This window comes from Marinobacterium sp. xm-m-312, assembly GCF_013283295.1.
GTDB lineage: Bacteria > Pseudomonadota > Gammaproteobacteria > Pseudomonadales > Balneatricaceae > Marinobacterium_E.
This window is the reverse complement of the sequence record NZ_WBYS01000006.1, coordinates 172,139-229,809: the sequence shown is the minus strand read 5'-3', so window position 1 is coordinate 229,809 and position 57,671 is coordinate 172,139. Positions and strand designations below refer to the sequence as shown.

General features: G+C 48.5%; 55 protein-coding genes (2 of these 55 running past the window's edge). 16 read left to right on the top strand and 39 right to left on the bottom strand.

Annotated features, from left to right (window positions below):
• The 9 genes from XMM312_RS09450 to grxB form a co-directional block, all read right to left on the bottom strand.
• A protein-coding gene (locus XMM312_RS09450) for a DUF599 domain-containing protein (protein WP_173481502.1) crosses the window boundary here: on the bottom strand, positions 1 to 243 show its beginning. 483 nt of this gene lie to the left of the window's left edge; only the first 243 of its 726 coding nucleotides appear in the window; the start codon lies at positions 241 to 243; the stop codon falls past the left edge of the window.
• On the bottom strand, positions 240 to 719 hold the full coding sequence (locus XMM312_RS09445; protein WP_217363657.1) for a YaiI/YqxD family protein: 480 nt from the start codon (positions 717 to 719) through the stop codon (positions 240 to 242). The genes XMM312_RS09450 and XMM312_RS09445 overlap by 4 nt, the downstream gene beginning before the upstream one ends.
• A gap of 10 nt (positions 720 to 729) precedes the next feature.
• Entirely contained in the window at positions 730 to 1,818 is a 1,089-nt protein-coding gene (locus XMM312_RS09440) for a DUF2235 domain-containing protein (RefSeq protein ID WP_173483133.1), read from the bottom strand.
• Positions 1,819 to 1,862: 44 nt separating this feature from the next.
• A complete protein-coding gene (locus XMM312_RS09435; RefSeq protein ID WP_173489129.1) occupies positions 1,863 to 3,305 on the bottom strand; it encodes a YdiU family protein in 1,443 nt (480 codons plus the stop codon).
• A 2-nt stretch (positions 3,306 to 3,307) separates the two neighbouring features.
• Complete coding sequence (locus tag XMM312_RS09430; RefSeq protein ID WP_173484251.1) at positions 3,308 to 3,631, bottom strand: DUF3301 domain-containing protein; 324 nt, start codon at positions 3,629 to 3,631, stop codon at positions 3,308 to 3,310.
• Positions 3,632 to 3,680: 49 nt separating this feature from the next.
• Entirely contained in the window at positions 3,681 to 4,016 is a 336-nt protein-coding gene (locus XMM312_RS09425) for a thiol-disulfide oxidoreductase DCC family protein (RefSeq protein WP_173484252.1), read from the bottom strand.
• 61 nt (positions 4,017 to 4,077) lie between these two features.
• Positions 4,078 to 5,412, bottom strand: coding sequence for a DEAD/DEAH box helicase (locus tag XMM312_RS09420; protein WP_173481507.1), 1,335 nt, complete (start codon positions 5,410 to 5,412; stop codon positions 4,078 to 4,080).
• A gap of 379 nt (positions 5,413 to 5,791) precedes the next feature.
• On the bottom strand, positions 5,792 to 7,177 hold the full coding sequence (locus XMM312_RS09415; RefSeq protein WP_173481508.1) for an MFS transporter: 1,386 nt from the start codon (positions 7,175 to 7,177) through the stop codon (positions 5,792 to 5,794).
• A 127-nt stretch (positions 7,178 to 7,304) separates the two neighbouring features.
• Positions 7,305 to 7,955 (bottom strand): glutaredoxin 2, encoded by a 651-nt coding sequence (gene grxB / locus XMM312_RS09410; RefSeq protein WP_173481509.1) that lies wholly within the window; start codon positions 7,953 to 7,955, stop codon positions 7,305 to 7,307.
• A gap of 114 nt (positions 7,956 to 8,069) precedes the next feature.
• On the opposite strand from grxB, the gene XMM312_RS09405 reads away from it, so the two are divergent.
• Positions 8,070 to 8,525 carry a PaaI family thioesterase gene (locus XMM312_RS09405; RefSeq protein WP_173481510.1) on the top strand — a complete coding sequence of 152 codons (456 nt, stop codon included), beginning with the start codon at positions 8,070 to 8,072 and terminating at the stop codon, positions 8,523 to 8,525.
• Positions 8,526 to 8,803: 278 nt separating this feature from the next.
• On the opposite strand, the gene fba is transcribed toward XMM312_RS09405, so the two are convergent.
• The 11 genes from fba to XMM312_RS09350 all read right to left on the bottom strand — a co-directional run bounded on the left by fba (position 8,804) and on the right by XMM312_RS09350 (position 20,905).
• Positions 8,804 to 9,838, bottom strand: coding sequence for a class II fructose-bisphosphate aldolase (gene fba, locus XMM312_RS09400; RefSeq protein WP_173489128.1), 1,035 nt, complete (start codon positions 9,836 to 9,838; stop codon positions 8,804 to 8,806).
• Positions 9,839 to 9,880: 42 nt separating this feature from the next.
• Positions 9,881 to 10,543 (bottom strand): HAD family hydrolase, encoded by a 663-nt coding sequence (locus tag XMM312_RS09395; RefSeq protein ID WP_173489127.1) that lies wholly within the window; start codon positions 10,541 to 10,543, stop codon positions 9,881 to 9,883.
• Between the two features lie 11 nt (positions 10,544 to 10,554).
• Complete coding sequence (gene tkt, locus XMM312_RS09390; RefSeq protein WP_173489126.1) at positions 10,555 to 12,573, bottom strand: transketolase; 2,019 nt, start codon at positions 12,571 to 12,573, stop codon at positions 10,555 to 10,557.
• Positions 12,574 to 12,598: 25 nt separating this feature from the next.
• Positions 12,599 to 13,483: a phosphoribulokinase gene (locus tag XMM312_RS09385; protein ID WP_173481514.1), complete on the bottom strand. Its 885-nt coding sequence runs from the start codon at positions 13,481 to 13,483 to the stop codon at positions 12,599 to 12,601.
• 23 nt (positions 13,484 to 13,506) lie between these two features.
• Entirely contained in the window at positions 13,507 to 14,598 is a 1,092-nt protein-coding gene (locus XMM312_RS09380; RefSeq protein ID WP_173489125.1) for a class 1 fructose-bisphosphatase, read from the bottom strand.
• A 37-nt stretch (positions 14,599 to 14,635) separates the two neighbouring features.
• Positions 14,636 to 15,343, bottom strand: a complete 708-nt coding sequence (locus XMM312_RS09375; RefSeq protein WP_173489124.1) for an HAD-IA family hydrolase — start codon at positions 15,341 to 15,343, stop codon at positions 14,636 to 14,638.
• A gap of 169 nt (positions 15,344 to 15,512) precedes the next feature.
• Positions 15,513 to 15,821, bottom strand: a complete 309-nt coding sequence (locus XMM312_RS09370) for a hypothetical protein (protein WP_173481517.1) — start codon at positions 15,819 to 15,821, stop codon at positions 15,513 to 15,515.
• A gap of 8 nt (positions 15,822 to 15,829) precedes the next feature.
• Positions 15,830 to 18,172: a nitric oxide reductase activation protein NorD gene (locus XMM312_RS09365; RefSeq protein WP_173484260.1), complete on the bottom strand. Its 2,343-nt coding sequence runs from the start codon at positions 18,170 to 18,172 to the stop codon at positions 15,830 to 15,832.
• Between the two features lie 14 nt (positions 18,173 to 18,186).
• Positions 18,187 to 19,020 (bottom strand): CbbQ/NirQ/NorQ/GpvN family protein, encoded by an 834-nt coding sequence (locus XMM312_RS09360; protein ID WP_254442905.1) that lies wholly within the window; start codon positions 19,018 to 19,020, stop codon positions 18,187 to 18,189.
• A gap of 40 nt (positions 19,021 to 19,060) precedes the next feature.
• Positions 19,061 to 19,417: a ribulose bisphosphate carboxylase small subunit gene (locus XMM312_RS09355; protein ID WP_173481520.1), complete on the bottom strand. Its 357-nt coding sequence runs from the start codon at positions 19,415 to 19,417 to the stop codon at positions 19,061 to 19,063.
• A gap of 69 nt (positions 19,418 to 19,486) precedes the next feature.
• Positions 19,487 to 20,905, bottom strand: coding sequence for a form I ribulose bisphosphate carboxylase large subunit (locus XMM312_RS09350; RefSeq protein ID WP_173481521.1), 1,419 nt, complete (start codon positions 20,903 to 20,905; stop codon positions 19,487 to 19,489).
• 264 nt (positions 20,906 to 21,169) lie between these two features.
• Here XMM312_RS09350 and XMM312_RS09345 point away from each other — a divergent pair, with 264 nt between their 5' ends.
• Positions 21,170 to 22,102, top strand: a complete 933-nt coding sequence (locus tag XMM312_RS09345; RefSeq protein ID WP_173481522.1) for a LysR family transcriptional regulator — start codon at positions 21,170 to 21,172, stop codon at positions 22,100 to 22,102.
• 550 nt (positions 22,103 to 22,652) lie between these two features.
• Here XMM312_RS09345 and XMM312_RS09340 read toward each other — a convergent pair.
• From XMM312_RS09340 to XMM312_RS09330, 3 genes are all read right to left on the bottom strand, one after another.
• A complete protein-coding gene (locus tag XMM312_RS09340) occupies positions 22,653 to 24,005 on the bottom strand; it encodes a class II 3-deoxy-7-phosphoheptulonate synthase (protein ID WP_371743485.1) in 1,353 nt (450 codons plus the stop codon).
• A gap of 31 nt (positions 24,006 to 24,036) precedes the next feature.
• Positions 24,037 to 24,984: an AEC family transporter gene (locus XMM312_RS09335; RefSeq protein ID WP_173489122.1), complete on the bottom strand. Its 948-nt coding sequence runs from the start codon at positions 24,982 to 24,984 to the stop codon at positions 24,037 to 24,039.
• Positions 24,985 to 25,047: 63 nt separating this feature from the next.
• Positions 25,048 to 28,377 carry a hybrid sensor histidine kinase/response regulator gene (locus tag XMM312_RS09330; protein ID WP_173489121.1) on the bottom strand — a complete coding sequence of 1,110 codons (3,330 nt, stop codon included), beginning with the start codon at positions 28,375 to 28,377 and terminating at the stop codon, positions 25,048 to 25,050.
• 306 nt (positions 28,378 to 28,683) lie between these two features.
• Here XMM312_RS09330 and mfd point away from each other — a divergent pair, with 306 nt between their 5' ends.
• The gene (gene mfd, locus XMM312_RS09325; RefSeq protein WP_173489120.1) at positions 28,684 to 32,133 is read left to right on the top strand and encodes a transcription-repair coupling factor; all 3,450 of its coding nucleotides are present in this window, start codon (positions 28,684 to 28,686) and stop codon (positions 32,131 to 32,133) included.
• 25 nt (positions 32,134 to 32,158) lie between these two features.
• Positions 32,159 to 32,824 carry a CsiV family protein gene (locus tag XMM312_RS09320; protein WP_173484264.1) on the top strand — a complete coding sequence of 222 codons (666 nt, stop codon included), beginning with the start codon at positions 32,159 to 32,161 and terminating at the stop codon, positions 32,822 to 32,824.
• Here the strand turns inward: XMM312_RS09320 and XMM312_RS09315 are convergent.
• From XMM312_RS09315 to sohB, 4 genes are read right to left on the bottom strand one after another with little or no spacing between them, the layout of a single operon-like run.
• On the bottom strand, positions 32,821 to 33,927 hold the full coding sequence (locus XMM312_RS09315; protein ID WP_371731441.1) for a mechanosensitive ion channel family protein: 1,107 nt from the start codon (positions 33,925 to 33,927) through the stop codon (positions 32,821 to 32,823). The genes XMM312_RS09320 and XMM312_RS09315 overlap by 4 nt on opposite strands.
• Positions 33,928 to 33,951: 24 nt before the next feature.
• Positions 33,952 to 34,953, bottom strand: a complete 1,002-nt coding sequence (gene nagZ / locus XMM312_RS09310; protein ID WP_173484265.1) for a beta-N-acetylhexosaminidase — start codon at positions 34,951 to 34,953, stop codon at positions 33,952 to 33,954.
• 12 nt (positions 34,954 to 34,965) lie between these two features.
• Entirely contained in the window at positions 34,966 to 35,442 is a 477-nt protein-coding gene (locus XMM312_RS09305) for a L,D-transpeptidase (RefSeq protein WP_173484266.1), read from the bottom strand.
• Entirely contained in the window at positions 35,442 to 36,506 is a 1,065-nt protein-coding gene (gene sohB, locus XMM312_RS09300; protein ID WP_173481529.1) for a protease SohB, read from the bottom strand. The genes XMM312_RS09305 and sohB overlap by 1 nt, the downstream gene beginning before the upstream one ends.
• Before the next feature lie 76 nt (positions 36,507 to 36,582).
• On the opposite strand from sohB, the gene XMM312_RS09295 reads away from it, so the two are divergent.
• A complete protein-coding gene (locus tag XMM312_RS09295) occupies positions 36,583 to 36,906 on the top strand; it encodes an SCP2 sterol-binding domain-containing protein (RefSeq protein ID WP_173483150.1) in 324 nt (107 codons plus the stop codon).
• 20 nt (positions 36,907 to 36,926) lie between these two features.
• Here XMM312_RS09295 and nudC read toward each other — a convergent pair whose 3' ends face one another.
• Positions 36,927 to 37,682 carry an NAD(+) diphosphatase gene (gene nudC, locus XMM312_RS09290; RefSeq protein WP_173484267.1) on the bottom strand — a complete coding sequence of 252 codons (756 nt, stop codon included), beginning with the start codon at positions 37,680 to 37,682 and terminating at the stop codon, positions 36,927 to 36,929.
• Positions 37,683 to 37,830: 148 nt separating this feature from the next.
• On the opposite strand from nudC, the gene nhaB reads away from it, so the two are divergent.
• Complete coding sequence (gene nhaB / locus XMM312_RS09285; RefSeq protein WP_173484268.1) at positions 37,831 to 39,333, top strand: sodium/proton antiporter NhaB; 1,503 nt, start codon at positions 37,831 to 37,833, stop codon at positions 39,331 to 39,333.
• Between the two features lie 144 nt (positions 39,334 to 39,477).
• Positions 39,478 to 40,344: a prephenate dehydratase gene (locus tag XMM312_RS09280; protein WP_173484269.1), complete on the top strand. Its 867-nt coding sequence runs from the start codon at positions 39,478 to 39,480 to the stop codon at positions 40,342 to 40,344.
• Between the two features lie 696 nt (positions 40,345 to 41,040).
• On the opposite strand, the gene XMM312_RS09275 is transcribed toward XMM312_RS09280, so the two are convergent.
• Both XMM312_RS09275 and gcvA read right to left on the bottom strand, forming a co-directional pair.
• Complete coding sequence (locus XMM312_RS09275; RefSeq protein ID WP_173489119.1) at positions 41,041 to 41,508, bottom strand: hypothetical protein; 468 nt, start codon at positions 41,506 to 41,508, stop codon at positions 41,041 to 41,043.
• A 5-nt stretch (positions 41,509 to 41,513) separates the two neighbouring features.
• On the bottom strand, positions 41,514 to 42,425 hold the full coding sequence (gene gcvA, locus XMM312_RS09270) for a transcriptional regulator GcvA (protein WP_173481535.1): 912 nt from the start codon (positions 42,423 to 42,425) through the stop codon (positions 41,514 to 41,516).
• Between the two features lie 122 nt (positions 42,426 to 42,547).
• Here gcvA and XMM312_RS09265 point away from each other — a divergent pair, with 122 nt between their 5' ends.
• Positions 42,548 to 42,727, top strand: a complete 180-nt coding sequence (locus XMM312_RS09265; RefSeq protein WP_173481536.1) for an RSP_7527 family protein — start codon at positions 42,548 to 42,550, stop codon at positions 42,725 to 42,727.
• A gap of 35 nt (positions 42,728 to 42,762) precedes the next feature.
• Here XMM312_RS09265 and tcdA read toward each other — a convergent pair whose 3' ends face one another.
• The 6 genes from tcdA to XMM312_RS09235 are packed head-to-tail and all read right to left on the bottom strand — an operon-like array spanning position 42,763 to position 47,285.
• Positions 42,763 to 43,572, bottom strand: coding sequence for a tRNA cyclic N6-threonylcarbamoyladenosine(37) synthase TcdA (gene tcdA / locus XMM312_RS09260; RefSeq protein WP_173489118.1), 810 nt, complete (start codon positions 43,570 to 43,572; stop codon positions 42,763 to 42,765).
• A complete protein-coding gene (locus tag XMM312_RS09255) occupies positions 43,562 to 43,777 on the bottom strand; it encodes a hypothetical protein (protein ID WP_173489117.1) in 216 nt (71 codons plus the stop codon). The genes tcdA and XMM312_RS09255 overlap by 11 nt, the downstream gene beginning before the upstream one ends.
• Before the next feature lie 13 nt (positions 43,778 to 43,790).
• Positions 43,791 to 44,474: a TIGR01621 family pseudouridine synthase gene (locus tag XMM312_RS09250; protein WP_173489116.1), complete on the bottom strand. Its 684-nt coding sequence runs from the start codon at positions 44,472 to 44,474 to the stop codon at positions 43,791 to 43,793.
• Positions 44,471 to 45,199, bottom strand: a complete 729-nt coding sequence (gene hda, locus XMM312_RS09245; RefSeq protein WP_173489115.1) for a DnaA regulatory inactivator Hda — start codon at positions 45,197 to 45,199, stop codon at positions 44,471 to 44,473. Before hda ends, XMM312_RS09250 begins: the two co-directional genes overlap by 4 nt.
• On the bottom strand, positions 45,199 to 46,272 hold the full coding sequence (locus tag XMM312_RS09240) for an AI-2E family transporter (RefSeq protein WP_173489114.1): 1,074 nt from the start codon (positions 46,270 to 46,272) through the stop codon (positions 45,199 to 45,201). Before XMM312_RS09240 ends, hda begins: the two co-directional genes overlap by 1 nt.
• Positions 46,272 to 47,285: a hypothetical protein gene (locus tag XMM312_RS09235; RefSeq protein ID WP_173483158.1), complete on the bottom strand. Its 1,014-nt coding sequence runs from the start codon at positions 47,283 to 47,285 to the stop codon at positions 46,272 to 46,274. Before XMM312_RS09235 ends, XMM312_RS09240 begins: the two co-directional genes overlap by 1 nt.
• 127 nt (positions 47,286 to 47,412) lie before the next feature.
• On the opposite strand from XMM312_RS09235, the gene purM reads away from it, so the two are divergent.
• From purM to XMM312_RS09195, 8 genes are all read left to right on the top strand, one after another.
• A complete protein-coding gene (gene purM / locus XMM312_RS09230) occupies positions 47,413 to 48,471 on the top strand; it encodes a phosphoribosylformylglycinamidine cyclo-ligase (RefSeq protein ID WP_173489113.1) in 1,059 nt (352 codons plus the stop codon).
• 2 nt (positions 48,472 to 48,473) lie between these two features.
• Positions 48,474 to 49,112: a phosphoribosylglycinamide formyltransferase gene (gene purN / locus XMM312_RS09225; protein WP_173484276.1), complete on the top strand. Its 639-nt coding sequence runs from the start codon at positions 48,474 to 48,476 to the stop codon at positions 49,110 to 49,112.
• A gap of 18 nt (positions 49,113 to 49,130) precedes the next feature.
• Positions 49,131 to 49,817, top strand: coding sequence for a DUF3108 domain-containing protein (locus XMM312_RS09220; protein ID WP_173481545.1), 687 nt, complete (start codon positions 49,131 to 49,133; stop codon positions 49,815 to 49,817).
• Positions 49,810 to 50,046, top strand: coding sequence for a YfcL family protein (locus XMM312_RS09215; RefSeq protein ID WP_173481546.1), 237 nt, complete (start codon positions 49,810 to 49,812; stop codon positions 50,044 to 50,046). Before XMM312_RS09220 ends, XMM312_RS09215 begins: the two co-directional genes overlap by 8 nt.
• Before the next feature lie 158 nt (positions 50,047 to 50,204).
• A complete protein-coding gene (locus XMM312_RS09210) occupies positions 50,205 to 51,068 on the top strand; it encodes an MBL fold metallo-hydrolase (protein WP_173483162.1) in 864 nt (287 codons plus the stop codon).
• Between the two features lie 15 nt (positions 51,069 to 51,083).
• Entirely contained in the window at positions 51,084 to 51,503 is a 420-nt protein-coding gene (locus XMM312_RS09205; protein WP_173483163.1) for a TIGR01244 family sulfur transferase, read from the top strand.
• A gap of 26 nt (positions 51,504 to 51,529) precedes the next feature.
• Positions 51,530 to 53,287, top strand: coding sequence for a sulfate permease (locus XMM312_RS09200; RefSeq protein WP_173489135.1), 1,758 nt, complete (start codon positions 51,530 to 51,532; stop codon positions 53,285 to 53,287).
• Between the two features lie 96 nt (positions 53,288 to 53,383).
• A complete protein-coding gene (locus tag XMM312_RS09195) occupies positions 53,384 to 54,841 on the top strand; it encodes a deoxyribodipyrimidine photo-lyase (protein WP_173489112.1) in 1,458 nt (485 codons plus the stop codon).
• Positions 54,842 to 54,982: 141 nt separating this feature from the next.
• On the opposite strand, the gene XMM312_RS09190 is transcribed toward XMM312_RS09195, so the two are convergent.
• The 3 genes in view from XMM312_RS09190 to XMM312_RS09180 are tightly spaced (at most 5 nt apart) and all read right to left on the bottom strand, a layout consistent with a single transcriptional unit that may run on beyond the window.
• Positions 54,983 to 55,741, bottom strand: coding sequence for a CLCA_X family protein (locus XMM312_RS09190; RefSeq protein ID WP_173489111.1), 759 nt, complete (start codon positions 55,739 to 55,741; stop codon positions 54,983 to 54,985).
• 5 nt (positions 55,742 to 55,746) lie between these two features.
• A complete protein-coding gene (locus tag XMM312_RS09185) occupies positions 55,747 to 56,688 on the bottom strand; it encodes a PDR/VanB family oxidoreductase (protein WP_173489110.1) in 942 nt (313 codons plus the stop codon).
• Positions 56,681 to 57,671, bottom strand: partial view of an aromatic ring-hydroxylating dioxygenase subunit alpha gene (locus XMM312_RS09180; RefSeq protein WP_173489109.1) — the 3' portion only. 50 nt of this gene lie beyond the right edge of the window; only the last 991 of its 1,041 coding nucleotides appear in the window; the start codon falls outside the window, past its right edge; it ends in the stop codon at positions 56,681 to 56,683. Before XMM312_RS09180 ends, XMM312_RS09185 begins: the two co-directional genes overlap by 8 nt.

Sequence of the window (57,671 nt, the reverse complement as noted above, 5' to 3'; positions counted from 1 at the left end):
GGCAAAGAAGGTGACACCGCGCTCAAGATTGGTGATCGTTGTGGTATCAGCCACCCTCACCTCACGATCCAGCGCCGCGCGCATCCACTCCTTACGATAGAGGTGCATTAGGCTAGCCAGACAGGTAACACGATAACTGGCTCGCTTAGCGTAGATGAAATAGCCGTTAAAACAGAACAAAAACCAGATCAATGCGACCAGGTCCAGATTGAGTGAGATCAGCATCTCTAACAATGAGTTCATGCATTGCCTCCTTGCTTCACTTGACGCTGTGCTGCCGTTAAGGCGCGATCCAACGCGTTGGCAAACTCACGACGATCTGCCTGACTCATACCCGATTGGCCACCAGACTGAATACCGCTAGCGCGCATGGTTTCGTAGAAGTCACGCAGATTGAGGCGCGCTTTGATGTTCTCTTTCGTTAAGGCCTCGCCACGATGGGTAAGTACGCGAGCCCCTTTATCGATCAGATCATTAGCCAACGGCAGATCTGTAGCGATGACAAGATCACCAGCGGTCACTCGATCAACGATCTCTTGATCAGCCTGATCGGCACCCTGAGGGACTCGACGCCAGTTTAAATAGGGGGAATTAGGTAACTGATAGAAGTGGTTTGCAACGAACTCCATCTCTACTTTTCGATTGAGTGCTGCCTTGATGAGAATATCTCTAATCACCACAGGACACGCATCCGCATCAACCCAAACTTTCACACTCATTCCTTGAAATCTAAGAAGCGTTCAGTATCCCCTCTTCCCCGTCGAGAAAACAAGCCTGAAACTGATATAGATGATCAATTTCACACAATTGGTGAGAGATAGGGGAAGTCAGATGGGGCCCTACTCGATTTTTGGGACGGTAACTGGTGTTGTTCATTAACTCAAACACACTCGAATCGATCGTCTCAAAGCGATTCTGACAAGTACCTATTGGACGCCAATGGCGATCGCTAAACCAGTCATACAGCCCACCCAAAAACAGATCATAGGAGTCGTGAGGCAGTTCAAAGTTAGAGGTTTGAGTCTTCACAGACTCAGCATCCAGCTTCAGACCCGAGTGAATCAGTGACTCGCATATCCATTGATACGAATGGGTTGAGAGCGTTGAGCCTGTCCCTCCGCCAACATCCCCATGCGATCCGGCAAACCACCGCTGCTCAACACTCTGATGCTCTTCAAGCTTGGGGGACCAGAGTGTCGGTATGAAATCAGCACGATGCTCATCAATGGCCAGTGCTTGAAAGCCCCGCTTCACATTGGAAGCTAAGCGTGTGTCATGAAAGCCCCAAAGATAGCGGTTTAACTGTTTAAAGCTACCTAATGGAATGCCCAACGACCCGACAGTATCCCAAACGGCAATAGCCTCAATCTGTATCGGGGTGGCGATCTGGGCTTTGAATCGATTTTGTTCACGACGGGTGCCGCGTCTGTAGAGCTGGTAGCAGGAATCGAATTGCTCTAGATGCTCCAATCTAAGCAGACCCAATCGATCAATAAGACCTGACAGGCTTCTCGCTGCAAACGCCCCACGACTGTAGCCGACCAGGTAGACCCGATCGCCCGTTTGGTAGTGCTCCATCAACCATAGATAGGCTTCGGCTATCTTGTCAGAGAGCCCCCAACCAAAGATGCCTCCTCTAATCTGTTGCCAGGCTGAAGTACCAACGCCGGGGAGATAATGAACCTGTTGTGGAATATCTGTGTCTGAATTGTGAAGAGCCTCAACTAAGCGCACAACATGGCTGTTTTGATCGCCATCACTCAAATCCGAATCGGTTTTTTGCCAAGTACCATCAAAGGCCAGCAGTAAATTGCGCACCAGACTCTCCTATCGTTTTTGAAAGTACTGTGCGCTTTAGGTTGCTATGACGAGCAGGTTAAGAAGATTCCCTCTGCCCACTTCGGTGGAGCATCTGCATAGTCTGCCAGTGGCACATAGTACTTAGTGGGTTCACGAACCATGGCAAGCAGATGATTCACGCGTTGATAGTCACCTTGGTGAGCGTCGCGAATCGCCTCTTCACACATGTAGTTACGTAAAATATAGACAGGGTTTAAGGTTTTTGCGTAATCCAGACGTGATCTTAGTTGCTCATCTTCTGAGTGACGTACTGCATAGAATCGGCTTAACCACTCTGAATAGGATTCGGGGCTCTCTACTTCGGCACCCAAAGCGTCGCCCTTTTCTAGATTTGTTAAAGCCAGAATAAAACGATTGAGATCACCCTGCTGTTTTTCTAACAACGTGAGCATCTCATCAATTAGTGCTTTGTGGGTGACCCCTGGATTCGGTAGTGCCAATCGCTGAGAGAGCTTTGTGTAATAGGCATCAAAATAGAGCGTTGAGAATCTCTCGAGTTGAGCCTCCAAGTCGGATTTATCTATCAGAGGGATTAACGCCTGAGCTAAGGCCGCAAGATTCCACTGCATGATGCTCGGTTGATTACTGAACGCGTATCGACCTCTGTCATCGTTTTTATTAGCGATGTGGTCCGGCTCATATCGATCCATAAAGGTAAACGGACCATAGTCAAAGGTCTCTCCTATGATCGACATATTGTCGGTGTTCATGACGGCATGAACAAACCCGTAACTCTGCCACTGTGCAACCAGGTAGGCACTGCGCTCAACCACCTGTTGATACATGAACAGGTAAGGATTTTCGGCCTGTTTCGCGTCAGGGTAGTAACGATCGATCACGTAATCGGCAAGCTGTTTCAGGTCCTCATGCTGACCAGAATAGTAGAAGTACTCAAAGTGGCCAAAACGTATGTGACAGGGTGTCACCCTAAGCACTTGAGCACAGGGCTCTGCCCCATTTCGTAGGGTAAACTCCTCACTGCCAAAAATAGCCAGCGCACGTGTGGTGGGAATACCCAAGCCAAACATCGCTTCACTGACAAGGTACTCACGAATACTGGAGCGAAGTACCGCTTTGCCATCAGCAAAGCGCGAATAGGCGGTTTTACCCGCCCCTTTAAGGTGGAGATCCCATCGATTGCCAGCAGGGTCTAGATGCTCGCCGAGCAAGATACCACGCCCATCACCGAGATCTGGGTTATAGACACCGAACTGGTGTCCAGTGTATTTCATGGCCAAGGGTTCAGCACCCTCTGGGCCCTGCTCAGTGGTGAAAGTTTCCACCAGCTGACTGGGCGCCCATTCACAGGGATTTAGCCCTAATGCTTGAGCCAGTGGTGCATTGAAGCTGATTAAATGAGTGTTCTTTAACGGAGTGACAGAGACCGACTGATACCAGTGAGAGGGTAAACGGGCATAGCTGTTATCGAAATTGAGCTTAGACATGGCTAATCCTCAAACTTATGAGCCTCTGAGGTAATACTCTCTAGACGATTGCCAAGCAGAACCACTTGGCCACGGTAGCGCTGATCGCCGGTCGTGGTGAACTCAAACTGATATCGACGCCAGGGTGCCAAGCGACCTCTATCATCTCGTTTTAACCAAAGCGCACGCAGAGATACGTTTTGGTCCAACAACTGCAGATTCAACTTGTTGCAGTAACTCTCAACCGCTTTCAGTGCGCGCTCTCTAACGGCTAGGCCTTTGTACCAAACATAGATAACACCAGCGACTAGAGTCAGGAGAAAGAGATCGGTAAGTTCAATAAACACGCTGATGACCTATAAAGTGTGAGAATGTCGACAGTCTAATCAAGCATCTTTATTTAGTATAGAGTCGATCGTATCGCCAACGTGCCCAGCGCTTATAAGCCAGATTGACTATGGGCTTGATGATTGGCCAACCAAGGATGCGCCAAATCCAGCCCCAGCGGGTATGCTGCCAAGCGGCTATGTTCGCATCGATTCCAGTTACCCACTGGTCACCACGCTGCAGATGAAGAACCTTAAGCATGTTAATACGCTCCTCTTCTGTCAGTTGATCCGATAACTCATGGATATCTTGGAGTTCTAACTGTTCGCCCTTAATGACTGCCAACTTATCCATCTCGGCAACACAGAGCGAACATTTTCCGTCGTAGTAGAGTGTCTCTTTCATGTAATAAGATACGAAACACTTCTCAAAGCGGATGACCGGATAACCTGTCGATTAAAACAGATTACAGATCGCGGTTGACTGGCTTTTTGCGATTGCCACCAAAACGGCGAGGTTTACGTTTGGGTGTACCATCAGCCGGTCTATTGCGCCTTGGCTGATTTTGACGCGGTGCTGGTTGTGCTGATGCACCCTCCGCTTTCTGCTTTGGCTTTTTAGGTTTTTTCGGCTTCAACGGCGGTTGTAGCTTAGATTCTGGCAGTGGGTTGTTCGGCGCAAATCCCTTCAAGTCGCGACGTTCCAGAAGTTTCTGCGTCAAGCGCTCGATCGCTCGAAGCTGATCAAACTCATCAATTGAGACCAGTGATACCGCCTGACCCACACTGCCGGCACGACCGGTACGGCCGATACGGTGTACATAATCTTCTGCCACGTTGGGAAGATCAAAGTTAATCACGTGAGGCAGCTCTTTGATATCGATACCGCGTGCCGCAATGTCGGTAGCTACAAGGATCTGAATATCGCCCTGTTTAAAGGCCTGCAATGCACGCGTGCGAGCACCCTGACTCTTATTGCCATGGATAGCCGCTGCAGTAATACCCGCCTTATCCAGCTGAACGACTAGACGGTTTGCACCATGCTTAGTTCGGCTGAAGACCAGTACCTGAAACCAGTTGTTAGTCTTGATCAAATCGATGAGAGCCGCTGTCTTGCTCTTCTTATCAACCCCAATGACCCACTGCTCAACGGTGTGAGCGGTCGCATTTTCTGGTGATACCGAGACCTCTACTGGGTTGTTGACGATGTCGTGAGCCAGCTCTTTGATCTCTGGGGAGAAGGTCGCAGAGAACATTAGGTTTTGACGCTGTTTAGGCAGCAGGTTAAGGATCTTGCGAATGTCACGAATAAAGCCCATATCGAGCATGCGATCCGCTTCATCTAATACCAGCACTTCAAGCTGATCAAAACGAACTGCATTCTGCGAGTAGAGATCTAAAAGACGACCCGGTGTCGCGATCAATATGTCCGTGCCAGAGCGAAGCTTTTGCATCTGTGGGTTGATCTTAACCCCACCAAAAACCACATTGCTCTTGAGGTCGGTGTATTTGCCATAGAACTCAGCATTGTCTTGGATCTGAGCCGCCAGTTCACGAGTCGGTGTCAGCACTAATGAACGAACATTGTTGCTTTTTACCTTAGGGCCAGATTGCAATCTCTCGAGCAGAGGCAGAATAAAGCTAGCAGTTTTACCCGTTCCCGTTTGCGCAGCCGCCATAACGTCCTTACCGGACATCACGGCAGGAATGCCTTCACGTTGAATAGGAGTCGCTTCTGAATAGCCTTTTTCAGCTATTGCACGGGTAAGAGGAGCCGAAAGGCCAAGAGATTCGAAAGACATGAGGACACTCAAAATATTAAGGCGCGCACAGTAACATAAAGCGTGGCCAGGCACACGTGAAAAACCATTGTGCTCGTTCTCAGTCGGACGGGGACTACTGGCACGAGATTTGAATCTGGCACCCCGTTCCCCGTCCGACTGAGAACGAGCTAACCTGAATAGGCGAAGCGATGTTTTTGACATTTCGCTTCGACCTTAGGGCTAGCTCCAGTAGGACTCCGTTGCGGGCTTATCGCGAAGTCAAATTGTAGGAGGGAATTCAGCTCTGCTGAAACCCCGATCGATTTCAACAGCGGGTGACAGGCTGAAAGCCAGTCACCATAGTTCGTAGGAAGATCAGCGCTCCAGTGACTGGCTTTAGCCTGTCACCTGCTTCAATTTAAACCTTTCTCCACGAGAACCAAGCCGCTAGCAGTGCGGTTAGCAACGATACTATCAGGGCATTGGTTGTGACACTTTCGAGAAGCTGTGGATCAGACTCCCCTATTGCGGCGCCAGCAAAGTAGAGTCCTAGTAACAGGGTAATCACCGCCATTCCGATCAACTGGCCACTCTGTCTCGATAGACTGAGGATGGCTGAGCCTATACCCATTCGCTCTGCAGGGAGTGTTGCCAGTGCGGCGGAGTTGTTTGGGGTAGAGAACATGCCATGGCCCGTTCCAATCACCATTATACAGAGCCCGATCACCCAAAGTGGTGTCTCGTGATTCATCAACGCTAACGCCAGTAAGCCAAGGGCTATGGACAAACTTCCTCCCGTCGCCAGTAGACGGTGCCCTATTCGATCAGAGACGCGTCCTGCCAGAGGCGCGATGATCGTCATCATCAACGCTTGAAGCATCATCAGCTGCCCAGTATCCGTTGGCGACAGTTGGCGGTTGTATTGCAGATAAAGTGACAAAATCAGGACAATGCCGTACTGGCTGGCGTACATAAACATGGCCGCGGTTGCAGAGTTGATGAAGGTTTTATTCTTCATCATCAAGTCGATTCTCACCAGTGGAAATGCCTGTTTGCCAGACCATTTGATGAAGAGATAACCCAGACCTACTCCTAAGAGTGCAAGCAACCAACCGTTGAGTTCAATCAGGCGAGTACTGCCAAAATAGAGAGCTGCAATGGCGGCTGAGAAAATGGCTGTACCGACCCAGTCGATCTTATGCTTTTCACTGCTTTTCCATTCACCCGGAATAAACAGTCGAATCGATAAAATGACCCCTAGCAATATCGGTACCGGCAATATAAACACAGATCGCCAGCCAAACAGATCGACCAACCAGCCACCTATTAGCGGGCCTGCAGTCATGCCGAGATAGACGGCTGATGTCATCCAACCCAAAGCGGCCCCTCGTCCACCTGCTGCGTAGATACGGGAGATCATGGCCATACCCGCGCTGGCTAGGATAGCCCCGGCAGCCCCCTGTACTACCCGCCCTGCTAGCAGTATTTCAATATTGGGTGCAAAAGCCGCCATGGCGCCACCCAACGCAAAGAGACCACAACTGATGAGGAAAGCCTTTTTAAGACCGATTAGATCCGATAGACGACCGCCTGGCAGTTGTGAGATCAAGCTCACCAGAAGGAAGATGGCTGGTATCCAACTGATCAATACCGCATTGACTTGAAGGTCTTGAGCAATGGCAGGTAGTGCGACCAGAGATGCCGACACGGCTAAAGGAAATTGCAGAATCGCTAGACTGAGGATAATCAGTGCTTTAAGTCGAGCTTTTGAATAACGCTGATAGTAACGCGCAAACTGTGTCATCTAACGTCCTTGTGAAAAATTTTAGCCATCAGCTAAATGTCAGCTTTGCACACTATTATGAACCCAGCTGTTGTAAACACCCCTTTGAGAGGGTGAAGCCCTTTCCCCTCTCTTCTTTTTTCTTCCCTTAGATGGCTCGGTCTGTGTAGAGCTCAACATTGGTCAGTTTTGCTACTTCATTGATGTAATCTACAACCTGCGTGGGCATCTGAAGATCTTTGATTACGGTTAAGTTGCGCAACATTGGAAAAATCATAACGTCATCCCAGCTAAGCTGCCCACCTCTATCCGAAGGCTTAATCAGCTTAGGCAAATCATTTAAAACCTGCTCTACAAGGGCTTGGTGTTCAGCTGTATTGTCCAGAGCTTGCTCAAAACTGCATTCAATCATTGCTTCCTTGTTTACGCGATAAAAATCAATTGCCGATTGAGTTTCAAACTCAGGCAAACCGATCTGTACATTGCGAGGAAAAAGCAGTGAGAAAATCGCGCGATTAACTGACATCAGTGGTTGTGTGAAACGATCAGAATCACCACCTTCGACAATTACCTGATCAGCACTGCCTAACTCATCCAACTTATGAGCGATATCAAGACTCTCCCCCATAGATTGGCCATCAATCTCTAATATCGGCACCATTTTATTGCCAACACGCTCAATACAGCTGTCGGCATCGTCATTCAGCAGGTAAATCGACTCAAAATTAACCTGTTTGTATTTAGCGACCATGTCAGCACGAACACAGAATGGACAATGATCATATTGGAAAAGCTTCATAACACCTCTCTTACATCGGGGATGGCTTATTAGAGCACAACTTATCCATCAGTATGTATCAACCTAGATAAGATAATTGCTATTCTCTATTCAAAGATGTGAGAAGGAGTCTCAATGAAACAAGCCATTCAAGATCTCTATCCAGAGAGCCATAGCCACTGTTTTGGCTGTGGTCGATCAAACGCGGATGGATGGCACCTGAAAAGTTATGTAACAGGTGACACAACTCTAGCTCACTTCACGCCAGAGCCTCAGTACAGTGGTGGTGTTCCTGGACACCTCTACGGCGGCGCGGTCGCTTCCCTACTCGACTGCCACGGCACTGCATCCGCGGCCGCTTTCAGCTACCTTCAGAAGCATGAAACACTCGAAAAAGATGCAAAGATTCAACGCCACGTTACAGGGCAATTAAATATTAAATACATCGCCCCCACTCCAATGGGCGTAGAGTTAGAGCTGCATGGCGAGCTGCTATCCATCGAGGGGCGTAAAGTGCGAGTTAAGTTGACCTTATCCGCCAATGAAACGCTCTGTGCAGAGGCTGAGATGGTTGCGTTTGGCGTTGAGTAATTGTTGGAGCGGTCTTGTAAAGGCCGCGATTGGTATTCATTAGAGTTTATCTGAAAGCAACAGTGACTGGCTTCAGCCTGTCATCTGCTTTTTCGGTGTTTTCCAGATAGGCATTAAATTCTCACGGCGGATGACAGGCTGAAGGGCAGTCACCGTCAATACCGCTCACACAAAGAAGAAGGCTAGCCGACGCCAGTCGGATAGAAATACTTTTGATCTTAGGAGATATCGCGGCCTTTTCAAGACCGCTCCAACGTTTTGAATGGATCTTGGGTCGATTAGTATCGACCCGCCATGTCATCCATTGAGATCGGTTTGATCTTACTGCCCTGTCCGGCACAGCCGAAGGCTTCGAAACGATCTTTGACGATACCTGAGGCTGCATCGCGGGCTGCGGCTAGGAATTTACGTGGGTCAAACTCGCTCTTCTTCTCGGCCATCATACGGCGCATAGCACCGGTCATTGCCAAGCGAATGTCGGTATCAATGTTGACCTTACGAACACCGTTTTGAATCCCTTTAACGATCTCCTCTACAGGGACACCGTAGGTCGGTTTCAACTCGCCACCAAACTCACGAATGATCGCTAACCACTCCTGTGGCACGCTGGAACTACCGTGCATCACCAGATGGGTGTTCGGGATTGCTTTATGAATCGCCGCGACACGATCAATTGCGAGAATATCGCCCGTCGGTGGGCGTGTAAATTTGTACGCACCGTGGCTGGTACCAATCGCAATTGCTAGGGCATCGACGCCAGTTTTCTCAACAAAGTCTTTAGCTTCATCAGGGTCGGTCAGCATTTGATCATGGCTCAAAATACCCTCAGCACCCTGACCATCCTCTTCACCGGCTTCACCCGTCTCTAGCGAACCCAGACACCCTAGCTCACCCTCAACCGATACGCCAACGACATGCGCCATTTCACAGACTTGTCGGGTCACCTCGACGTTGTATTCATAAGTCGATGGCGTTTTACCATCACTCATTAACGAACCATCCATCATGACACTGGAGAAGCCAGAACGAATCGACTGCATACAGACTGCAGGTGATGCACCGTGATCCTGATGCAGGACAACCGGAAGATCTGGGTGAGTCTCGATAGCCGCCAAAATCAGATGGCGAAGATAAGCTTCACCGGCGTAGGTGCGAGCGCCAGCAGATGTTTGCAGAATCACAGGACTGTCTGTGGCCTGCGCTGCTTGCATGATCGCTTGCACCTGTTCAAGGTTGTTTACGTTAAACGCAGGAACGCCGTAGCTATTCTCTGCGGCGTGATCAAGTACCTGACGTAGGGATACAAGTGCCATTATTTACCTCCGAAGAGTCGATTAAGTTGTTGAATTGATGGGTTAAACCACCAACTCTGAAAAGTCTTGAATGACGCGATCGGGGTTAGCCGATTCAATCGGTTCACCCATGTTGTAACCGTAAGGAAGCAACCAAACATCAATGCCTGCATTACGCGCCGTAGCCGCATCGATCGAGGAGTCACCCACAAACAGTGCATCCTCTGCTGAGATTTGCCATTGCTCAAGGCAGTCTAAAATTGACGTTGGGTCAGGCTTCTTAACGGGAAAACTGTCACCACTGACTACAATGTCGAAGAGTTCCGTTAAGCCGTGAGCCGCTAACACACGATCGGTGTATCGGCTCTCTTTATTGGTGACCACTGCCAACTTGACCCCTTCAGACCCCAGCTTTTTAACCACCTCTAAAACATGTGGATAGAGGTAACTGGTGGTACCGCAGCAGCGTTGATAGTGCTTATCAAAAACAGGTAGTGCGCCTGCCAAAATAGGTCCAGACTCAATCTCTTCAATGGATTGGTTGTGGATGTACGCCAAGGCTTTAATCAACAGCGCACGTGTGCCGTGCCCTATCCACGAGTTGACCTGTTCTTGAGTCACCCTTGCATAACCACACTCTTCTAGGGTGGCATTGGTGGCATCATAGATCTCCGGCGCCGTCTCGACTAAGGTACCGTCAAGATCAAATAACATCGCTTTATACATTTCTGTTACCCCTAAACTCGCTGGCGAACAGCATCAGCAACTGCGTTAGCAGTAATGCCGAAGTACTCATAGAGAACAGGAGCCGGTGCTGAATCACCAAAGCTGTCGATGCCTACAACACCACCTTTTCTGCCCACATATTTGCGCCAGAAATCGGTATGCGCTGCTTCCACTGCAACCGCAGGAAGGTCCGATGGAATCGTCTGCTCTTGGTAATCTTCAGATTGGCGATCAAACAGATTGGTACAAGGCATTGAGACAACGCGAGTTGAGATACCCTCAGCGGCTAATGTCTCTTGAGCTTGCAACGCTAACTGCACTTCAGAACCGGTTGCCATGATCACCGCTTGTGGACTGGCCATATCAGAGAGGATGTATCCGCCTTTGCGAACTTTGTCTGCATCAGAGGCCTCTTTAAGTAATTTAGGCATCCCCTGTCGTGATAGCGCTAGAGCAGAGGGACCATCCTGTCGCTCAACCGAGTACGCCCATGCCGTGGCCGTTTCAAGGGCATCACAAGGACGCCAGACATCAAGTCCAGGAATAATGCGTAAGCTTGGAACGTGCTCGATACTCTGGTGTGTTGGGCCATCTTCACCCAGACCAATCGAGTCATGAGTAAAGACATGAACCACACGCTGTTTCATCAGTGCAGCCATTCGAATCGCATTACGAGAGTAATCACTAAAGGTAAGGAAGGTACCGCCATAGGGTAGGTAGCCACCATGCAGTGCCATACCGTTCATAATCGCAGCCATACCAAACTCACGAACCCCGTAGGAGAGGTGGTTACCCCAGGTATCTCGACCCGCATAGGTGGCTGTTTTGAAGTTTGTCAGGTTCGAACCGGTCAAATCAGCACTGCCGCCAAAAAACTCTGGAACAAGAGGTGCGATAGCATCTAGCGCATTTTGACTCGCTTTACGAGTCGCTACGTCCCCTTCTGCTGCAGCAATCTGAGCCATGACATCGGCAATATTAGATTGATACTCGTCGCTCAACTCACCGGTCATACGACGTTTGAATTCCGCCGCTTTTTCAGGGAATGCCTTAGCATACTCAGCGAATCGGTGATCCCATTCCGCTTCAGCGGCTCTGCCTGAATCAGTGCAGTCCCAAGCGCTCTTCACGTCACTAGGAATCTCAAATGGCGCATGATTCCAATTCAGTGCAGCGCGTGTCGCAGCGACCTCGTCGGCACCCAGTGCGGCACCATGAACGTCGTGTGTACCGACCTTATTGGGCGACCCTTTACCGATTTCGGTTTTAGTACAAATCAATGTAGGTTTGCCATCAGCTAATACTGCTTGAGCTTTGGCTGCACGAATCGCTGCATCGACAGCTGACGCATCGTGACCGTTTACATCACGAATCACATTCCAACCATAAGCTTCAAAACGTGCCGGCGTATCATCCGCAAACCAGCCTTCGACGTGGCCATCAATCGAGATACCGTTGTCGTCGTAGATCGCGATGAGCTTAGACGTTCTCAGAGTCCCAGCCAGAGAGCAGACCTCGTGACTGATCCCCTCCATCATGCAACCATCACCCAAGAAACAGTAGGTGAAATGGTCCACTATGGCGTGCCCTGATTCATTAAACTCTGCCGCCAACATCTTCTCGGCAAGTGCCAAACCGACAGCATTCGAGATACCCTGACCTAATGGACCCGTCGTAGTCTCCACACCCGCTGTAATGCCCACCTCAGGGTGTCCTGGTGTCTTAGAGTGCAGTTGACGGAACTGTTTAAGTTCATCGATAGGAAGATCGTAGCCCGTTAAATGCAGCAGAGCATAGATCAACATTGAACCGTGACCATTGGAGAGTACAAAACGGTCACGGTCTGGCCAATGTGGATTGGCAGGACTGTGTTTCAAGTGACGGTTCCAAAGAACCTCTGCAATTTCTGCCATTCCCATCGGTGCACCAGGGTGACCCGATTTTGCGGCTTCTACTGCATCGATCGCTAGAAAGCGAATCGCATTGGCCATCTCATTTGCCATAGCGGCATTCGGTGCTGTTCTGTTCATCTGTTGCTCCTAGTTAGCGACGGCCTTAACCACGACCCAAGGCACGATTACGACGTTCCATCATGCGCCATACAAACGGTGTGAAGATCAACTGCATTGCAAGCTCCATCTTGCCACCAGGGACAACAATGGTATTGGCACGTGACATGAAGCTATTGCCAATCATGTTCAAGAGATACTGAAAGTCGATCCCCTTAGGATTAGCAAAGCGGATGATCACCATGCTCTCATCGGCAGAAGGGATGTCCCTAGCGATGAAAGGGTTAGAAGTGTCTACCATCGGTACGCGTTGGAAGTTCACATGCGTATGTTCAAATTGAGGGCAGATGTAGTTAATGTAATCAGGCATGCGACGCAGAATCGTATCCGTTACCGCTTCAGCACTGTAACCACGCTGATTCTTATCGCGCCAAAGCTTCTGAGTCCACTCAAGGTTGATGACGGGAACCACACCGATACGTAGATCTGGGTACTGGGCTATATCGTTCTGTTCAGTTTTCACCGCGCCGTGCAGGCCTTCATAGAAAAGTATATCGGTATCTTTATCGATCTCTTCCCAAGGGGTAAAGGTGCCTGGCTCTTGTCCGTAAGGCTCAGCCTCATCTTGGTTGTGCAGGTAGAGGCGTTTTTTACCGGTACCCGTTTCAGAGTAGCTTTTAAACAGACCTTCGAGCTCATCAAATAGGTTGTTCTCTGGACCAAAGTGGCTGAGATGTTTATTGCCCGCTGCATCGGCTTGCGCCAACTGCTTCTTCATCTCAGTACGATCGTAACGGTGGAAACTATCGCCTTCGACAATCGCGGCTTTAACATTTTCACGGCGAAAGATATTAGAGAATGTCCGAGTAACGGTTGAAGTACCTGCACCTGATGAGCCGGTAATCGCAATAATTGGGTGACGTTCTGACATAATGTTTCTCCAGGTCCAGTAACTTAATCGCGGAATAGACTGCGTTCAGCAAAGAGCGGCATATCTTCGCCTTTCTCTTCAATCGGTTCGTTGTGGTAACGCTCGATGCGCTCGACCTCGTTTTTAGAACCAAACACCAACCCTATGCGTTGGTGAAGCTCGGTCGGTTTCACATCCAGCATGGGGTAGCTGCCTGTACTGGCACGGCCACCGGCTTGCTCGATAATCATTCCGACAGGGTTCGCCTCATAAAGCAGTCTTAACTTACCGGCTTTGCTAGGATCTTTAGTGTCACGTGGGTACATGAATACACCGCCACGCATTAGGATACGATGCGCCTCCGCTACCATCGAAGCGATCCAACGCATGTTGAAGTCTTTACCGCGCGGACCGGTCGATCCCGCTAGACACTCATCTACATAACGTTTAACGGGCGCTTCCCAGAAACGGCTATTAGAGGTGTTAATCGCAAACTCTTGAGTATCTTCAGGAATGGTGATGCTGGGGTGCGTCAACATAAACTCGCCCAAGGCAGGATCAAGAGTGAAACCAACCACTCCGTTGCCCACCGTAAGAATCAGCATGGTCGAGGGACCATAAAGCGCGTATCCCGCCGCAACCTGTTGTGATCCGGGCTGTAAAAACACCTCCTCCTGAATAGGAGTGGTTGCATCATCCGGTGCACGAAGAATCGAGAAAATACTGCCCACCGAGACGTTCACATCAATATTCGATGAACCGTCGAGTGGATCAAAAACAATCAGGTAGCGTCCTTTCGGATTCCCCTCTGGAATGTCCAGTGCCTCATCCATCTCCTCAGAGGCCATACCAAGAAGATGCCCGCCCCACTCTGTCGTCTTGATGAAAATATCATTACTGAGCACATCCAGTTTTTTCTGAGCCTCACCCTGGACATTGATACTGCCGCCAGCATCTTCATTGTGCTCACCGTGCAGGCCCGCTAATTCACCATAGGCTACGGCTTTAGCGATCTGCTTACAGGCCATCGCCACATCCAAAATCAAAGCGTTAAAATCACCGCTGGCACTTGGGTAACGACGACGCTCTTCGATTAGGTATTGAGTTAAGGTCGTTCTATTGGTTCTAAATGGCATATCAGTTGCCTCTTATTATTTTTAAAAATCGGTATCGTTAAGCGATCAGTTGAGCCAACTGCTCTAAACTCACATCGTTTAATGTAGGAACAATTAGGTCAGCCCCAGTGAAATCATGGTGCTTGGAAAACTCATTAGGGGTTATGACCGTAGCCAAACCTGCGTCTTTAGCCGCTCGCAACCCATTGTTGGTATCTTCAATGGCTATTGCCTCTGCCGCAGAGACACCAAGACGCTCCAGCGCTTGAAGGTAGACACTGGGGTCCGGTTTTTTATTCGGAGCAGTTTCTGCGTTTTCGACAACGGTGAACGTCTCTTGCCAGTCATTACCCATGGCGTGAGTGAGCAGTGCTTCTATATTGGCTGGACTGGTCGTTGTGGCGATGGCTAGCTTTAAACCAGCAGACTTCGCCGCTTTAATTAGCTCTAAAACACCAGGGCGCATTGCAACCTCTCCGCAAGCGACCATCTCTTCATAACGAGCGGTTTTAGTGGCATGTAGCTCTGGAATGATTGAGTCGATGCGCTCTTCACTGACTTGAACACCTCGATCAGGCCGTTGGTTCCAGTAGTGACGAATTCGCTCTTTGCCGCCCGAGACTTCAAGTAGCTCTGTATAGGTCTCTAGATCCCATAACCAAGTGAGGCCCGCTGATTCAAAGGCATAGTTGAAAGCAGCCATATGCGCCATTTCGGTGTCTGCCAATGTACCGTCGACATCAAAAATTAACGCTTTAAGTGCCATTTAATACCTTCAGTTATATTCTTATGTTTATTTTCTATTAACTAAGAGTATTCAGTGTGCTAAGTAAGCGCAATTAAAATGAGGTTATATTAGGATTAAGAAATCACTTAACTAACAACCGACGTAAAAAAGCCCCGATGCTTTTACATCGAGGCTTACTAAATAAAAGTTAATCTGCCATCAAATCTCTATCCGCGTCCCACCCCTTTGATTTTGCATGAACAATGGCTTGTTCTTGAATATGTAGGTAACGCACTCGGATCTCATCTGGCAACTGACTGACAGAAAATCCATAATTCTCCCACTCATCATTGACCTGACGCCAGAGTGTCTCCAGCCCCTGCACTAACCAACCCTCACAACTTTCCGTTTCCGGAATCAAACCAAAAGCCCAAGCATCCCTGATGATTTTTCCGGTATCGGTCATCCCTCCGTAAAGGTCATTGTGAATGCCGACGTATGTTTTTGATTTTTGCATAACGACTCCTAACAGGTCAGGCTGGCAAATAAGCTGGGTAGCTTTTCTGGCAGACGATCAACGTTATCGACCACCGTATAGTTATTGGCCCCAAAAATTCGTTTAACATAACTATCAGCATTGGGGTCTAAGGTTAAGCAATAGGTTAAAACACCTTGGCTGTACAGCTCTTCGACAGCTTTCTTGGTATCGTGCCTAAGGTGTTGGGGATCACGCTCATCGATATCAGCTGGTTCCCCATCTGTGACCAACAGGAGCAGCTTGCGGCGTTCAGGTTGTTTCATCAAAAGACTTCCAGCATGTCGCATGGCTGCTCCCATACGAGTTGACAGCCCTCCCGTCATTCCTGCAAGACGACTTTTTGCTTCGTCATTAAAGCTCTGATTAAAATCTTTAAATTTAAAGTATTGAACATCGTGTCGACCATCAGAAGCGAATCCATGTATCGAAAAAGGATCACCGATGCCATTGATCGCGCTTGAAACTAGCGTCGCTGCTTCACGCGTCAACTCAAGCACACTTTTATCAGATCCCTCCATGGTCTCATTCGTCGACTCAGATAGGTCCAACAATACAGTCACTGCAAGATCGCGATTTTTGACAACATTACGCATTGTGATTCTGGGGTTGGGTTGTTCACCCATTCTGATGGCAATCATCGCATCGATGGCCGCATTCAGATCAATCTCATCACCATCTTCCATATTTCGCTCTCTTTGAACGCCATCCGGTGAGAGAAGATCAACAACCTGTTTAATTTTCTGCACTATCGGCTTATGTTCTTGAAAGATCCGATCAATCGTTTCTGGATCCCCTTTTTGAGCTCTTTTTTCGTACACCGTTGCCCAATCGGGTCGGTATAACTGCACCTGATAATCCCACTCCTGATAGTGGTATGGATCTGAAATAGGCTCTTTACCCCAGCGGTCATTAAAAGACTCGGTCGCTTCACCTGCATCCTCATAAGGCATGAACTCTGTCGCGCATACCCAAACTTCTTGGGCATCATCGCCCGCTAGCTCACAGTCCACCTCATTCGCCATTTCGACGGCACTGACATACTTTCTTACCTGTCGTTGCGAAGCGGGAATATACTCCAGACCATGCTCAGCTAGATTGAAAGGCTCAAACTCCCAAACAAAACGATTATCATCACGATAAGGTGTGCGCATGGACTGCAGAATACGTAGACTGGGCACCTCTTTACGGTCATCAAACAGAGCAAAAAGCGCCAGTCCTAACTGAAAGCTGATTTCAGAAGAGTCTTTTTTAGCAGAAATTTCATGATGAAACTTAGCCGATAATTCATTCAACTCTGGGTCGTCTGATCTTACTGTTTCATCCATCAGCATCAATGCAAACTGACCCAACCGCTGTAAGGTTGGGTGTTCCTCACGGCCCTCCGGCTCAATTGACAGTAACGCTTGCCAAGTGGAACGCAGTCCAGGAAAGTCTTGCATCGCACAATACTCAACCCTGGCATCTTCGATCAATGCGATAAAGAACATCTGCGCCTGACTAAGGCCGCTAGCATCCATTCGGTCAGTCGTATAACTCATATGAGCAGCAGCGTGTGCCACTTGAGCACGATATAACGAGACGCCATCCACCTGGTTGAGATCATCAACCGCATCTGGCAAATGCATAACATGATGTTCAATGTAAGGTTTAAAGTCTTCGTAATCTGCCGAGGTGGGACGAAGAAAAAAATCTCTTCCCCATAAAGCCCTTAAGTAAAAATTTAATTTGCGTTGCGCATCAATAAACAGCGTACCCTTGCGCTCTTGTTGCAGCATTTTTTGACTATCAGCGGTCTTGAGCTCGAAATAACTGACTAGATTAACAAAATCTCTTCGATAAGCATCCGCCCCAAAGTTAGCCCAACGTCGAAGTCCTGAAAGCGTCAGCTTTGATAGCAGCTCATCCATATGATTCAGCATCGGCCTAAGGCCGCGAGCTGCCTTAGCAGACAATTGATGGATGAGAGTAAGGTACCCTCTCAGCAATTCAGGATCACCAAGACGATTTGCAGCAATCGGCAGGGATTGCAATAACAGAGTAATGACTTCACCAGAGGTCATCGAAGCGAGTTTCATGGCTGCATGAATACAGTCACTCATGACATCCTCACCACACTCTTTCACGACCTGTGGCATGCATTCAATAAACGCGATCACGAGCTCTTTACCACGACCTAGATTCGCCAAACTCTGTGCACCCTCAAGATAGTCTTGTAAGGCAGGCGATGACATCACTCGTGCGGCTTCATGAAAGTGACTCTCTAAAACATCGTTCATTTCTGGAGCGATGCTCTCAAGAGATTGACGATACTGGTCCATGTCGATACTCATCGGTGCTGCCCCTGTTAGCTCACAAAAAATGTGTTGACTGCAGCATCTAGGGTTTCTCGCATATCTGGATCATCGGTCAATGGTGTTACTAACGTCATTTTGCACGCAGACAACGGATCTACACCTTCAGCGATCATCTGCCCAGCATAGACAAGCAAACGAGTTGATATTCCTTCATCAAGGCCGTGCCCTTTCAAATTCCTCGCACGGTGGGCTATTTGAACCAATTTATTGGCGATATCAAGACCCACACCTGTCTCTTTATCTACAATTTCAGCTTCATCATAATCTTTCGGATAGTCAAAGTTCATCGCACCAAATCGCTGTTTAGTGGATTGTTTAAGATCTTTCATCAGGCTTTGATAACCGGGGTTATAAGAGATAACCAATTGAAAATCAGGGTGCGCCTCGATCAGTTCCCCTTTTTTATCCAAAGGCAGTGTTCTGCGATGGTCAGTTAAGGGGTGAATCACAACGGTGGTATCTTGTCTTGCTTCAACGACCTCATCCAAGTAACAAATTGCCCCTATTCTGGCAGCTGTCGCTAATGGACCATCCTGCCAATGGGTACCGTCCTTATCGAGCAAAAAACGTCCAACCAGATCTGAGGCCGTCATATCTTCGTTACAGGCAACCGTAATCAGAGGACGCTTCAGTTTCCAGGCCATATACTCCACAAATCTTGATTTGCCGCATCCCGTTGGCCCTTTGAGCATCACCGGCATACGTCTTGCATAGGCGGCTTGATACATATCGACCTCATTGCCTACCGCCTTATAAAAGGGTTCGTCCTTGATAATGTATTGATCCGTATTCACTGCACTCATACTCTTACCTTTTGTATCCATTGAGAGCAAAACCCCCTCATTAGAGGGGGTATCTATAGCGTTATACTGGGTTGCCTCGGTAAACCACCATCTCAGCACCTTTTGACTGAGCATAGTTGTCATAACCGACCAACCTAACGTGGTTATTAGGGTGGGCTTGGTGGCAAGCTTCAGCCTCATTCAGAACTCGATCAACGTCGGTCTCACCGAACAGTGGCAACTTCCACATGTACCAGTAGTGATCGAACGCATTCTCTGGCTCTGTATGCTCTATCGCCGGGTTCCATCCTTTAGACACGATGTACTCAACTTGCTTTCGAATTTGTTCAGCATTCATCTCAGGCAGGTAAGAGAATGTCTCGAATTTACGGCTATTCACATCACTCAGGCTTGATGCGTAATCTTGCATTTCACTCATCATCTATTCCTCAACTCTAATAAGAGCTCAATTTATTAAGGAGGGTCTCTAAGGAACCCTCCCATTACTTTATTTATGAGAGACGTCTAGCTTATCGACCGTATCGAATTCAAACTTGATCTCTTTCCAGGTTTCCATGGCAACTTTTAGCTCAGGGCTGTGCTCGGCTGCAGAGAGAAGGATTTGTTTACCATCTTTCTCAAGTTCAGCACCGTGATTTCGCGCTTCAACACAGGCTTCAAGAGCCACACGGTTCGCAGCTGCACCTGCGGCATTACCCCACGGGTGACCCAAAGTACCACCACCAAACTGTAGAACTGAGTCATCACCAAAAATGTTAACCAATGCAGGCATGTGCCAAACATGGATACCGCCCGAGGCAACCGGAATAACACCCGGCATAGATCCCCAGTCTTGATCAAACATAATGCCGCGACTGCGATCCTCTTTTGTAAAAGAGTCACGCATTAGATCGATCCAGCCCAAGGTCGCCTCACGGTCACCTTCCAACTTACCAACCACCGTGCCAGAGTGAAGATGGTCACCACCGGAAAGACGAAGCATCTTAGTCAGCACTCGGAAATGGATACCGTGATTAGGGTTGCGGTCTAGAACAGCGTGCATGGCACGGTGAATGTGCAACAACATGCCATTTTCACGACACCAATTTGCTAGACCTGTGTTAGCGGTAAAACCACCGGTCAGATAATCGTGCATAATGATCGGGGCGCCGATCTCTTTTGCGTATTCGGCACGCTTATACATCTCTTCCGGAGTTGGAGCTGTCACGTTCAGGTAGTGACCTTTACGCTCACCCGTTTCAGCTTCGGCTTTTTCAATGGCTTCCATGACAAAATCAAATCGTTGTCTCCAGCGCATGAACGGTTGAGAGTTAACGTTCTCATCATCCTTGGTAAAATCGAGACCACCGCGAAGACACTCATAAACTGCTCGTCCGTAGTTTTTGGCTGACAAACCCAGCTTAGGCTTGATGGTGCACCCCAACATTGGACGACCGTATTTGTTCATAATGTCGCGCTCTACCTGAATGCCGTGTGGTGGTCCACCACAGGTCATTACATAGGCGACCGGAATACGAACATCTTCCAATCGCAAAGAACGCACTGCCTTAAAGCCAAATACGTTACCAACAAGAGAGGTCAATACATTGACAACAGAGCCCTCTTCGAACAGGTCAATTGGGTAGGCAATGAATGCGTAGAACGCCTCGTCATTACCAGGAACATCCTCGATAGCGTAAGCGCGGCCTTTATAGTACTCAAGATCAGTGAGCAGATCTGTCCACACGGTCGTCCAAGTACCGGTAGAAGACTCTGCCGCAACTGCTGCTGCCGCCTCTTCACGTGGCACTCCATCTTGTGCAATTACCTTAAAACACGCCAGAAAGTCCGTATCTTTTGGTGTGTAATCGGGCATCCAATACGTCTCACGGTACTCCTTTACACCTGCTTGATAGCTTTTTGCCATGGTCAATTTCTCCTGTTGGATTAAACCTTGATTATTGTTGTGCTGTTTGAGTGCCAGGCTGAAATCAACTTAGCAATCGCATAGGAGAGACGTTATGGGAAAGTAATGTTAAGAACAACACAAACTTTCTTATCAAAATGATAAGTGATTACTTAACATTAATATTCAATCAGGAATTAAATAGATACTGTTTACATTAAGGTTAAACTTAACTATTTTGAATAAACCACAATAAATAACTCAAAGCATTAATCGGAGGAGCCAGTGCGTAATACAACCTTTCGTCAGCTCAGAGTCTTTAATGAAGTCGCAAAACAGCTGAGTTTCATTAGAGCCGCGGAATCTCTTCACCTAACTCCCCCGGCGATTACCATGCAAATTAAAGAGCTTGAAAGTAACGTAGGCATGCCGTTGTTTGATCGTGCTGGCAAAAAAGTCACGCTAACCACAGCCGGTGAATATATGCTTGTCTACGCTAGAAGAATCCTAGCGACCGTTAAAGACGCTGAAGATGCTGCAGCAAGATTAATTCACGCAGAAGCTGGAACAATTACGATAGGGATTGTTAGAACCGCAAAATACTTCATGATGCACCTTATTTCTGAATTCATTGAAGAACATAAGAGTGTCGACATAAAGCTATCGATTGGTAATCGTGAACAGCTGCTCAAATCTTTGCAAAACAATGAAGTTGATCTCGCTATTATGGGTCGACCACCCAAAGAGATGCGGACCCGAAATGAACCCTTTGCGGCTCACCCACACGTTTTTGTGGCCGCGCCCACAAACCCGTTATTTTTAAGAAGCCTGGATGAGCGGTTAACACCCGAGGAGCTGCGAGATATCCCGTTTATTGTTCGTGAAGAGGGCTCAGGCACACGAGCAGCGATGGAACGCTTTTTCGAGGGGAGAAGTATTGAACCGCATTATAAGTTTGAACTGGATTCCAACGAAATGATCAAACAGGCCGTAATGGCCGATCTGGGGATAGGATTTGTGTCACAGCACACAGTCGGTTTAGAACTGGAGCACCAAAAACTGGGGATACTCAATGTCGATGGCGCACCCATTGTTAGAGCCTGGAACCTTGTGCATACACAATCGAAGGTACTCTCCCCTGCTGCAGAGGCGTTCCGATACTTTATGCTTGAGCGTGCAGAGAGCTTCCTAGCTGAGCAGTTTGGGCGGTTAGAGTAGATTTGCGCGATCTTTTCGGTGACTGGCCTTCAGCCTGTCAACCGCATTTCTATCCGACTAGCGTCGGCTAGCCTTCTTCTTTGTGTGAGCAAAGAAGAAGCAAGAAAACACACCCCGCTCCTTCGGCCTTCGGCACACTGCGCGCGATACTCTTTTTCTAACATCAAAAGGCACATTTCAGACAGATGATTTGCTCCTGCATCATCTGCATACAAAACATCGTGTTTCTAAGCCTGCTCCGTGCAGGCGCTGAAACTCTCGCCCATCCGGGGCTCGATCCTTTCAACGTCTTAACGAAAAAGAGCACCGTGCTCGTTCTCAGTCGGACGGGGAACGGGGTGCCAGATTCGAATCTGGCACTGTTGGAGCGGTCTTGAAAAGGCCGCGATGGGTATTAAGTTAAGCTTAGCTATTGGCACCGGTGTCTGGCTTTAGCCTGACATCCACTTTCTCAGCGTTTTCCAGATTATTAGTAAATCTTACCAGCGGATGACAGGCTGAAGGCCTGTCACCAAATATCGCGGCCTTTTTAAGACCGCTCCAACTTAGATTACTTACGCGCTGCTTTAAGTGTATCCGCAATCATAAACGCCAACTCAAGTGACTGGTCAGCATTAAGGCGTGGGTCACACTGGGTGATGTAGCGCTCTGCCAGGGCAGATTCTGTGATTTGGTAGGCACCACCGACACACTCAGTTACATGGTTACCAGTCATCTCAAAATGAACACCACCGGCGTAGCTACCCTCTGCCTTGTGAATCTCGAAGAAGGCTTTCATCTCAGAGAGAATCGCATCGACCGAGCGGGTTTTGTAACCGCTGCTAGCTTTTACCGTATTGCCGTGCATCGGGTCGTTGCTCCAGACAACATTCACGCCCAGATCATTCACAGCACGCACTAGCTGTGGAAGGTGATCGCCGATCTTATCGGCACCCATGCGGGCAATCAGATTGATACGACCCGCTTCGTTCTCTGGGTTTAAAATCTCCAGAAGACGTTTCAAATCATCCACTTGAGTGGTTGGGCCCACTTTCACACCGACCGGGTTTTGAACACCGCGCAGGAACTCAACGTGAGCATGATCAGGCTGGCGAGTACGATCACCAATCCAGAGCATGTGCGCTGAACAGTCATACCAACCGTTGGTCAAACTGTCTTGACGCGTTAGTGCCTCTTCATAAGGCAGCAAGAGTGCTTCGTGTGAGGTGTAGAGCGTTGTCTCAGAGAGCTGCGGCGTATTGTCTGAATTCAATCCACAGGCCGCCATGAACGACAACGCTTGATCGATCTGTGCGGCTAGCGCTTCATACTTTTCATGCGCAGGAGACTGAGATACGAACCCCTGGTTCCACTTATGAACCTGATGCAGATCGGCAAAACCACCGCGTGAGAAAGCACGAAGAAGGTTAAGCGTTGATGCCGACTGATGGTAAGCCGAAAGCATGCGCTGTGGATCAGGAATACGCGCTTCTGCCGTGAAATCTGGGCTATTCACATTATCGCCACGGTAGCTTGGCAGCTCGATACCATCGATCACTTCAGTATCACTTGAGCGTGGCTTAGCGAATTGCCCAGCAATACGACCTACTTTTACAACTGGACAACCGCCAGAAAATGCGAGTACCACCGCCATCTGCATCAGCAGCTTAAAAGTATCTTTAATCTTATCCGCGCTAAACTCGCTAAAGCTCTCTGCGCAGTCACCACCCTGCAATAGAAAGGCTTCACCACGACTCACACGTGCCAAATCAGATTTAAGAGAGCGGATCTCGCCAGCAAACACCAAAGGTGGCTGCGCTTTGAGTTGCTGTTCAACCGATGCGAGGGCATCAGAATCTGGGTAGGTTGGTAGCTGCTTAACCGGCAGTTGACGCCAGCTTGCAGGGCTCCATGAAGTCATGATTTACATCCTTATATTGTGGTGATTTAAACATTTAGATCCACGCTAGGACCTGCAAGATATACAAACCTAGCGTAATCGTAAACATTGAAGCAAAAGTGGTGAGTACAATAACGTTAGCGGCAAGCTCGGCATCATCTCCAGAGATCTTCGCCATTACGTAACTGGCGGCTGCAGTTGGCGCTGCTAAGAATAGGAAGAGCACACCCAGCTCCATGCCACTAATGCCGATATACCAACCAACTGCTGTAAATAGCATTGGCACCCAAACCAACTTAGTCAGGGTTGCATGCACTGCTAATACGCCAGTGGTTTGAAAGGCTTTAAACGAGAGTGTGGCACCAATACACAAAAGCGCCAACGGAAGAGTCATCGAACCAAACAGTTCGCCAGAATGAATCAGCCATTTAGGCAATTGCAGCCCACTTAATGAGAGCACAACCCCGATCATCACACCGACAATCATTGGATTGAGCACCACCTCTTTGGCCACCTTCATGGGTGTTGGGCGGTAACGGGTACTCAAGACAGAGAAGACCACCACAGCAATGGCGTTGTTTACCACCCCCGAGATACCCGCCATAAGCCCCGCCATCTGCAGCGCCTGATCACCATAAAAACTCAAGGTCAGCGCCAGCGCAATAATCCCCTGGTTGCCCCTAAAGGCAGCTTGAATGAATACCGCACGCTGATCGGAACGAATCCAACGGGCGGCAATAATCCAACAGATCAAGGTTGTTAAAAAGGTGGCGAGAATATAGAAGCCGAACAGTTTCGACTCAAGCAGTGCCGGTACATTCGCTTTAAGCACCGCCATCCCCAACAGAGTTGGCAGGGTCGCTTTGTAGACAAGCAGCGATGCACCCGAAATAAACTCATCGCTGAGCAGGTGCAAGCGCTTTAAAACAAGACCAATAATAACAAGCGAGAAGATAGGCGCAGTCACAGCAAAGATCTGCGCCAAGAGCTCTAGGTGGTTCATTTAGAGTCCAATAGGAATAACAATTGAGGTTATTATCCCTTATTGGCTCTAAGCTTGTAACACCTAATCAGCTAATTTATCTAACAACTCTACAGCTAATTCAGTTGGGTTGATCGGTTTCGATAGGAAGCCGTTCATGCCGGCATTTATCGCATTGTCACGATCGGACTCAAAAGCAGCAGCGGTAAGGGCAATAATTGGCGACGCCTTAGCCTCAACACCCGCCTCGCCAGCACGAATAGCTTTAGCCACCGCTAAACCATCCATCTCCGGCATATGAATATCGAGCAGAATAAGGTCCGGTACTGATTCTCGGATTGCAGCCAGTGCTGCCAGCCCACCATCAGCCGTCGTAACTTGCATACCCATCTTGTTGAGCAGGCCTTGCGCAACCATGCGGTTGGTTGGACTATCATCCACCACCAACAGTCGCTTACCTGCCAGTTCTTTAACACTATCAAAGGGGTTTAGCGCTTGGACCTCAGTTTGGATTTGATCAGCAGAAGCCAGCTCAACCGGTAGCTCCAGAGTAAAACAGCTACCCTCACCCTCTTTACTGGTGACGGTGATGCCGCCTTGCATCAGTTCAGCCAACTGCTTGGAGATACTTAAACCTAGGCCAGAACCACCAAAGCGGCGGCTTATAGAGTCATCCGCCTGAGTAAAGCGCTCGAACAGCGTTGCAATCTGTTCGGCACTCATACCTATACCTGTATCTTCAACTGCGATCTGCCAGCGCGGATTTGCACCCTGAGCATCAATAAGCTCAGAACGAATAGTTACACGCCCCTTTTCAGTAAATTTAATGGCATTACCCACAAGGTTAGACAATATCTGTTTAATACGATGGTTATCGCCGAGTAGGTTAACCCCCTCTAAGCTGCTCTGCATGAGGAGTTCAACACCCTTTTGCTGGGCAACTGGCTTAAACAAGGCCGAAACCTCTTCGAGCACCGATTTGGGCAGAAAACTGCGTTTTTCCAGCACTATTCCGCCCTGCTCTAGCCTCGAGATATCCAAAATATCATCTACTATGTTACGCAGCGCATTTGCAGAGGACTCAATCAAATTGAGGCGAGACTTGAGTTGTGTATCAACACACTCCTCTTTAGCCAACACCAACATACCCAATACCCCATTGAGTGGCGTACGTATCTCATGGCTCATGGTCGCAAGAAAACGCCCCTTAGCCTCCGCGGACTCTTCCGCCAATGAAAGAGCGTTTTCAAGTTTTTGACCTTGCTTACTCAACTCTTCTGAGCGGGCCAACAACGAGGCAATTGAAAAGGCGACCAGCAAAATCAAAATGAACGTCACTACTAACCAAAAGAGTGCAATGGGGCTGCCAATTAGCGCAAATTGCGAAAGGGTTGTTTTCGGTAATATCTGTATAAAATAGAGAGGATGGCTTAGTTTGATTTTACTAAAACTCTTTGAATCTAAATGGTTTAAATTCAACTCCTGCTGCATGAGGGTTGTTAAATATTCGCTAGGATCATAGCGTTGATAGAATGCGACCTTATCCTCAAATTCAAAAACCTGTGCAGAATCACCCACCTCAAGCAGAGCCATCTGCTCCCATAAAGCGGGGTAGAAATCACCAACGCGACCATCTTTTAAATTTAAAGAGTCAGCCCAGAGAGGAAAACCCTCGGGTGCCAAAACCATTGAACCGCTCTTAGTTGCAATGAAGTTTTGCTCCTCTTTATGCGGGTCATACTGAGCATAAAGTTGAAGGAAGGCGGCCGCATCATAGTTAAAAACCCAAACGCCACGTTTATTGCCCAATGTATCGAAGGCAGGTATGGCGAAGCGAATCACAGACAGATGTGGAACCTCTACAACACCATTTTCAACATTGAGATCAATTTTAGAGACATAGATCTCATCTAATCCTAAGGCTTTGGCTTCAATAAAATAGGCACGGCTAGATTTATCCTGAAGCTCAGTTGGTTTCACTGCATAGGCTCCAACAGAGGAACGGTTAGCTCTAATTAGCTCCATTCCATTTAAGTCGAGAAGCCTCGCTTGCAGAACGAACGGGTCATTATCTACAACGGAGACTAACTCTTGCTCCAACAGCAGACGCAAGTTCGCCGGACGACCTGTCAAATAATTCCGACTTAAGCTTGAATAAGCACGGAGGTGAATATCGCTCACAAAACGCAGAAGCTGTTGGTTAAATTGGTTTAAATTTGCATCTAAGTGTGAAGCAGCAAATTGGAGCTGTTCTTGGTAACGTGCGCGATCGATGTGCTGAATGATTGGCACCAGAGCCATCAAAACAAGGGTTGTGATAAGTACTGTAAAAACGACAGTACGGGTCAACAGGGTATTAACCGGGTTTGAGCCTTCAGGATTTAAAAGAGTTGGCTCTTTCTGCTCAACTTGCGCTCGCTTAGCGACTACCAATTCAACAACCAACCAACATACCAGCGCCAAAATAAATAGTCGCGGGAAAAGCTCTAACTCTTCAACATCAAAAAACTGTACAAATCCCAACAAAATTACAACCACCAGCGATAGCATAAAACGCCTCGCCAACTGCACTGGAGCAACAAAATAGACAGCAACTGCAGCTGCAGGTAGGAACAGCATCCCAGACTCTTGATTGGCGTATAACTCGTAGACAGTGACCAACCAGAAAAGAATAAGAAACAATTTTGCCCTGTATGGGTAGGCTGGATAAAATTTTCTGATTGCTGCGTGGCCAATAAAAAGTCCCGCAGCCATCAAAGTTCCCTCTGGATTAGAGAATCCAAAGTCATTAGAGACTAACCCCAAAACAGGAACTACAAGTACACCTAAAGCAGCAAAAAGACCTATAAAGTCTCTTAATTCATACCTTCCACTTTCTGTAACGGCCTTTTCACCCTCTAACACCCTAACAATAACTAAGCCACCGACCAGAGCCGCACTGAGAGAACGTAACCCGAACAACAATTGATCATCGGTAAATTTTTGCAAGGTAATAATTAGAAGTGCTAGTAACCCAAGGTAGAGATAAAAACGACGGTGCTGAGTGGGAAGCAAGAACATAGCAATCAACATCGAACCTGGAATCATCGCATATGGGGTGTAGCCCACTGTTAAAAGACCAAAAGCGAAGAGTGGCAAGAGCAACCAGACAACTGTAGTGAGTAATAAGCTTCCAGACTTAGCGGCCCTGGCAAGTTGTATTAATGTTGAAGTTAGCAGAGTCAATACGATAGGGAATACAACCCACTGCGTTATATTCCATCCAGTTTCAACAAGTTGTGGCAAAGCGCGAGTGACAATCGCCATCAACAACACAGCAACATATCCCATGCCAGCCCAACGCTGTGCTTTAAATTCGTCGCTACTGATATTTGAAAACCAACTCTCTGGATTCACTCTATTTAACAAATGCATAACGCTATTCTTAACCTTTTCGATAAACCGTCTGCTTGAACAAACGACTGAAAAAAATTCTGCTACGAAAATTAAGCAAGTTTCATGCCAATTAATCACAAAAAACCAGGCGAATAAGTACCATAAGTCTGGGCTATTAGCATTGAGCTAAACAAAGAACAGAACCTAAAAATTTAACTTTATCGGAGCTGACAAGCCCAGGAGTCGCAGGAAAAAACTGTGATTTTTTCTCTACTTACCTGCCCTAATTACTGATTGATCGCTACAATAGAATCTTTCTCATGCTATTTTCACTGGAGTCCAAGATTGTCAGGTCTAGATCAGTTTATTGCCCCAACTAAAGCCGGTGATTTGCGCCGTATTGGTGATGTAAAAGGGGCCGCCACCGGTTGGCTAATCGATCAGATACGCGACAAACATCAGGGACCTATTCTGATGCTCTGCAACGACAGTGAGAGCGCTAGCCGTATTCGTCGTGAGATACGCTTTTTTGCCGGTGACTCTCTGCCTGTGATGCTCTTTCCAGACTGGGAAACCCTAGCTTACGATAGCTTCTCCCCACACCAGGATATTACTTCCACTCGCTTAGAGACTCTGTACCGACTTCAAGGTTTAAAGTCAGGTGTCATTGTCGTGCCTGCCTCGACGGCGATGCAGCGTGTCGCTCCTAAAGAGTTTGTCAGTGGCAATGTCTTCTGGCTTGAGAAAGGTCAGCAATTAGACGCCGACAGGATGCGTGAACAACTGATCGATGCAGGGTATAACCTAGTCGACACCGTTTATGAGCACGGTGAATTTGCTGTACGTGGCGCCATTATTGATCTCTACCCTACTGGCACTAGCGCGCCTCTTCGTATCGACCTATTTGATGATGAGATCGATACTCTAAGGACATTCGATCCGGAGACACAACGCTCCATTGAACAGATCGAGCGTATTCGAATTTTGCCGGCGCGCGAATACCCTTTCCACTCCAACGCGATTGATGGTTTTAAACAGCGCTGGCGTCAACGGTTTGATGTCGATTATGGCAACTGCCCTATCTACCAAGACATCTCGAGCGGTTTAGCACCGGCGGGTATCGAGTACTATCTGCCTCTCTTCTTTGAGCAGTGCTCTACTTTGTTCGATTACCTTCCTGAATCAACCTTAGTGATTCAGCAGAAAGGGATACTAGAGGCCGCATCACAATTCCACAGCGGTGTGGTGAGCCGACATAACGAACGCCAAGGCGATATCACTCGGCCAATTTTGACGCCAGATGAGCTCTTTTTAACACCGGATGCCTTGGCCAGTGACCTAAAACGCTGGCCGGGCATACGTCTTAGTGCTGAGCCGGAAGAGGTTAAACCGGGGCGTGAAAATATCGGTGCGACTGAACCTCCCAGTTTAAGCACCTCTCCCACTGCGGCAGAGCCTCTGCGCCCACTGGCCAATCACCTAGAGAAAGCCACCACTCCAGTTCTCATTCTTGCTGAGTCGGCGGGCCGTCGTGAATCTCTATTAACGCAACTGCAAGCGATGACGATCAAGCCTGTGCAACTCGACAGCTGGCAAGCTTTTCAAAACAGCAACGAGTCACTTGCCATCAGCGTTGCACCGCTTGAACAGGGTCTTGCCATCAGTGATCAATTTGAGGTGATCTCAGAGGCACAGCTATTTGGCAATCAGGTCTTCCAACGTCGTCGTCGCCAGCGTGAACAGAGCGATGCCGACCAGGCCGTTAAATCGCTGTCTGAACTGAGCGTCGGGAATCCTGTGGTCCATATTGATCACGGCGTAGGACGCTATCTCGGTCTGCAGACGATCGATTTGGATGGATCAGCCACCGAGTTTCTGACCCTGCAATACGCGAATGATGCCAAACTCTATGTTCCGGTCTCCTCTCTGCATCTGATTAGCCGTTACACCGGTGCCAGTGAAGAGTCTGCACCGCTGCACCGTCTTGGCACAGAACAGTGGTCCAAAGCGCGCCGTAAAGCGGCCGAGAAGGTGCGTGATGCTGCTGCAGAGCTGTTAGACATCTATGCACGTCGTGCCGCTCGCCAGGGCTATCAGTACAGCATTGATGATGCGATGTATGATCAATTCTCACGTGCATTCCCATTCGAAGAGACGCCGGATCAAGCGATGGCCATTGAGGCGGTGCGCCGAGACATGCAAGCCGTCCAACCTATGGATCGTCTAGTCTGCGGTGATGTTGGCTTTGGTAAAACTGAAGTGGCTATGCGGGCCGCCTTCATTGCGGCACAAGCGGGCAAACAGGTCGCTGTATTGGTACCAACCACCCTCCTCGCCCAGCAGCACTTTGAGAATTTCCGTGATCGTTTCGCCGACTGGCCTATGGAGGTCGATCTGATCTCGCGTTTCAAAACAGGCAAACAACAGGATCAGATCGCAGCAAAGGTAGAGGCGGGTCAAGTCGATATTCTGATTGGTACACATAAACTGATTCAGGGCGATTTGAAATTCAGCAACCTAGGGCTGTTGATAATCGATGAGGAGCACCGTTTTGGTGTTCAGCAGAAAGAGAAGCTCAAATCGCTCCGTTCTGAGGTTGATATTCTCACCCTAACCGCAACGCCTATACCTCGCACACTGAATATGGCGATGTCGGGCATGCGTGATCTATCGATCATCGCGACGGCACCGGCTAAGCGTCTATCGGTTAAAACCTTTGTGCGTCAATCAGATCCAGCGCTGATTAAAGAGGCCATTCTGCGTGAGTTGCTTCGCGGTGGTCAGGTCTACTATCTGCACAACGAAGTGAAAACCATTGAGCAGACCGCTAAAGAGTTGGGTGAGCTGATTCCAGAGGCCCGTATTGGTATCGGCCATGGCCAGATGCGTGAGCGTGAACTGGAACAGGTGATGAGTGACTTCTATCACAAGCGATTCAACGTATTGGTCTCCACCACCATCATCGAAACCGGTATCGACGTTCCTAACGCCAATACGATCATCATCGATCGCGCTGATAAATTTGGTCTAGCTCAACTTCACCAGCTTCGTGGTCGAGTCGGTCGTTCGCATCACCAGGCTTACGCTTACCTGCTTACACCGCACCACAAGGCGATGACTTCAGATGCCACCAAACGTCTGGAGGCGATTGTCGAAGCGAGCACTCTAGGGGCAGGCTTTACCCTAGCAACCCACGACCTTGAGATACGGGGTGCCGGTGAGCTGTTAGGTGAAGAGCAGTCGGGTCAAATGCAGACAATTGGTTTCTCCCTCTACATGGAGATGCTAGAGCAAGCAGTAGAGTCGATTAAAGAGGGTAAAACACCCAACTTTGATCAGCCTCTTCATCACGGCTGTGAAGTAAACTTGCACCTACCGGCACTGATTCCCGATGACTATCTGCCGGATGTGCATAACCGATTGACGCTCTATAAACGCATTGCCAATGCAGCCAATGACGAGGAGTTGCGTGAGCTTCAGGTGGAGATGATTGATCGCTTTGGTCTGCTACCAACGCCTCTTCAGAACCTAATTCGACAGACTTCAATCAAGTTGCGGGCTGAAAAACTCGATATTATCAAGTTGGATGCTGGCGCTGGGTCAGGACGCTTGGAGTTTGCTGAGGAGACCTGTGTCGATCCTTACACCCTTGTAAAACTGGTGCAGACACAGCCAAAGGTCTATAAACTCGATGGGGCTACCGCGTTTAAGTTCAGTGTACCGATGGAAAACAGTGAAACTCGATTCCAGACAGTTGAAGCGCTGCTTGATACACTGACACCGGCAAGTGATTGATTTGAACCTTCAGGAGCATATTAAAGTGAGAGTGATTGCAACGACCCTTTTGCTATTGGCTGGTATCGGCCAAGCCGTGGCTGACGATGAGGCGGTCAAGCTAGCGGTTGCCCCTGAACTGATCAGTGAAGAGAGTCTCTACACTGTTGAAGTGGTTATTTTCAAACAGGCTGAAGCCGACAAAGAGAGCGAAACCTGGCCTGCCGACTTAGAAAGTATTGAATTCACCAACGCTGAGCTTCCTCTCGTCAATGATGGCGAACCCTTAGCCCTGAATGAAGAGTTGCCAATAACCACCTTTGCATTGACTGAACAAGCCAATCGATTGGCGCAAAAAGGGTATGAGCTGCTCTACCACAATAGCTGGCTGGATCAGTTTAAACCTGGCGCTAACCGCACCACTCTGTTATTGGATGCATTTGGAAACTTCGAAGGTACATTACGCATTGAGCGTCAGCGTTATCTGCATATCTACCCATCGATCAACTACTACCCTAACGGTTTAAGCTTGACCGACGAGCCCGCTGAAACGATCTGTTTTGAGGAGTCACGTCGCATGCGATCGAAGGATCTGCACTACATCGATCACCCCGTTCTGGGAATGCTGGTACTCTTTAGACCGGTCGAAGCGGTTGAGATGGAGGTCACCGATCTGGTGACCTCAACAGAGACAGCAAACACCGTAAACTAGTTCGACGGCGCCTCATTCGGGGCAATATGAATCGTAGAGGTTGGGAAAGCGATCTCTGCGCCACGCGCTTCAACCAGATTGATAATCTTAACCAGTACATCCTGCTTAACCGAGTGGAACTCCACCCAGTTAACCGTTTTGGTAAAGGTGTAGACCATGATATCGATTGATGAGGCACCAAAGTGGTTCAGGTTTACGATCAGAGTTTGGCTCTGATCGATGTCAGCATGGCTCTGCAACATCGATTTAATATCTGCAACAATCTGCTCAACCACAGCCGCATCGTCATAACGAACACCAATGGTTTCATAGATACGACGGTTGGTCATACGCGATGGATTCTCAACGGCAATACTGGCGAAGGTTGAGTTAGGGACGTAGAGCGGTCGTTTATCAAAGGTGCGAATTCGGGTTAAGCGCCAGCCGATCTCTTCAACTGTACCCTCAATCTCTTTGTCGGGGGAGCGAATCCAATCCCCCACTTTGAAGGGGCGATCCATGTAGATCATCAACCCACCGAAGAAGTTAGCCAGTAGGTCCTTTGCGGCAAAACCGACAGCCAAACCACCAACACCACCGAACGCTAGTATGCCTGAGACACTGACGCCCAAATGTTGAAGCAGCACCAAACCCGCAAACAGAAGGACGGTTAATCGCAGTAGTTTTGCGACCGCATCAGCGGTGGTTCGATCAACACCAGGACGACCAGAAACGCCATCCACTAACTGCTGCTCAACCCGCTTAATTAGACGGATCAACGTCCATGCCGCTAACAGAATATACGCTAGTGAGCGCAAAGATTGCGTCAGAACTAGGTCTATCTCGTCCAGTGCTCGAGCGGCAATATCGAGTGAGAGCGTAATACCCACCACCCAGACTAGAAGACTTAAAGGGGCACGCACGGTATCAATGAATACCTGATTCCAAACGGACGAGAGATTGTTGATAAAGGGAATCAGTCGATTCAACAAAGTATTGCTGACTAGAGAGACGATCAGTGTCATCAACAGAATCACAGCGCCTTGTAGCAACCACTGATATTGATTCAAGGCAGGAATAGCATTTAACAGTGGGTTAAGCACCCAACTCAACAATTCAGTCACTTAAAAACTCCAATAAACAATCAGTTAGACCAACTCTTTCGCCATCGTTCTTACGCGAGCCAATCGTTCAGAATCACTCGGGCGCTTAGGTCTAGCACGCATTCTTACAATTCGATCAGAACCAGTGTGCCCAAGGTTGGTTAGGTGCTGCAACACCTCTTGCGCACGCTCGGGTGCGTTGCAGACAAGCACCATGTCACAGCCAGCTGCCAGCGCGGCGTCGGCTCTATCAGAATAACTGCCAGTCTCTGCTGCCCCCTCCATAGAGAGATCATCACTGAAGATCACGCCATCAAAACTTAATCGCTCACGCAGTTGGCGTTGCAACCAAAACTCTGAGAAGCCTGCGGGCTGTGAGCAGACACTGGTGTATTTAATATGGGCCGGCATGACCGCATCCAAGCCGCGTTTAATCAACTTGGCAAAGGGCTGTAGGTCTTGAGCATCAATTTCAGCAAAACTGCGTTGATCTTCTGGAAGACCCAAATGTGAATCCACCTCCACCCAGCCATGCCCTGGAAAGTGCTTACCCGTGGTCGCCATGCCCGCTTCATGCATACCTGACATAAAGGCTCCCGCAAGTGCTTCAACCTGTTCGCTATCGGTGCCAAACGAACGGTCGCCGATCACCTCTGAGTGGCCGTAATCGAGATCTAACACAGGGGCGAATGAGATATCGATGTCATAGTCGCGCAACTCTGTCGCCATCAACCAGCCAAACTCATGAGCCCAAGCGACCGCTTTGCTCGGGTTGTCCTGCCAAGCTTCACTGAATACTCGCATTGGTGGCAGTCGGGTGAAGCCCTCTTTAAATCGCTGTACACGACCACCCTCTTGGTCGACAGCCACTAACAGGTCAGGACGGACCTGACGGATCGACGTCATAAGTTGTCGAAGTTGTGCAGGGTTTTGGTAGTTACGAGCAAAGAGAATCAACCCTCCCACTTGGGGAGACTTGAGAGTCTCAACCTCAGCGGGCGTTAACTCAGTCCCAGCAATATCCAGCATTAGGGCGCCACTGCTCATTACTCTCTCCAATTAAGCCGTAATATTTACGATCATGTTGTTGTTGACCTGATCAAACAGCTCAATCAGATCCTGGTTTCTCATTCGGATGCAGCCGTGTGATTTAGGCACCCCCATCGGCTCAGTGTCAGGTGTGCCATGGATGTATATGAAACGACTTAGTGTATCGACCTGACCACCACGATTGAAGCCGGACTCCATACCCTGTAGCCAGATGATTCGTGTCAAAATCCAATCTCGTTCCGGGTACTGCTTGGCAAGCGTTTCTGAGTAGATTTCACCGGTTGATTGACGACCAACAAAGACACTGTTGATCGGTGCAGATTCGCCAATTTTAAGCTTTACCTTGTGCTGCCCAAGCGGTGTACAGCCTGACCCTTTTAGATTTCCCGACCCGTTTAAAGCCGTTGAGACGCCCCAACTCTGCTCACCTGAATCGGTCAGTAACCTTAAGGTTTGATCAGCAATGGAGATCTCAATACGACTCATCAGCGCGCCCAGAAACGGCTCTGTGTCAGGCTCGACCACGCTTTACCAGCAACGCCAGTGACAGCAGAGATACCAAAGTGTTCGAGGCGCTCTTGTAGGCTCTGCTTCACCTGATAGCTCACTTTGTAGATATCAGCGTCATCGGCGGCATTAACCAGATAGTCATCACTGGTCTCTATCTGATCAATAAGACCATTGGCAATGGCGCGACGACCAAACCAGACTTCACCCGTCGCCACTTTCTCAATGTCTAAATCCGAGCGGTAGTCAGAGACAAACTCTTTGAAAAGAGCGTGCGTATCTTCTAGCTCTTCAACAAACTTTTCACGCCCCTTTTCGGTGTTCTCGCCAAACATCGTTAGAGTTCGCTTGTAATCACCCGCCGTTAGGACTTCGTAATCGATGTCATTCTTCTTAAGAAGGCGATGGAAATTGGGAATCTGTGCAACCACACCAATGGAACCGATCAGTGCAAAGGGAGCTGCGATAATCTTATTGGCGATACAAGCCATCATATAACCACCGCTGGCAGCCACTTTATCGACACACACCGTCAGTGGAATCTGCTTACGACGAATGCGCTCGAGTTGTGATGCAGCCAAGCCATAGCCATGCACTAGACCGCCAGGGCTCTCTAGACGAACAACCACTTCGTCGACCTCTCTTGCCAACGTCAGAACCGCTGTGATCTCTTGGCGCATCTTGTCGACTTCAGAGGCTTGGATGTCGCCATCAAAATCGATGACATAGATTCGTTTTCGATCCTCTTCTGCTTGAGCATCGGACTTGGCCGCCTTTTTACGGGCCTTAGCCTCCTCTTTATCCTGCTTCTTTTGCGCTTTATGCATCTGTTTGAGGCGATGCTCATCCAATATGTGGTCTTCTAACGTCTCTTTTAGCTCGGTGAAGTGATCATTCAGCGACTCGACTTCAATCTCGCCATCATTAGGCTTACGGCGTTTTTGAGCCGCTGCTGCAATCATCGCAAGCACTAGCCCAATCGCAACCACCCAAGTGACCGTTTTAGCCAAGAAAAGACCGTATTCAGAAAAAAATTCGACCACTGATTACCTCGTAAGAAAGTCGATTAACAGAGAGGGGTAGGTTAACATAGCCACTTCTAATGAGCGCTAGGTTTTTATGTCTTCAAATGTCACCCTCACGCAGGTTTTCAACAAGCTGCAAGATCGATTCAATTCTGACAACGCCAAAGGTCTAAATAAGACGTTTCAGTTCTCGTTGAATGATGCAGATTCATTCTACCTAACGATCGAGGATTCAAAGCTAGACGCCAACTGGGGTGAGCACTCCGATCCAAACATCACACTGATCATGGATGAAGCGACATTCATTGGTGTTATACAGGGTGAGATCGATGGCATGAGTGCTTTCATGAAAGGTCTTCTGCGCGCCGAGGGTGATGTCATGCTCGCCACCAAGCTAGGCAAACTTTTTAGGCACTGATACCCAGCTATAGCTGCAAATCAGCCTTGTCGTGCAACCCAGTCGTCGATCAACGCTCTTGAGATAGCGAATTTGGGTGGCAGCACCACAGTGTGCAGCTCTTCCTTGGTAAACCAACGCCCTTCTAATATCTCACGACCATCAGGTTTAATGTCGCCACCGGCATACTGAGCAAAAAACGCCAACATCAACGAGTCAGGAAATGGCCACTGCTGGCTTTTGAAGTAACGAATGTTGCTAATTTCAACACCCACCTCCTCTTTGACCTCTCGTGCTACCGCCTGCTCAGCCGTCTCACCGGCATCAATAAATCCAGCTAAAGTACTGAATCGATTAGGTGTGAACTTAGCGTTATGGGCCAACAAGATTCGATCCCCGTCCTCAACGAGAGTGATGATACAGGGAGAGAGTCTCGGGTAAGCGTGATGCCCACAGTCCGTACATTTCAAGACCATCTCGGTTAAACCAAACGCCATACCCCCACCACAGCGACCACAAAACTGATGATTCACTCGCCAATTCAATAACTGCTGAGCTCTGGAGAACAACTGATACTGGAATGGATCAGACCGTTCAAGTTCAGCTCGAAGATCCACCACTTTGGCACTGCCAGGTACCTCAGACATTCTGACCAACTCATAGCCCGGTAACACAGGGTAACGTTCGATCTCATACTCGCTGTCAAAGGATAGGGAGAGATCAATACGATCCAACACAACCCCTAGTTTTGGGTCAGCCAAGATCAGACGATTTTGATGGGCAATTAAGTATTTCAAGAAGACTCCCTAAAAACGGCAATGCTTATTTGTAATAGTTATATAAAACTAAAGTATTAAAACCGCAGTTTCCAAACTAAAGGAATAACCTTATAATCTTTGCGCTTTTTTGCTTTTGGGCAAATTAAAATAACTGTAAGGACCCTACATGAATCAATCAACCATGTCGGCAATTACCCGAAACTTTTTGGGCAACTCGCCAATTTGGTACAAGCAAGCAATCCTTTTCTTCCTTGTAGCCAATCCTATCCTACTTTTAACAGCTGGCCCTGTCGTAACAGGCTGGTTGCTAATCTTCGAATTCATTTTCACACTGGCGATGGCGCTTAAATGTTACCCACTTCAGCCGGGTGGTTTGATTGCAATTGAAGCGGTCGTGATCGGCTTAACCGATCCACATAACGTATACCGCGAGATCAACGCCAACTTAGAAGTTATCCTTCTGTTGATGTTCATGGTTGCTGGTATCTACTTTATGAAGGATCTTCTTCTATGGGTCTTCACTAAGATACTGGTTAAAGTTCGCTCTAAGACAACAATCTCTCTGCTTTTCTCTATCTCTGCAGCCTTTCTATCAGCCTTCCTAGATGCGTTGACAGTGACTGCTGTATTGATCAGTGTCGGTGTCGGTTTCTACTCGGTCTACCACAAGGTCGCTTCGGGCAAAAATAACGACTCTGCACACGACCATACAACTGACCATGACGTTCATGAAGAGCGTCGCCAGGATCTAGAAAACTTCCGCGGATTCCTAAGAAGTCTCTTGATGCACGGTGCTGTGGGTACAGCATTAGGTGGAGTCTGTACGCTGGTCGGTGAGCCACAAAACCTGTTGATCGCTCAGAAAGCGGAGTGGACCTTTATTGAGTTCTTCTTACGCATGGCACCGATCACTATGCCTGTACTGGCGGTTGGCCTTCTAACCGTTGTAGTACTAGAGAAGACCGGTACCTTCGGTTACGGCGCTAAATTGCCAGAGAACGTACGCCAAATTCTGGTTGATTACGATAAAGATCAATCGGCTAAGATGACAAAGAAACAGCGCGTTAGCCTAATCGTTCAGGCTGCAGTGGCAGTATTCCTAGTCATTGGTCTAGCCTTCCACTTAGCGCCTGTCGGCATGATCGGTTTGACCGTAATCATTCTATTGACCGCCTTTAACGGCATCACAGAAGAGCACCAGATTGGTAAAGCCTTTGAAGAGGCACTCCCTTTCACCGCTCTGCTGGTTGTATTCTTTACCGTAGTATCCGTGATTCACGATCAGCACCTGTTCCAGCCGATCATTCACATGGCACTTTCACTAGAACCAAGCCAACAGCCGTCCGTCTTCTTCATTGCAAACGGTGTGCTATCGGCAATCTCAGACAACGTGTTTGTTGCGACGGTCTACATTAATGAGATTCTAGCGGCATTGAACGCAGGTGATATCACTCGTGAACAGTTTGACCATCTAGCGGTTGCCGTGAATACCGGTACTAATATCCCATCGGTAGCGACTCCAAACGGTCAAGCAGCGTTCCTATTCCTGCTAACCTCAGCGATTGCACCGCTGATTCGCCTCTCGTACGGTACGATGGTTTGGATGGCACTGCCTTACACCATTACGATGTCGGTAACCGGTCTACTTGCAGTCATTTACGCACTCTAAGATCTGACTTAATTAAAAAACCTGCCCCGCTCTCGCTCGGCAGGTTTTTTTATCTTTAAAACTTCTCTCAGTCCTCTGAAGGCTATTGGCCGAGTAATGAGATGTGCAATAATATCGCTTTAATTCTCTCATTTAGCAGTTGATATGACAGACCTACCCGCAAAAATCGCTTATCAGGGTGTTCCTGGTGCCTACTCTCACCTCTCTTGTACCCGTGTCCACCCAGAATTGGAGGCACACGCATGTGAGAGCTTTGCTGATGCCATGTTTATGGTTGAACGTGGTGAAGCGCGTTTAGCGATGATCCCGCTTGAGAACAGCACTGCCGGTCGTGTCGAAGAGATCTACCGCTTAATGCCTAAAACTCAACTGCACATCATTGCCGAGCACTTTGAGCCGGTTAATCACTGCCTTCTTGCCATACCCGGTACCAAGGTGGAACAGCTCAAGCGAGTCACCTCTCACCCACAGGCACTGGCACAGTGTGATGGCAACATACGAGCACTAGGACTTGAACCTATCGCGGCACTTGATACGGCAGGCTCTGCGTCAGATCTTTCAGAAAATCCAGATCCAGAGTTGGGCGCTATCGCCTCATCTCTTGCTGCAGAACTCTATGGCTTAGATATCGTCAAAGAGGGTTTTAGAGACGTCGAAGGTAATACCACGCGCTTTTTGATACTGGCACGTGATAGCAGGGTTCCGGAATATGAGGCTGATAAAGATTTCATGACCTCGATCCTGTTCACCGCTCGAAATATCCCAGCGTCGCTGTATAAAGCATTGGGTGGTTTTGCCACAAATGGCCTGAACATTCTTAAGCTGGAAAGTTACATGGCTTCGGATACGATGCAGGTCACCAGCTTCCACCTGGATGTAGCCTCGCACCCACAAGAGCCTGCCATGCAGCTAGCCCTACAAGAGCTTCACTTCTTTGCTAAAGAGGTTCGCGTCATGGGCACCTATGCCGCACACCCATTCAGAAAGAGCAATCTAATCATCGAAGAGTAGTTTTATTCTGCATTGCAGCATCAATAATTAAGCCTTATAAAAAAGTTGACTAAAAAATCAGCTTTTACATATTGTGCACCGCACAAATAAGACTTATATTTTATACATGCCTAATGGATTAGGTAACGAACAAATCCCTTGTGTTCGTTTTCTTCATTTTTCATCGATTGAAGATTCCTTTTTAGCCCCGCAGTGCGGGGCTTTTTTATGGCATAAAGGTTTAAAAGCAAAAACACCTCTAACCGACTGTCGTCGGCTAGCCTTCTTCTTTGTGTGAGCAAAGAAGAAGCAAGAAAACACACCCCGCTCCATCGGCCTTCGGCACACTGCGCACGATACTCTTTTTCTAACATTGAAAGGCACATTCCAGAGCCTGCTCCGTGCAGGCGCTGAAAATCTCGCCCATCCGGGGCTCGATCCTTTCAACGTCTTAACGAAAAAGAGCACCGTGCTCGTTCTCAGTCGGACGGGGACGAATGGCACGAAGTTCGAATTTGGCATTTTGTTGGAGGGGTCTTGAAAAGGCCGCGATTGGTACTAGTTATAACTTTGCTATTAGCACCGGTGTCTGGCTTTAGCCTGACATCCACTCTCTCAGCGTTTTCCAGAAAAGTAGTAAAGCCTACTTGCGGATGACAGGCTGAAGGCCTGTCACCGAAAAGATCGTCACATCTTCGATATGACTCCACCAAAAAATCACTCTGCCTCAAAAAAGAAATCGACGGGATAACTCTCGCCATCTTGTTCGGTAATGATCAAGCGAGCCTTCCAGACCATTAACCCCGTCGTGCAGACTGAAAGCTCGGTGACTCCCGACCAACTCTCACCATTGAATTTAATCGGTGTCTGGTTGATACCCATATACTCCGTAGTCCCTTGCAGATCGAGCCAAGCACTCTCGGGTTGTTGCCCATCGACTGTAAAGCTGAATGTCAGAGGTACCAGCGATTTAGCCGGTTTGGGATTCATGCTGAGGCTCAGCACCCTGCTCTCCTCGCTATCGGACGGGAGTTCAATTAGGCAGGTCTCCAAATTAACATCGCAATCCGTTGTTATGGGATCTCGCTCTAAAAAGCCATTTAACACCGATTGCAAAAGATAGACACTGACGCCCAGCGGCAGAATGATTAACAACGCCGTCAGGAGTGGCTTAATACGCTGCATTGAAACTAGTTTCCAACGTTAGCGGCATCGATATCCGCTTGCATCTCTTCTAGAATCCAGTCACGGAAGGCCATCATTGCAGGCGTTAGTCCATGATTCTTGCGGTAGACCAGATAGAAAGCGTTATGGCTATCCAAACTGATATCAAAGGGCGCGATTAAGCGACCACTCTCTAGCTCTCTGCCCAACAGAGCAGTATCTGCCAGTGCTATACCGATCCCTTCTGATGCCGCCGATACCGCCAACGAGGTGCTGGAGAAGGAGATGGTTTTGTTTATCTCAGTGATGGAGATCCCCTGTTCTTGGAGCAGCTTTGTCCACTCATGACTACGACCTGAGACATTAATCAAAGTGTGGTTTAGCATGTCTTTGGGTGTGTTGAGTGGATCTTTACCCTCAAGGAGTTTGGGACTCATGACGGGTGTCAGAAAGATATTACGCATCATATGCGACTCGATGCCTTTCCAATGGCCAGTACCATAATAGACAGCCATATCAGTCTCGGAGTTATCAAAGTCGATGTACTCAATCGAAGATTCAACTCGAAGCTCAACTTCAGGAAAGCGCTCTTGAAAACGCGTGATGCGTGGTACCAACCAACGTGTTAAGAAGGCTGGCGCGATGCTCACCTTCACCACGTTGGTATTAGGCGCTGCAACCAATCTGCGTGTCGCCTGCTCCAGTTCGTCTAAGGCTATCTGCACCGAGGGTAAATAACGCTCCCCTGCAGCCGTCAACGAAATGGTTCGCTTCTCACGTTTAAAAAGCTCAACACCTAAAAACTCTTCAAGTGACTTCAACTGATGGCTAACCGCCGATGGCGTGACACAAAGCTCTTCACTGGCGCGGTTAAAGCTACCATGGCGGGCAGCAGCATCGAACACACGAAGAGCATTAAGTGGTGGTAAGCGTCGCATAGAAGATTCCTGTAAGTGAATTTAACTCAACAATAAATCAAAAAAGGATCGTTTGTCGAGAGGCTTATACACCTTTAGTATGATCACAAATTGAACAGCGAAACGAATTAGAGGAAATGAACATGCCTTACACATACGCAACTGTAGATCTAGAAGCAGCAATCAAAGAAGCTCAAGCACTTCGCAGCCAAGCACTGGCTGAGTTGGTTGACACTACAAGCAAACGTCTAAGCCGTGTTTTTGTTAGCGAACTTCGCACAACTCGTGAATCAGCGCTAGCACGTCTAACTCAGGCTGCTTAAGCCTCCAAAGCATATTGCTCTTTGGCCGGTCAGACTCAGCTCTGATCGGCCTGTTTTCTCTCTCGGGCGACTCGCTCACTCATCTTTATCAACACTCGGCTTACTGCAACATTTGCGAACGCAGCCGTGACTGTAGTAACTGCTCCTAAGCCTCCAGAACAGTCTAAACGCACATCACTCTCACCAAAGTTTTTTGTTGCACAGACAGATCCATCCAACTGTGGATACCTAGCCTGCTCCTGCGAGAAGACACACTCGACACCAAATCGTTTACCGCTTCGACTGAACCCGAAATGGCGTTTCAATATTGAACGAACCTTAGCGGCCAGCGCATCGTGCTGAGTTTTACTTAGATCAGCTACTTCGATTTTAAGCGGATCAATGAGCCCACCAGCCCCGCCGGTAGTAACGATCGGAATCTTGCGGCGACGGCAGTACGCAATCATTGCTGCTTTAACACCGGCACTATCAATGGCATCGACGACATAATCAATCGGCTCAACCAACAGGTCGGCAAGATTATCTTGCGTCGCAAAACACTCATGCTCGTGAATAATTAAATCGGGATTAATCTCGCGCGCACGATCCGCCATCACCTGAACTTTTGAGGCGCCTAAATTTGAGCTAACCGCATGCATCTGGCGATTCGTGTTTGAGATACAAATTTCATCTAGATCAATGAGGCTAAGCTCACCGATACCACTCCGGGCAAGCGCCTCTACCACCCAGGAGCCAACACCACCTAAACCGACAACGGCAACATGAGCCTTGTGAAACTTTTCGAGTGAATCAGTGCCATAGAGGCGCCCAATACCTGCGAATCGATCAAGGTAATCAGAATTCATCGTCTGTAATCTCAGTCAGAACAACCTCTCCACACATCTGGCATTTCCCTTCCAGAAAGATAATACCGTGCAGTTCGTACTCAACAGGATCACTCATACCCAGATCCACTTTCTGACAATGGTCGCACCAGGAATGCAGTAGCAGCTCTTCACGATCCTCTTTGCTGCGCAGTGTAAAATCTCTAATGACTCGATCATCACTCATAACTTTTGTCTCATTAATTCTGGTTCTTAAGCCAATGTTCTGGCCAATAGTTGCCATTTTCAAGTTGCTTCAGCTTGTCGATAAAAGTGTTTTTGTTGAACCACTCACCTTCTAGAGGGACTGCCTCTATCTGAAAAGCCTCTTTTTGGTACTGAAATGCGATACGCCAAGCATGCAGGTAGGTACGATCAGAGGGCTGGCCATATCGCTGGTCACCGAGTATTGCCGCACCTTCACTTTTCAGGGCGACTCGAATCTGGTGCGTCTTACCGGTTTTAGGTCGACAGACGAAGAGACGTAAACCCGGCTCAATAGAGAGTGAAAAGAAGTCAGTAATAGCAGGGTTAGACTGAGTTTTGAGCAGCTTATAACTTCCATTCCGCGCCGCTGCCATATCACCTTTGATGCGACCCTGCTTTCGTTTCGGCTTGGATTGGCTTAGGGCGAGATAAGTTTTTTGAATCGACTGTTCACTGAACAGGTTTGATAGCTGCGCGGCTGCTTCGGCATGTTTAGCGAACAGAAGCACGCCCGATGTCACCTTATCTAACCGGTGCACCATCCAAAGTTTTAACCCAAACTGTTGTTCAGCAATAACCTGAAGACCTAACTCCCCAGACTCAGAGTGCATCCCAACACCTATCGGCTTGTAGATGGCCATAAAATCGGGGTGATCAAAAAGGCGTTGCAGCGTCACAGCCAACCCAACACCTGTTTAGCAAAGGGGATGGTCAGTTTTCGTTGCGCCTGCAAAGAGGCTCGATCCAACTGATCCAGGTATTCATACTGCTTGGAAAGGTCTCGCTCACCATGATTCAGTAGATACTGTGCGACCTCATCAGCCAACACCAAGCCTCTAGCGGCAGCCTCCTGCTGAATCGCTTCTCGCTTCTGCTCATCCGAGAGAGCCTCCAGCTTAAAAGTCAGCCCCCAAGCCAAGCGTGAACGAAGGTCTGGAAGCTCTATTTGACTATTTGCGGGCGAATCCATACCACTGATCAACAATGAGTGGCCAATGTCTCGAATGCGATTGAATAGATGAAAAAGCGCCTCTTGCCAAGCTGAATCACCAATCACAGAGTCAACATCATCCAAACAGACCAACTGAAAAGATTCTAACCCTTCTAGCATCTCTATCGACAGTTCATCGGTTTGACTCAGTGGTAGATAGATCGCCGAAATACCGAGAAGCTCTGCCTCGTTACAGACTGCCTGAAGAAGATAACTCTTACCGGTATTCTCACGACCGTATAGATAGACAAAGGACTCTTGAGACTGATTCTCTTGTCTATTAATCAAACCCTTTAACGCTGGTATTAATGCACTCTGTTGGGACTGCACAAAACGAGATAGCTTAGCGTCACTGCGAAGCTGAACACCTAAAGAGAGTTGCTGAGGAGTATTCTGTGATGAGAGGGACATCAGACTGAGGGTTCATCCTGATCAACTGTGTGATGGTAAAGCGAACTCTGTTTATAGCCACTGTGAAGATGTGACAATAACACGCGAATAATAGCCGCCACCGGCAGCGCCAACAACACACCAATGAAGCCAAACAGCTGACCACCCGCCATAATCGCAAAAATGACCGCAACCGGATGAAGACCGATCTGATCACCGACGAGTTTCGGGGTCAGGACCATACCTTCCAGCAGTTGGCCGACCATAAAGACCGCTGCTACACCAAGAAGAATGGTCGGATCTTGGAACTGAACATAGGCCGCAATCGAAGAGGAGAGAATGCCAATGATCACGCCAAGGTAAGGAACGATACTCGCCAACCCTGCAATCAATCCTAACAGCAGAGCAAGATCTACCCCGAGAAGTGCCAGGCCTATCGCATAGATAACACCCAACACCAGCATGACCACTAACTGCCCTTTCATGAAAGCACCGAGGACAAAATCACACTCTTTTGCCCAGATAGAGACCTTAGGTTCTAGATTTCTTGGCAACAACTCAGCGATGTTTGCGACCATCTTGTCCCAATCTCTCAACAGATAGAAAGTGACGACTGGAATCAATACCAGATTGGCTAACCAAGCAGCGATAGCCAATCCAGACTGTGTAATAGAGGATATAAGAACGGTCGCGATTGAACCGGTACTCTGCCAGTGTTGAGCCAACACGGCTGTAATTTGAGCCAGATCCGGTTTAGCAATGGACAGACCTAAGTTAGCTTCAATCAGAGGGATCAACTCGTTGTTAACCAGTTCGATAACTACTGGAATTCGCTGAGCGACAATCTGAATTTGATGTGACAACTGTGGTATCAGCAGCAGTAATGCGCCAATCAGAACCAAGGCTAAGGAGGTAAAAACAACAATGACGGCCGGGGTTCGACCCATGCCTTTTGCCTCTAATCGATCAGCAATAGGGTCTGATATGTATGCCAATAGAGCACCCGCAACAAAGGGACTTAATACCGGTGCCAATAGATATAGAAGGATTGTGATAACAATTAGAACTGAGAGAATAAACCAACGCTGCTGCATTATTCGATCACTTCTTCAATTGATGGAGTGATTTCTGCCTCAGGCACAAGAGTAGCATCACTATCAGTAGACAAAGGCTCTAATAAGGCTTCAAGGGTTGCTGGCTCTTCCAGCTGAAAGGGTTTGTACTGGTAAGCATCAATACCCGTCTCCTCTAACCAAGATTGCTCAACCAATAGAGCACTCAGTTCGGCAAGCCCGAGATCAGAACCCACCACTAAACGAGTTTCAACGTCGTTCATCTGTGACACATACAAAAATTTAACACCGTCTGTCTCACGTAGTTTACCTGTCACTCGTAACAGTGAGGAGAGATCATCCAGTCCTGTCACGCTGATCTCATGACCACTGTGTTGATAGTTACTGGTAACAATCTCAGAACTCTGTGTGGGTAAAACGGGTGCAGCGGATTCAACAGCAGAGATAACGGGAGCCGCAACCTGATCTACCTGAGCCGTTGGAGCTTCAACCCTTTCCGGTTTAATCGATTCAACTTTTGCGGTGTTAACATTTGGCTGCTCGACTATTTCATCAGCGGTGGAGCGCTCATCAATGGCCGGACCCTCCTCTAAGTCCAGTTGCATTTTTAGCCAACTCACACCCAAGGCAAGCCCATCACTGGTCACGGAAGTGCGAAGATTTTGACCTACGCCCTCTTTAATAAAACGCCAATTGATACCACCCTCGTTCAATTGCACGAGCACTGCCGCACCATTACCGGTGCCAGCTGCACTGCGCTGAAGTGTTTCATCAATGGATTGTCCCTTAACCAGTTGAGGGTAGAACAGTGGCCCGACGCCAAATTCACTGGGCAGTGCGACTGAGATGGATTCAGATCGACCTTTTTCGACCAAGAATTGCACCCAACGAGCACTCTCTTGCTCAGCTTTGACCGGCGATTCGCGCCCATCAACTGGCCACAATAGTAGATCTTTAGCCACCGCACTCACTGAGCAAGTCAGTAGAGCTGAAGCTAGAGCTAGAACCTTGATTTTCATTAAATGGCGAGACATCAAAAAACCTAAGAAAAAATCATCGCTAAATTTGCTAAGAACTGTAACACACAATAGCTCAGCGGTGCGCAAACTGATAGAATTCACAACCTATTAAATTCGCTTTCACCCCTGAGGTTAAACACAGATGTCTAGCAATACCAATACCCCTTCAATCAGCTACAAAGATGCTGGAGTCGATATAGATGCAGGTAACGCCCTTGTCGAGAAAATAAAAGGTGTTGCTAAACGCACAGCCCGTCCAGAAGTGATGGGTGGTTTGGGTGGCTTTGGTGCTCTGTGTGAAATCCCGGAGGGTTACCGCCAGCCAGTACTGGTCTCCGGCACCGACGGTGTCGGTACTAAACTGAAGTTGGCCATGGATCTTGGCCGTCATGACACCATCGGTATCGACTTGGTGGCTATGTGTGTTAATGACCTAGTCGTTGCTGGTGCAGAGCCACTATTCTTCCTTGACTACTACGCTACAGGCAAACTGAATGTCGATATGGCGGCAGACGTTGTATCCGGTATTGGTAAAGGGTGTGAACTGGCCGGTGCCGCACTGGTCGGTGGTGAAACAGCCGAAATGCCAGGTATGTACGAAGGCGACGATTACGATCTAGCCGGCTTCTGTACTGGCGTTGTCGAAAAATCAGAGATCATTGACGGTTCTAAAGTACAAGCCGGTGACGCTCTAATCGCACTGGGCTCATCGGGCCCTCACTCAAACGGTTACTCACTGATTCGTAAGATTCTTGAAGTGTCTAATGCTGACCTAAACCAACCAATGGGTCAGGGTACGCTAGCTGATGCACTGATGGAACCTACTCGCATCTACGTTAAATCGGTGCTTGAGCTAATCTCGAAGGTACAGGTTAATGCTCTGTCTCACATCACCGGCGGTGGCCTTCTAGAGAACATCCCACGCGTACTTCCTGAGAGCGCAAAAGCGGTGATCGATACCAATAGCTGGGAGATTCCAGAAGTTTTCCGTTGGATTCAAGCCGGCGGCAACGTTGATCAAACAGAGATGTACCGCACCCTAAACTGTGGCGTTGGCATGGTGATCTGTGTTCCTGGCAGCGAAGCTGATAAGGCCATTGAGATCCTATCAGCCGCTGGCGAAGAGGCTTGGTTGATCGGCTCTATCGCAAACGCTGCCGCGGGCGACGAGCAAGTTGAGCTGGCAGGTATGAGCCACTAACGATGAAGAACATTGTAGTTCTAATCTCAGGGTCGGGATCGAATCTACAAGCCATCATAGATGCTACTGCCAACGACCAGCATTGCCGAGTTGTTGGCGTTCTCTCAAACAGAGAGAGTGCCTATGGTTTAGAGCGCGCTAAAAAAGCCGGTATAGAGACAGCTGTGGTTGATCATACCCATTTCGATTCACGCCTTGCGTTTGATAGTGCACTGATGGAGCAGATCGATGCATGGCAAGCGGACCTCGTGGTATTAGCTGGCTTCATGCGGATCTTGACCGACGAATTTGTTCAGCACTTCAGCGGTCGACTTCTCAACATCCACCCCTCTCTTCTGCCTAAATATAAAGGCACCAACACCCATCAGAGAGCATTGGAGGCTGGCGATACAGAGCATGGCTGTACGGTGCACTTTGTCTCAGAAGAGCTGGACGGCGGAGCTGCCATCATTCAGGCTGCTACCGACATCGAGCAAGGCGACACTGTTGATTCATTGATCCAAAAAGTGCATCAGCTAGAGCATCAAATCTACCCACTTGCAGTCTCTTGGTTTGCCTCTGAACGCATCACTCTAGAGAACAACCGAGTCTTTCTAGACGGATCACCTTTGGGTGAAACAGGCTACCTTTACCGAGTGTAAATGAGGATTAATGGGAAGATGAGAAGTTGGGTAGCACTGTTATCGATACTTCTTATCGGCCCATCCTTTGCTCAACCTACCCCTTTTAAAGCCTCTTACAGTGCCAACATCGATCTTTTAATTGATGTGCCAGTGACTGCGACACGAGAGCTCGTTAAAACCTCCACAGGAACCTGGCGATTTACCAACAGAGCCTCAGCGTTTATGGCCAAGCAGAGCGAAACCAGCGAGCTCAAATTCAGTCATGGTGAGTGGTCACCGCTCTTATACAACTACGAGCGCAGTCTGTTTGGTCGCTCACGCTCTATCTCAGTTGACTTTGATGAGGCTGGAGGCCGAATTACGACACTGGTCAATGGGGACCCCTGGAATCAACCTTGGGAGAGTGCAGTTCAAGATAGGCTCAGTTACCAGCTTCAACTCAGAGAAGATTTAAAGTCAGGGCGGCAACAACTTGACTATAGAATCGCTGATGGTGGGCAGATCAAGAGCTATCAGTTTAATCGGCTTGGCGAGGAGTTACTGAAAACCCCTGCAGGAACTTTTCTATGTGAAAAATTGCAACTGGTTAGGGCCGGCCAACAGCATACGACTCTTATCTGGATGGCAAAAGAGCTCGACTACCTCACCATACGTTTAATCCGAATCGATGCAGACGGCAAAGAGCACCTTCTTAACTTAAAATCCGTGGAATTTTATGATTGATTTAAAGACCCTATCCGATCAACTGTTAGAGCTTGAAACCGTCTCACTGGACAACCCTGATCAGCTGTTTGCGATCTCCTATATCAGGGGGCATATCGATCTACTTCATAGCCAAGATGCAAAACTGAATCTAGCTCAATTGATCACTGAGATTACCGAATCATTCAAGGTCGACAAGATGTCAGCAACCGATCAATCACTTGTTTTAGAGCTGTTGAATTCATTTTAATTCTTAGACTCTACACCTTCGAATAAATCCCCTTTACACCCCCCGTCGTAATTGACAATTCGCAAATTAAGAGTAGGATACTTACCTTAAGCTATAAGCATATAACTAAAGTCTAGACAGACCGTTAATTGCACCTTAAAAGCTAGATGGAGCATCCAATGCAGCCTATCGTTAAAACCTTCTTTGATGAACCCACCTTTACCTTCAGCCACGTTGTTTCAGACTCTGAAACGAAAGAGTGTGCAATTATCGATTCCGTTCTCGATTTCGATTACGCGTCAGGTAAAACTGATCGAGTATCAGCCGATCAAATCATCACCTACATAAAAGAAGAGGGACTGCAGACCAAATGGATTCTTGAAACTCACGTTCATGCCGATCACCTATCTGCAGCACCCTATTTAAAGGATCAACTGGGCGGCACCTTAGCCATTGGTGATCACATCACTGTAGTACAAGATGTTTTCGGCAAAGCGTTTAATGCCGGTACAGAATTCGAACGTGATGGCAGCCAGTTTGATCATCTATTCAAAGATGATGAGTCATTTAATATCGGCTCAATCGCTGCAAAAGCGATCCACACACCCGGACACACCCCTGCTTGTATGAGCTATTTAATCGGTGACGCTCTGTTTGTGGGTGACACCTTATTCATGCCTGACTACGGAACCGCGCGTTGCGATTTTCCTGGGGGCGATGCAACAACCCTCTACCAGTCGATTCAGAAGCTATTCACCCTACCGGATGAGACCCGTGTCTTTATGTGTCATGACTACAAGGCACCTGGTCGTGATGAGTACCAATTTGAAACCACCATCGGTGAAGAGCGCCAGCACAATATTCACGTCAGCGTAGAGCATGATCAGGCTGACTTTATTCAAATGCGTGAATCACGTGATGCAACACTTGATATGCCTCGCCTGATTCTGCCGTCGGTTCAAGTCAATATGCGTGCTGGTCACCTGCCACCGGCTGAAGATAACGGGCAGCGCTACCTAAAAATTCCGGTAGACCTTTTCTGATTAAGGAAACATTTCATGGATGTAAGAAAACTCACCGATTCAATCAGCGTGTCACCTCAAGTAGCGATTGAAGATATTAAGTCCATTGCTGATGCAGGCTTTAAAACCGTCATTTGCAACCGACCAAACGGCGAGAGTGAGGATCAACCTGATTTAGCACTGATTGAAGCGGAGTGTCAGAAGCTAGGGTTAACCTACGTCTCTCAGCCCGTTATCTCTGGCAACATCAGCGACCAAGATGTTGAGGCATTTGATCAATTCTTAGCTTCTGCGCAAACCCCAATCTTCGCTTTTTGTCGCACCGGCACTCGCTGCACCATGCTATGGGGAATGGCAGAAGGGTCAAGACAGGAAGCCCAAGCGATTATCGATAAGGCCGCTAATGCTGGGTATGACCTTAACGGAATTAGAGCGCGAATCGAGGCACGTCAGTAATAAAGCAGCGTTTTCTGCTTTTCAGGATTAATACTTTGAAGAACTATTTTCCGATTTTAGACTGGGCAAAATCGTACAATAAGCTGACGCTGACCAACGATCTTATCGCGGCAGTGATTGTAACGATCATGTTGATTCCTCAATCACTGGCCTATGCTCTGCTTGCTGGATTACCGCCAGAGGTGGGTCTATATGCAAGTATATTGCCGCTGATCGCTTACGCTATTTTCGGAACCAGTCGTACTCTAGCCGTTGGCCCTGTTGCTGTTGTTTCACTGATGACCGCAACCGCTTTAGGTAGCCTCGGACTTGCCAACACCACCGATTACATTGCCGCTGCAGGTGCTTTGGCGCTAATTTCGGGCACACTGCTAATACTGATGGGCTTTTTTAAATTGGGCGCGATGGCCAACTTGCTCAGCCACCCGGTCATCTCCGGCTTCATTACCGCCTCTGGACTGATCATCGCCGCCAGCCAGCTAAAACATATTCTTGGCATCAACGCGTCTGGCCACAATCTATATGACATTCTCTCTTCAATCATCATTCACCTAGAGGACACCAACATCCCGACACTGATTATCGGTGTCTCTGCGACAGCCTTCTTGTTCTGGACCCGTAAGAGCTTAAAGCCACTTCTGCTTAAAACCGGGATGAACTCAAAACTGGCTGATGTCATTGCCAAAGCGGGACCTGTTTTGGCTGTAGCCGCCACAGCCTTTGCGACCTACTACTACCGCCTAGAGCTTGAGGGGGTCAAAGTCGTTGGTATCGTTCCAACAGGACTACCCGAGTTTGCACTGCCACATTTTGATGCAGAACTTTGGCAACAACTGTTCATTTCAGCCATGCTGATCAGTATTGTCGGTTTTGTTGAGTCAGTCTCTGTTGCACAAACACTGGCAGCAAAGCGTCGTCAAAGAATTGATCCCAGCCAAGAGTTGATTGGCCTAGGCGCATCCAACGTAGGTTCAGCGGTATCTGGCGGCTTCCCAGTGACAGGTGGATTCTCTCGCTCCGTTGTCAACTTTGATGCCGGCGCAGAGACACCGGCAGCGGGCGCATTCACAGCAGTGGGTATTGCAGTCGCTACCCTCTTCCTAACACCGCTTCTATTCTTCTTACCCAAAGCGACACTGGCCGCAACCATTATTGTTGCCGTTCTGTCATTGGTCGACCTCGGCGCCCTAAAACGCACTTGGAGCTACTCGAAGCCTGACTTCATGGCAATGCTGGCAACCATACTGCTGACGCTGTTAGTCGGTGTAGAAGCAGGCATCATGGCCGGTGTGACCTTATCGATCGCACTGTTTCTGCAGCGCACGAGTAAGCCACACGATGCGATTGTCGGCCGAATTCCCGGTACAGAGCACTTCCGTAACGTCGATCGTTTTGAAGTGGAGTACGATGAGAAGATCATCACACTGCGTATCGATATGAGCCTCTACTTCGTTAACGCGCGTTATTTAGAAGACCGTGTTTATGACCTGATTGCCCAACAAAAAGGGGTCCAGCACTTTGTTCTGATGTGCCCAGCCGTCAACCTGATTGATGCGTCAGCCCTAGAGTCCCTTGAGGCGATTAACCAGCGACTCAAAGACTTTGGCGTCTGCTTCCACCTGTCAGAGGTAAAAGGCCCGGTAATGGATCAGCTTAAGAAGAGTCATTTCCTAAACGAACTGACTGGCCAAGTATTCCTCAGCCAATACCAAGCCTGGTGCACTCTTCATAACGAGTCCGACACTCGCATGAGCAAATGCGCCAAAGCGGCTTTGACTAACTAAATGGTGACAGGCCTTCAGCCTGTCATCGGCTTTATCATGCGGCAGTGATCCGATTCACCCCCCTCAACCTATACCTCTGCATCAACAGAGGTACCCATGCCAACCCCCATCAACATTGTCTGGTTCAAACGCGATCTTCGCCTGACCGATCACCGACCTCTAAAAGAGGCGATTGAATCAGGCTTACCTCTACTGCTTATCTACATTTTCGAACCTGAGCTCATGGAAGATAGCCACTACAGTGAACGTCACTGGCGGTTTATCTATCAGAGCATCAACGATATCAATCATCAGCTTGCGGCATTTAATTCTGAAATAGTCATGCTCAACGATGAGCCAACCGAGGTGCTCTCTAAAATACTCTCGATCACGAATGTTCACTCAATCTATAGCCACGAAGAGATCGGCATGGCCAAAACCTTTGCCCGTGATAAACGGGTAAAGAGGTTATGCATGAAGCAGGGCATTCAGTGGAATGAGTCACCCTACGGAGCCGTTATTAGAGGCGCTCGCAGTCGCGATAACTGGCTGGATAATTGGGATGCACGGATCAAAGGTCCACTGCATCAACCGGACCTAAGCCAACTGATCCCTGCTAGGCTTGGTAACTCAAACCCACTAACCTACTTCAAACCTCAACCGGATTGGTTAGAGGCTGACTCCCTGGTGCAATACGGCGGCCCAACTGCAGCAGCATCTGTAATAGAGAGCTTTTTCAAGGAGCGTGGTCAGCTCTATTCCAAAGCGATCTCGAAACCCTCCGCCTCTCGCAAGCACTGCAGTCGACTGTCCCCCTACCTTGCGTGGGGAAATATCAGCCTGGCTGAGGTTTACCAACAATCCAAACCCTCTTGCGTCAGAAGTCAGTGGGAGAAATCTCTTAGAGCGTTTCGATCTCGTCTGCACTGGCACTGCCACTTCATTCAGAAGTTTGAATCTGAGATCGAGATCGAAACTCAACCGATCAATGCCGGCTACAACCAATTTCCGTGGCGAACCGATGACAAAGTTGAAGAAGATCTAAAGGCTTGGGAGAGTGGCATGACCGGTGTACCTCTGGTTGATGCCTGTATGCGAGCACTCAATCGCACCGGTTACATCAACTTTAGAATGCGAGCGATGCTCGTCAGCTTTCTCTGTCACTACCTGAAAATAGACTGGCGTCTCGGCTCACCTCACTTAGCTCGACAGTTTCTAGATTTTGAACCGGGCATTCACTTCCCACAGCTGCAGATGCAAGCAGGAACGACGGGTATTCATACACTGAGAATATATAACCCCACTCTACAGGCCGAGGAGCATGATCCAGAGGGTCACTTCATCGCGAAATGGGTACCTGAACTAGCGGAACTACCCAAAGAGCTCAGACACTCCCCTTGGGCGATGGGTGGACTTGAGAGACAGATGCTAGAGAGTGAGCAGAGCTATCCAGATCCAATTATCGATCTAAAACATTCAGCTGCTGAAGCCAGAGAGCTGTTTTGGGGTTGGCGTGAACGGCCAGAGGTTCAGATGCATAATCGAGCCATTCTTAGGAGGCATGTGATTGAGTAGCTTGCCGTTAACTCAACAGCGGATGACAGGCTGAAAGCCAGTCACCTTGGTAGTACTGACGTGACTGGCTTTAGCTTGTCACCTAACGGAGCTCCCGTGACTGGCTTTAGCCTGTCATCGGCACCAACAGCGTTTCAGAAACTACCTAGAAAGCGCATACCCCAACAACCCAAAGTAATCCTCAAACGCTTTATCAATCACATTAGCTTCAGACTCAAATGGATAGAGCCCTTTCGTATCTCGCACAATATCCTTAGGGTTGATCAATAGGCTATTTTTGATAACGGCTCTCGAGATCCAAGCCTCAAAAGCACGAGCAAACAGCTCTTCGGGCAAGCTCCAATAGAGCGTTCCTGCTTGTTTATCTAGCACAACGGATCGAGTGACATAGTCACTTGGACTCTGCTTATCGTTGGAAAGGTAGAGCGTCGTGTATAGCCTGTCTAAGGCATCATTAAGCGGATGCACTTTGTGGGTAAAGTCAGCCAACCATGCGGTCGTTGCGAAACGTGCACCAACATCCTCTTCGAAAGAGGTCTTAGCCAGATAGTGATCTAAAGCGTGCGCCCACTCATGAGCCAAACTGCCAATTCCGGCTTTTTTAGCCAGGGCAAGGGTTCTAGCTGAGGGTTGATAGTGCGCACAGACACCGGGACGTCCACCGGTGCCATAATGGAGTGATAGTTCGCCACGAAGTGACAGCGCAAAATTTGGAAGACCGAGAATCTCTTGCAGATCTAACAGAGCAATAAAGAACTCTTCAGCCCGTATCGCCTGCTCTTCAGCGGTGACCCACCCACCAATGCGCACCGAACGAAAATCGAAGAAATTGCGAATCTCATTAAACCCAGGGTTGTGACCCAGATTTCGGGGAGGGCCTCGTCGCCAAACGCGCTGCATTCGTTCTACAAATCAATCTCGATCAGAGGCGTTTTACTGCGTGAACAGCAGACCGTCATTTGTCGATTTGAGGCCTGCTCCTCTTCGCTTTGATACAGATCTCGGTGATCCGGCTCACCGGAAACAACATCAACTAGACAGGTACCACAGACACCCGATTCACAAGAGAGAGGCACAAAGACACCTGCATCCTCTAGAACTTCAGCAATGGTTTGATCAACCGGTACCAGATACTCATCACCGGTCGATTTCAACCTCACGGTAAAGGGCTGATCACCCTCTTCCACTTCTGGAACGGCCGCATTGAAATACTCGCGATTGATCTGATCCGTACGCCAGCCAGCCTCTTTAGCAGCATCAATTAACGCATCAATAAAACGCTGTGGGCCACACACATAGAGCTGCTCATCGGCCTGAGGATTTGCCAACTCAGCTGCGAGATCAAGTCCACCATCACTAGAGAGAGAGAAACGGCAGGCCTCAGAGAAATCACACTGCTGCAGTTGAGAGTAAAAGGCCGCTCTCTCCGGTGACTTTGCTCGGTAGAGTAGATCAAATTGACTTCCTCGTGCGTGCAGTTCACGCGCCATCGCAAGCATCGGCGTTATACCGATGCCTGCCGCAAATAAACGGTGATTGGAAGCTGTTTTCAAGCCAAAGTGATTTTGCGACTCATCCGCCTCAATGATGTCACCGACTTCTAGCGCTGCGACGGCTTTAGAACCCCCACGTGATTCAGTTTCAATAAACACTGCAAGTTCATAGTACTGAGTTGATGTGCCAGGGTTACAAATTGAGTACTGTCGGCTCAAACCGGTACCTAGGTGTAAATTGATATGTGCTCCTGCAGCTACTTCCGGCAGTGGCTCGCCTGATACGGATTCCAACTTCAGGCTCACAATCTGATCGGTGAGTGGAGCTTTACTCGCAACCCGCAGCTTAAGCATTGCCCGCCCCCTGTTCTAACTTAATCGCACGCTCAATCATACGGCGCGCCTGAACACCGCCGGCATCAATATCCAATTTAAGCAGGTCACGATCTGGGTAACGATCCAAGTTCTTCTGCTGCGCTTCCAGTACTTCAAGATCTTCAGTAAAGATACCACCCTGCCCTTCACGAATCTTATCGGTCAGCGCTGTATCTTCAGGCTGGAAGTTTCTCGCCATACCCCAGAAGTAGTGCATGGTTGAATCCGTCTCAGGGGTAATAAAATCGACCACCACACTGCTAGCACGTTTCTCAAGCGGTGCATCAATACCGCCGTTACCAGCCAGCGCTACGCCTACGTCAATCATGATGTGACTCGGTGCATTAAAGCGGCAGATCTGCCAACGATCGACGGTCGCATTAGGGTCTAACCCCTGAAACTCCATCGCCATCTGCCAGAACGGTGGCGCTTTTACCTCTGGCATAAAGCGCTCAGTAATGACCTGATCACCCTCCATACGCGTTTTCACCGGTGCTTCATCGATCTCTTTCTGACCGATGCTGGTCGAGTGAACGTAGGTCTCGTGAGTAAGATCCATCAGGTTATCAATCATCAAACGGTAGTCACACTTGATGTGGAACAGGCCTCCACCATAAGCCCAACCTTCATTCTCAGCCCAATGGAACTTAGGCAATTTAGACTCATCCGCTTGGGCTTTATCACCCGGCCACACCCAGATAAACCCGTACTTCTCCATCACTGGGAACGAGCGCGTGCAAGGGAATCGATCAGTACGCTGTTTAGGCATCGAGATCGTCTGACCATCTGGCCCCATACGCAGACCATGGTAGCCACAGACCAATTCACCCTCTTCTACATATCCCAACGACATGGCCGCACCACGGTGAGGACAAAAGTCTTCAATACAGGCGATGGCATCACCTTTACCACGGTACATAACCAAGTTGTGGTTACAGATGGTGCGACCGAGTGGCTTATCG

What these genes read in the sequence shown, in the direction of transcription:
- XMM312_RS09445 (WP_217363657.1), bottom strand. Translation starts at nt 719, where the DNA reads ATGAGTGTGAAAGTTTGGGTTGATGCGGATGCGTGTCCTGTGGTGATT.
- XMM312_RS09435 (WP_173489129.1), bottom strand. Translation starts at nt 3,305, where the DNA reads ATGTCTAAGCTCAATTTCGATAACAGCTATGCCCGTTTACCCTCTCAC.
- XMM312_RS09425 (WP_173484252.1), bottom strand. Translation starts at nt 4,016, where the DNA reads ATGAAAGAGACACTCTACTACGACGGAAAATGTTCGCTCTGTGTTGCC.
- XMM312_RS09420 (WP_173481507.1), bottom strand. Translation starts at nt 5,412, where the DNA reads ATGTCTTTCGAATCTCTTGGCCTTTCGGCTCCTCTTACCCGTGCAATA.
- XMM312_RS09415 (WP_173481508.1), bottom strand. Translation starts at nt 7,177, where the DNA reads ATGACACAGTTTGCGCGTTACTATCAGCGTTATTCAAAAGCTCGACTT.
- grxB (WP_173481509.1), bottom strand. Translation starts at nt 7,955, where the DNA reads ATGAAGCTTTTCCAATATGATCATTGTCCATTCTGTGTTCGTGCTGAC.
- XMM312_RS09405 (WP_173481510.1), top strand. Translation starts at nt 8,070, where the DNA reads ATGAAACAAGCCATTCAAGATCTCTATCCAGAGAGCCATAGCCACTGT.
- fba (WP_173489128.1), bottom strand. Translation starts at nt 9,838, where the DNA reads ATGGCACTTGTATCCCTACGTCAGGTACTTGATCACGCCGCAGAGAAT.
- XMM312_RS09395 (WP_173489127.1), bottom strand. Translation starts at nt 10,543, where the DNA reads ATGTATAAAGCGATGTTATTTGATCTTGACGGTACCTTAGTCGAGACG.
- tkt (WP_173489126.1), bottom strand. Translation starts at nt 12,573, where the DNA reads ATGAACAGAACAGCACCGAATGCCGCTATGGCAAATGAGATGGCCAAT.
- XMM312_RS09385 (WP_173481514.1), bottom strand. Translation starts at nt 13,483, where the DNA reads ATGTCAGAACGTCACCCAATTATTGCGATTACCGGCTCATCAGGTGCA.
- XMM312_RS09380 (WP_173489125.1), bottom strand. Translation starts at nt 14,598, where the DNA reads ATGCCATTTAGAACCAATAGAACGACCTTAACTCAATACCTAATCGAA.
- XMM312_RS09375 (WP_173489124.1), bottom strand. Translation starts at nt 15,343, where the DNA reads ATGGCACTTAAAGCGTTAATTTTTGATGTCGACGGTACATTGGCAGAC.
- XMM312_RS09370 (WP_173481517.1), bottom strand. Translation starts at nt 15,821, where the DNA reads ATGCAAAAATCAAAAACATACGTCGGCATTCACAATGACCTTTACGGA.
- XMM312_RS09365 (WP_173484260.1), bottom strand. Translation starts at nt 18,172, where the DNA reads ATGAGTATCGACATGGACCAGTATCGTCAATCTCTTGAGAGCATCGCT.
- XMM312_RS09360 (WP_254442905.1), bottom strand. Translation starts at nt 19,020, where the DNA reads ATGGATACAAAAGGTAAGAGTATGAGTGCAGTGAATACGGATCAATAC.
- XMM312_RS09355 (WP_173481520.1), bottom strand. Translation starts at nt 19,417, where the DNA reads ATGAGTGAAATGCAAGATTACGCATCAAGCCTGAGTGATGTGAATAGC.
- XMM312_RS09350 (WP_173481521.1), bottom strand. Translation starts at nt 20,905, where the DNA reads ATGGCAAAAAGCTATCAAGCAGGTGTAAAGGAGTACCGTGAGACGTAT.
- XMM312_RS09335 (WP_173489122.1), bottom strand. Translation starts at nt 24,984, where the DNA reads ATGAACCACCTAGAGCTCTTGGCGCAGATCTTTGCTGTGACTGCGCCT.
- XMM312_RS09330 (WP_173489121.1), bottom strand. Translation starts at nt 28,377, where the DNA reads ATGCATTTGTTAAATAGAGTGAATCCAGAGAGTTGGTTTTCAAATATC.
- nagZ (WP_173484265.1), bottom strand. Translation starts at nt 34,953, where the DNA reads ATGAGCAGTGGCGCCCTAATGCTGGATATTGCTGGGACTGAGTTAACG.
- XMM312_RS09305 (WP_173484266.1), bottom strand. Translation starts at nt 35,442, where the DNA reads ATGAGTCGTATTGAGATCTCCATTGCTGATCAAACCTTAAGGTTACTG.
- XMM312_RS09295 (WP_173483150.1), top strand. Translation starts at nt 36,583, where the DNA reads ATGTCTTCAAATGTCACCCTCACGCAGGTTTTCAACAAGCTGCAAGAT.
- nhaB (WP_173484268.1), top strand. Translation starts at nt 37,831, where the DNA reads ATGAATCAATCAACCATGTCGGCAATTACCCGAAACTTTTTGGGCAAC.
- XMM312_RS09280 (WP_173484269.1), top strand. Translation starts at nt 39,478, where the DNA reads ATGACAGACCTACCCGCAAAAATCGCTTATCAGGGTGTTCCTGGTGCC.
- XMM312_RS09275 (WP_173489119.1), bottom strand. Translation starts at nt 41,508, where the DNA reads ATGCAGCGTATTAAGCCACTCCTGACGGCGTTGTTAATCATTCTGCCG.
- gcvA (WP_173481535.1), bottom strand. Translation starts at nt 42,425, where the DNA reads ATGCGACGCTTACCACCACTTAATGCTCTTCGTGTGTTCGATGCTGCT.
- XMM312_RS09265 (WP_173481536.1), top strand. Translation starts at nt 42,548, where the DNA reads ATGCCTTACACATACGCAACTGTAGATCTAGAAGCAGCAATCAAAGAA.
- tcdA (WP_173489118.1), bottom strand. Translation starts at nt 43,572, where the DNA reads ATGAATTCTGATTACCTTGATCGATTCGCAGGTATTGGGCGCCTCTAT.
- XMM312_RS09255 (WP_173489117.1), bottom strand. Translation starts at nt 43,777, where the DNA reads ATGAGTGATGATCGAGTCATTAGAGATTTTACACTGCGCAGCAAAGAG.
- hda (WP_173489115.1), bottom strand. Translation starts at nt 45,199, where the DNA reads ATGTCCCTCTCATCACAGAATACTCCTCAGCAACTCTCTTTAGGTGTT.
- XMM312_RS09240 (WP_173489114.1), bottom strand. Translation starts at nt 46,272, where the DNA reads ATGCAGCAGCGTTGGTTTATTCTCTCAGTTCTAATTGTTATCACAATC.
- XMM312_RS09235 (WP_173483158.1), bottom strand. Translation starts at nt 47,285, where the DNA reads ATGTCTCGCCATTTAATGAAAATCAAGGTTCTAGCTCTAGCTTCAGCT.
- purM (WP_173489113.1), top strand. Translation starts at nt 47,413, where the DNA reads ATGTCTAGCAATACCAATACCCCTTCAATCAGCTACAAAGATGCTGGA.
- purN (WP_173484276.1), top strand. Translation starts at nt 48,474, where the DNA reads ATGAAGAACATTGTAGTTCTAATCTCAGGGTCGGGATCGAATCTACAA.
- XMM312_RS09220 (WP_173481545.1), top strand. Translation starts at nt 49,131, where the DNA reads ATGAGAAGTTGGGTAGCACTGTTATCGATACTTCTTATCGGCCCATCC.
- XMM312_RS09215 (WP_173481546.1), top strand. Translation starts at nt 49,810, where the DNA reads ATGATTGATTTAAAGACCCTATCCGATCAACTGTTAGAGCTTGAAACC.
- XMM312_RS09210 (WP_173483162.1), top strand. Translation starts at nt 50,205, where the DNA reads ATGCAGCCTATCGTTAAAACCTTCTTTGATGAACCCACCTTTACCTTC.
- XMM312_RS09205 (WP_173483163.1), top strand. Translation starts at nt 51,084, where the DNA reads ATGGATGTAAGAAAACTCACCGATTCAATCAGCGTGTCACCTCAAGTA.
- XMM312_RS09195 (WP_173489112.1), top strand. Translation starts at nt 53,384, where the DNA reads ATGCCAACCCCCATCAACATTGTCTGGTTCAAACGCGATCTTCGCCTG.
- XMM312_RS09190 (WP_173489111.1), bottom strand. Translation starts at nt 55,741, where the DNA reads ATGCAGCGCGTTTGGCGACGAGGCCCTCCCCGAAATCTGGGTCACAAC.
- XMM312_RS09185 (WP_173489110.1), bottom strand. Translation starts at nt 56,688, where the DNA reads ATGCTTAAGCTGCGGGTTGCGAGTAAAGCTCCACTCACCGATCAGATT.